Annotated in this window: 55 protein-coding genes and 2 riboswitches (2 of these 57 running past the window's edge); of the genes, 35 read left to right on the top strand and 20 right to left on the bottom strand. The window is 75.9% G+C overall.

Features of this window, described 5'->3' with window-relative positions:
* Positions 1–301, bottom strand: the 5' portion of a protein-coding gene (locus GCU60_RS03680) for a DUF1707 SHOCT-like domain-containing protein (protein WP_163202329.1). It extends 158 nt beyond the left edge of the window; only the first 301 of its 459 coding nucleotides appear in the window; its start codon is at positions 299–301; its stop codon lies beyond the left edge, outside the window.
* A 107-nt stretch (positions 302–408) separates the two neighbouring features.
* Positions 409–1572 (bottom strand): acyl-CoA dehydrogenase family protein, encoded by a 1164-nt coding sequence (locus tag GCU60_RS03675; RefSeq protein WP_163202327.1) that lies wholly within the window; start codon positions 1570–1572, stop codon positions 409–411.
* A gap of 75 nt (positions 1573–1647) precedes the next feature.
* On the opposite strand from GCU60_RS03675, the gene GCU60_RS20065 reads away from it, so the two are divergent.
* From GCU60_RS20065 to GCU60_RS03625, 10 genes are all read left to right on the top strand, one after another.
* Positions 1648–2112: a GNAT family N-acetyltransferase gene (locus tag GCU60_RS20065; RefSeq protein WP_163202325.1), complete on the top strand. Its 465-nt coding sequence runs from the start codon at positions 1648–1650 to the stop codon at positions 2110–2112.
* A 104-nt stretch (positions 2113–2216) separates the two neighbouring features.
* Positions 2217–2573, top strand: a complete 357-nt coding sequence (locus GCU60_RS03665) for a hypothetical protein (protein WP_163202323.1) — start codon at positions 2217–2219, stop codon at positions 2571–2573.
* 178 nt (positions 2574–2751) lie between these two features.
* On the top strand, positions 2752–3348 hold the full coding sequence (locus GCU60_RS03660) for an RNA polymerase sigma factor (protein ID WP_163202322.1): 597 nt from the start codon (positions 2752–2754) through the stop codon (positions 3346–3348).
* The gene (locus tag GCU60_RS03655) at positions 3345–4415 is read left to right on the top strand and encodes a hypothetical protein (RefSeq protein ID WP_163202320.1); all 1071 of its coding nucleotides are present in this window, start codon (positions 3345–3347) and stop codon (positions 4413–4415) included. Before GCU60_RS03660 ends, GCU60_RS03655 begins: the two co-directional genes overlap by 4 nt.
* Positions 4416–4564: 149 nt before the next feature.
* Positions 4565–6163 (top strand): methyl-accepting chemotaxis protein, encoded by a 1599-nt coding sequence (locus tag GCU60_RS03650; RefSeq protein WP_163202319.1) that lies wholly within the window; start codon positions 4565–4567, stop codon positions 6161–6163.
* A gap of 96 nt (positions 6164–6259) precedes the next feature.
* On the top strand, positions 6260–7177 hold the full coding sequence (locus GCU60_RS03645) for an aldose 1-epimerase family protein (protein ID WP_163202317.1): 918 nt from the start codon (positions 6260–6262) through the stop codon (positions 7175–7177).
* Between the two features lies 1 nt (position 7178).
* Complete coding sequence (locus tag GCU60_RS03640; RefSeq protein ID WP_163202315.1) at positions 7179–7904, top strand: MOSC N-terminal beta barrel domain-containing protein; 726 nt, start codon at positions 7179–7181, stop codon at positions 7902–7904.
* A 5-nt stretch (positions 7905–7909) separates the two neighbouring features.
* A complete protein-coding gene (locus GCU60_RS03635; RefSeq protein ID WP_163202313.1) occupies positions 7910–8125 on the top strand; it encodes an RNA-binding S4 domain-containing protein in 216 nt (71 codons plus the stop codon).
* Positions 8126–8179: 54 nt separating this feature from the next.
* Positions 8180–9376 (top strand): pyridoxal phosphate-dependent aminotransferase, encoded by a 1197-nt coding sequence (locus GCU60_RS03630; RefSeq protein WP_163202312.1) that lies wholly within the window; start codon positions 8180–8182, stop codon positions 9374–9376.
* The gene (locus tag GCU60_RS03625) at positions 9373–10158 is read left to right on the top strand and encodes a nitrilase-related carbon-nitrogen hydrolase (RefSeq protein ID WP_163202311.1); all 786 of its coding nucleotides are present in this window, start codon (positions 9373–9375) and stop codon (positions 10156–10158) included. The genes GCU60_RS03630 and GCU60_RS03625 overlap by 4 nt, the downstream gene beginning before the upstream one ends.
* A 6-nt stretch (positions 10159–10164) precedes the next feature.
* Here the strand turns inward: GCU60_RS03625 and GCU60_RS03620 are convergent, their stop codons facing one another.
* Together GCU60_RS03620 and GCU60_RS03615 are read right to left on the bottom strand one after the other, a co-directional pair.
* A complete protein-coding gene (locus tag GCU60_RS03620) occupies positions 10165–11022 on the bottom strand; it encodes a DUF2382 domain-containing protein (protein WP_163202309.1) in 858 nt (285 codons plus the stop codon).
* A gap of 93 nt (positions 11023–11115) precedes the next feature.
* Positions 11116–12084 (bottom strand): endonuclease/exonuclease/phosphatase family protein, encoded by a 969-nt coding sequence (locus tag GCU60_RS03615; protein WP_163202308.1) that lies wholly within the window; start codon positions 12082–12084, stop codon positions 11116–11118.
* A 64-nt stretch (positions 12085–12148) separates the two neighbouring features.
* Between GCU60_RS03615 and GCU60_RS03610 the strand changes: the two genes are divergently transcribed.
* Both GCU60_RS03610 and GCU60_RS03605 read left to right on the top strand, forming a co-directional pair.
* Entirely contained in the window at positions 12149–12778 is a 630-nt protein-coding gene (locus GCU60_RS03610; protein WP_163202306.1) for a CYTH domain-containing protein, read from the top strand.
* Positions 12779–12885: 107 nt separating this feature from the next.
* Positions 12886–14193, top strand: a complete 1308-nt coding sequence (locus GCU60_RS03605; RefSeq protein ID WP_345770383.1) for a metallophosphoesterase — start codon at positions 12886–12888, stop codon at positions 14191–14193.
* Here GCU60_RS03605 and GCU60_RS03600 read toward each other — a convergent pair.
* Positions 14159–14782: a TetR family transcriptional regulator gene (locus tag GCU60_RS03600; RefSeq protein WP_163202304.1), complete on the bottom strand. Its 624-nt coding sequence runs from the start codon at positions 14780–14782 to the stop codon at positions 14159–14161. The genes GCU60_RS03605 and GCU60_RS03600 overlap by 35 nt on opposite strands.
* A 192-nt stretch (positions 14783–14974) precedes the next feature.
* Positions 14975–16003, bottom strand: a complete 1029-nt coding sequence (locus tag GCU60_RS03595) for an ATP-dependent 6-phosphofructokinase (protein ID WP_163202302.1) — start codon at positions 16001–16003, stop codon at positions 14975–14977.
* 116 nt (positions 16004–16119) lie between these two features.
* On the opposite strand from GCU60_RS03595, the gene GCU60_RS03590 reads away from it, so the two are divergent.
* The 3 genes from GCU60_RS03590 to GCU60_RS03580 all read left to right on the top strand — a co-directional run bounded on the left by GCU60_RS03590 (position 16120) and on the right by GCU60_RS03580 (position 17780).
* Positions 16120–16899, top strand: a complete 780-nt coding sequence (locus tag GCU60_RS03590; RefSeq protein ID WP_163202300.1) for a GntR family transcriptional regulator — start codon at positions 16120–16122, stop codon at positions 16897–16899.
* On the top strand, positions 16899–17378 hold the full coding sequence (locus GCU60_RS03585; protein WP_163202298.1) for an SRPBCC family protein: 480 nt from the start codon (positions 16899–16901) through the stop codon (positions 17376–17378). The genes GCU60_RS03590 and GCU60_RS03585 overlap by 1 nt, the downstream gene beginning before the upstream one ends.
* Positions 17379–17501: 123 nt before the next feature.
* A complete protein-coding gene (locus tag GCU60_RS03580; protein WP_345770370.1) occupies positions 17502–17780 on the top strand; it encodes a GlsB/YeaQ/YmgE family stress response membrane protein in 279 nt (92 codons plus the stop codon).
* Between the two features lie 21 nt (positions 17781–17801).
* Here GCU60_RS03580 and GCU60_RS03575 read toward each other — a convergent pair whose 3' ends face one another.
* Positions 17802–18440, bottom strand: coding sequence for an MBL fold metallo-hydrolase (locus GCU60_RS03575; protein WP_163202296.1), 639 nt, complete (start codon positions 18438–18440; stop codon positions 17802–17804).
* A gap of 102 nt (positions 18441–18542) precedes the next feature.
* Here GCU60_RS03575 and GCU60_RS03570 point away from each other — a divergent pair, with 102 nt between their 5' ends.
* Positions 18543–18785: a hypothetical protein gene (locus tag GCU60_RS03570; RefSeq protein WP_345770369.1), complete on the top strand. Its 243-nt coding sequence runs from the start codon at positions 18543–18545 to the stop codon at positions 18783–18785.
* Between the two features lie 81 nt (positions 18786–18866).
* Here GCU60_RS03570 and GCU60_RS03565 read toward each other — a convergent pair whose 3' ends face one another.
* Positions 18867–19643 (bottom strand): enoyl-CoA hydratase-related protein, encoded by a 777-nt coding sequence (locus GCU60_RS03565; protein ID WP_163202294.1) that lies wholly within the window; start codon positions 19641–19643, stop codon positions 18867–18869.
* Positions 19644–19973: 330 nt separating this feature from the next.
* Here GCU60_RS03565 and GCU60_RS03560 point away from each other — a divergent pair, with 330 nt between their 5' ends.
* Together GCU60_RS03560 and GCU60_RS03555 are read left to right on the top strand one after the other, a co-directional pair.
* Entirely contained in the window at positions 19974–21563 is a 1590-nt protein-coding gene (locus GCU60_RS03560) for a serine/threonine-protein kinase (RefSeq protein WP_345770368.1), read from the top strand.
* A complete protein-coding gene (locus GCU60_RS03555; RefSeq protein ID WP_163202290.1) occupies positions 21563–23032 on the top strand; it encodes a protein kinase domain-containing protein in 1470 nt (489 codons plus the stop codon). Before GCU60_RS03560 ends, GCU60_RS03555 begins: the two co-directional genes overlap by 1 nt.
* A 28-nt stretch (positions 23033–23060) precedes the next feature.
* Here the strand turns inward: GCU60_RS03555 and GCU60_RS03550 are convergent, their stop codons facing one another.
* Complete coding sequence (locus tag GCU60_RS03550) at positions 23061–23771, bottom strand: hypothetical protein (protein ID WP_163202288.1); 711 nt, start codon at positions 23769–23771, stop codon at positions 23061–23063.
* Positions 23772–23934: 163 nt separating this feature from the next.
* Between GCU60_RS03550 and GCU60_RS03545 the strand changes: the two genes are divergently transcribed.
* A complete protein-coding gene (locus GCU60_RS03545; RefSeq protein ID WP_204261409.1) occupies positions 23935–25215 on the top strand; it encodes a competence/damage-inducible protein A in 1281 nt (426 codons plus the stop codon).
* Complete coding sequence (locus GCU60_RS03540) at positions 25212–25595, top strand: SRPBCC family protein (RefSeq protein ID WP_163202284.1); 384 nt, start codon at positions 25212–25214, stop codon at positions 25593–25595. The genes GCU60_RS03545 and GCU60_RS03540 overlap by 4 nt, the downstream gene beginning before the upstream one ends.
* A gap of 9 nt (positions 25596–25604) precedes the next feature.
* Here the strand turns inward: GCU60_RS03540 and GCU60_RS03535 are convergent, their stop codons facing one another.
* On the bottom strand, positions 25605–26450 hold the full coding sequence (locus GCU60_RS03535) for a class E sortase (RefSeq protein WP_163202282.1): 846 nt from the start codon (positions 26448–26450) through the stop codon (positions 25605–25607).
* Positions 26451–26576: 126 nt separating this feature from the next.
* Complete coding sequence (locus GCU60_RS03530) at positions 26577–28046, bottom strand: hypothetical protein (protein WP_163202280.1); 1470 nt, start codon at positions 28044–28046, stop codon at positions 26577–26579.
* Between the two features lie 169 nt (positions 28047–28215).
* On the opposite strand from GCU60_RS03530, the gene GCU60_RS03525 reads away from it, so the two are divergent.
* The 8 genes from GCU60_RS03525 (at position 28216) to GCU60_RS03490 (ending at position 39829) form a co-directional block, all read left to right on the top strand.
* Positions 28216–29400, top strand: a complete 1185-nt coding sequence (locus tag GCU60_RS03525; RefSeq protein WP_163202278.1) for a hypothetical protein — start codon at positions 28216–28218, stop codon at positions 29398–29400.
* Between the two features lie 182 nt (positions 29401–29582).
* A complete protein-coding gene (locus GCU60_RS03520) occupies positions 29583–31229 on the top strand; it encodes an acyl-CoA dehydrogenase family protein (RefSeq protein ID WP_163202276.1) in 1647 nt (548 codons plus the stop codon).
* A 173-nt stretch (positions 31230–31402) separates the two neighbouring features.
* The gene (locus GCU60_RS03515) at positions 31403–33463 is read left to right on the top strand and encodes an EAL domain-containing protein (RefSeq protein WP_163202274.1); all 2061 of its coding nucleotides are present in this window, start codon (positions 31403–31405) and stop codon (positions 33461–33463) included.
* Positions 33464–33615: 152 nt separating this feature from the next.
* Positions 33616–34317, top strand: a complete 702-nt coding sequence (locus GCU60_RS03510; RefSeq protein ID WP_204261440.1) for an NYN domain-containing protein — start codon at positions 33616–33618, stop codon at positions 34315–34317.
* A gap of 122 nt (positions 34318–34439) precedes the next feature.
* Positions 34440–35714: a GGDEF domain-containing protein gene (locus GCU60_RS03505; protein ID WP_163202272.1), complete on the top strand. Its 1275-nt coding sequence runs from the start codon at positions 34440–34442 to the stop codon at positions 35712–35714.
* Between the two features lie 160 nt (positions 35715–35874).
* The gene (locus tag GCU60_RS03500) at positions 35875–36513 is read left to right on the top strand and encodes a flagellar brake protein (protein WP_163202270.1); all 639 of its coding nucleotides are present in this window, start codon (positions 35875–35877) and stop codon (positions 36511–36513) included.
* A 38-nt stretch (positions 36514–36551) separates the two neighbouring features.
* A complete protein-coding gene (locus GCU60_RS03495) occupies positions 36552–38255 on the top strand; it encodes an ABC transporter (RefSeq protein ID WP_163202268.1) in 1704 nt (567 codons plus the stop codon).
* Positions 38252–39829 carry a GTPase gene (locus GCU60_RS03490; protein WP_163202266.1) on the top strand — a complete coding sequence of 526 codons (1578 nt, stop codon included), beginning with the start codon at positions 38252–38254 and terminating at the stop codon, positions 39827–39829. The genes GCU60_RS03495 and GCU60_RS03490 overlap by 4 nt, the downstream gene beginning before the upstream one ends.
* Before the next feature lie 14 nt (positions 39830–39843).
* Here GCU60_RS03490 and GCU60_RS03485 read toward each other — a convergent pair whose 3' ends face one another.
* The gene (locus GCU60_RS03485) at positions 39844–40344 is read right to left on the bottom strand and encodes an ATP-binding protein (RefSeq protein ID WP_163202264.1); all 501 of its coding nucleotides are present in this window, start codon (positions 40342–40344) and stop codon (positions 39844–39846) included.
* Positions 40345–40500: 156 nt separating this feature from the next.
* Between GCU60_RS03485 and GCU60_RS03480 the strand changes: the two genes are divergently transcribed.
* Entirely contained in the window at positions 40501–41190 is a 690-nt protein-coding gene (locus GCU60_RS03480) for an ANTAR domain-containing protein (protein WP_163202262.1), read from the top strand.
* Positions 41191–41199: 9 nt separating this feature from the next.
* On the opposite strand, the gene GCU60_RS03475 is transcribed toward GCU60_RS03480, so the two are convergent.
* On the bottom strand, positions 41200–42153 hold the full coding sequence (locus GCU60_RS03475) for a nucleoside hydrolase (protein ID WP_163202260.1): 954 nt from the start codon (positions 42151–42153) through the stop codon (positions 41200–41202).
* Positions 42154–42174: 21 nt separating this feature from the next.
* Entirely contained in the window at positions 42175–43548 is a 1374-nt protein-coding gene (locus GCU60_RS03470; RefSeq protein ID WP_163202259.1) for an amino acid permease, read from the bottom strand.
* Between the two features lie 2104 nt (positions 43549–45652).
* On the opposite strand from GCU60_RS03470, the gene GCU60_RS03465 reads away from it, so the two are divergent.
* Positions 45653–48199 carry a SpoIIE family protein phosphatase gene (locus GCU60_RS03465; RefSeq protein ID WP_345770367.1) on the top strand — a complete coding sequence of 849 codons (2547 nt, stop codon included), beginning with the start codon at positions 45653–45655 and terminating at the stop codon, positions 48197–48199.
* 19 nt (positions 48200–48218) lie between these two features.
* On the opposite strand, the gene GCU60_RS03460 is transcribed toward GCU60_RS03465, so the two are convergent.
* From GCU60_RS03460 to GCU60_RS03435, 6 genes are all read right to left on the bottom strand, one after another.
* Positions 48219–48653 (bottom strand): ATP-binding protein, encoded by a 435-nt coding sequence (locus GCU60_RS03460; RefSeq protein WP_163202257.1) that lies wholly within the window; start codon positions 48651–48653, stop codon positions 48219–48221.
* A gap of 117 nt (positions 48654–48770) precedes the next feature.
* On the bottom strand, positions 48771–49370 hold the full coding sequence (locus GCU60_RS03455) for a thiamine phosphate synthase (protein WP_163202255.1): 600 nt from the start codon (positions 49368–49370) through the stop codon (positions 48771–48773).
* Positions 49367–50191, bottom strand: coding sequence for a thiazole synthase (locus GCU60_RS03450; protein WP_275585406.1), 825 nt, complete (start codon positions 50189–50191; stop codon positions 49367–49369). The genes GCU60_RS03455 and GCU60_RS03450 overlap by 4 nt, the downstream gene beginning before the upstream one ends.
* Before the next feature lie 2 nt (positions 50192–50193).
* On the bottom strand, positions 50194–50394 hold the full coding sequence (thiS, locus tag GCU60_RS03445) for a sulfur carrier protein ThiS (RefSeq protein ID WP_163202254.1): 201 nt from the start codon (positions 50392–50394) through the stop codon (positions 50194–50196).
* A 33-nt stretch (positions 50395–50427) separates the two neighbouring features.
* Entirely contained in the window at positions 50428–51543 is a 1116-nt protein-coding gene (gene thiO, locus GCU60_RS03440; protein WP_163202253.1) for a glycine oxidase ThiO, read from the bottom strand.
* Positions 51540–52889, bottom strand: a complete 1350-nt coding sequence (locus GCU60_RS03435) for a purine-cytosine permease family protein (protein WP_163202251.1) — start codon at positions 52887–52889, stop codon at positions 51540–51542. The genes thiO and GCU60_RS03435 overlap by 4 nt, the downstream gene beginning before the upstream one ends.
* Positions 52880–52992: riboswitch (TPP riboswitch) on the bottom strand. It overlaps the preceding gene by 10 nt.
* 32 nt (positions 52993–53024) lie before the next feature.
* Here GCU60_RS03435 and GCU60_RS03430 point away from each other — a divergent pair.
* The 5 genes from GCU60_RS03430 to thiD all read left to right on the top strand — a co-directional run.
* On the top strand, positions 53025–53633 hold the full coding sequence (locus tag GCU60_RS03430) for a TenA family transcriptional regulator (protein ID WP_163202250.1): 609 nt from the start codon (positions 53025–53027) through the stop codon (positions 53631–53633).
* Positions 53630–54271, top strand: a complete 642-nt coding sequence (locus tag GCU60_RS03425; protein WP_163202249.1) for a TenA family protein — start codon at positions 53630–53632, stop codon at positions 54269–54271. The genes GCU60_RS03430 and GCU60_RS03425 overlap by 4 nt, the downstream gene beginning before the upstream one ends.
* 15 nt (positions 54272–54286) lie before the next feature.
* A riboswitch (TPP riboswitch) is annotated at positions 54287–54380 on the top strand.
* Positions 54370–55167, top strand: a complete 798-nt coding sequence (gene thiM / locus GCU60_RS19780; RefSeq protein WP_345770366.1) for a hydroxyethylthiazole kinase — start codon at positions 54370–54372, stop codon at positions 55165–55167. Its footprint overlaps the riboswitch before it by 11 nt.
* Positions 55164–55820 carry a thiamine phosphate synthase gene (gene thiE / locus GCU60_RS19775; protein WP_345770365.1) on the top strand — a complete coding sequence of 219 codons (657 nt, stop codon included), beginning with the start codon at positions 55164–55166 and terminating at the stop codon, positions 55818–55820. Before thiM ends, thiE begins: the two co-directional genes overlap by 4 nt.
* Positions 55817–55913, top strand: the beginning of a protein-coding gene (gene thiD, locus GCU60_RS03415; protein ID WP_163202247.1) for a bifunctional hydroxymethylpyrimidine kinase/phosphomethylpyrimidine kinase. 713 nt of this gene lie beyond the right edge of the window; 97 of the gene's 810 nt are visible here — the first part of the coding sequence; its start codon is at positions 55817–55819; its stop codon lies off the right edge, out of view. The genes thiE and thiD overlap by 4 nt, the downstream gene beginning before the upstream one ends.

The following is a 55913-nucleotide window of genomic DNA, read 5'->3' as shown; positions in this document are numbered from 1 at the left end:
TCAGCGCGGTGCTCGCCCAGGAGCCCCACACCGCCCAGAGGGCCCGCGCTGAGCCTTCGCACGCCGCGGCGGGGGCCGTCTCCGCCAGGGCACCCGTCGGGCGGGCGGCGGACGCACCGGCGGTGCGGGGCAGATCGGCGGTGAGCGGCGTCAGCTCGCCGAACGTGCGGGCGGCGTAGACCTGGGCGAGCCGCTCGTCGTACTCGGCGACCGTGAGCCGCCCCTCCGACATCGCCTGGCCGAGGACGGCGGCGACGGCGGTGCGGTCGGCATCGGCCGCCCGGAGGTGGGGCTCGGGCATGGTCTCTCTCCTCGTTCCGGGACGGCTCAGTCTGTTCCGGCCGGCGGGCCGGAGTCCACTGACAGCTGTCACCGGTTCCACGTGGAACCCCTCAGGTGCCCACCGGCTCAGCCCGCGGGAGGTGCCGCCTCCCCGACGAGGTGCCGCCCGATGACCATCCGCTGGATCTGGTTGGTGCCCTCGAAGATCTGCATGACCTTCGCCTCGCGCATGTAGCGCTCGGCCGGGTGGTCCCGGGTGTAGCCGGCGCCGCCGAGCACCTGGACGGCGTCGGTGGTCACCTTCATGGCGGCGTCGGTGGCGACCAGCTTGGCGATGCTGGCCTGCCGGGAGAACGGCTTTCCGGCGTCCTTGCGGCGGGCGGCGACCAGGTAGGTGGCGCGGGCGGACTCCACGGCCGCGGCCATGTCGGCCAGCAGGAACTGCACGCCCTGGTGCTCGGCGATCGGCCGGCCGAAGGCCTCCCGCTCCACCGCGTACCCGACGGCGACGTCGAGCGCGGACTGGGCCAGCCCCACCGCGACCGCGCTGATGCCCAGGCGGCCGGAGTCCAGGGCGCCGAGCGCGATGGCCATGCCGCGGCCGGGCTCGCCGACGAGCCGGTCGGCCGGGATCGGCACGTCGTCGAGCCGGATCGCCGCGGTGGTCGAGCCGGTCAGGCCCATCTTCTCCTCGGGCCGCGCGGCGCTGAAGCCGGGCAGGTCCGGGGTCAGGTGGAAGCAGGAGATGCCGCGCTGCCCGTCGGCCGGCGTGCGCAGGAACGTCGAGTAGAAGTCGGCGTGACCGCCGTGGGTGACCCACGCCTTCTCGCCCCGCGCGGTCCAGCCGTCGTCGGTGGCGGTGGCGCTGGCCCGCATGGCGGCGACGTCGGAACCGGCGTGCGCCTCCGACAGCGAGTACGCGCCGATCAGGCTGCCGCCGACCATCTCGGGGAGGAGGTCGCGGCGCTGGGCCTCGGTGCCGAAGTTCGCGATGGGGGAGCAGGCCAGCGTGTGCACGCTGATGCCCAGGGCGACGCTCGCCCAGCGGGCCGCCAGCTCCTCGAGCACCTGGAGGTAGACGGCGTAGGGCTGGCCGCCCCCGCCCATCTCTTCGGGGAAGGGCAGCCCCATCAACCCGGCGTCGCCCAGCAGGCGGAACACCTCGCGCGGGAAGCGCTCCTCGCGTTCGTACTGCGCCGCCCTGGGGGCGAGCTCGGCGTCGGCGAGCTCGCGGGTGAGGGCCAGCAGATCGGCGGCCTCGGGGGTGGGCAGTTCGCGGTCGACCGGCACGGTGCTCCTTCGGGAAGGCGTCCAGCGGACGGTACCTCCGCCGGACGGGAGGAGGCCGTTGGCAGGATCGGTTCCGTGATCATCGAGGCGGCCGCCTGGGACGACGCCGACGTCCAGCGGCTCACCACCGACCAGCAGGCCGAGGTCCGCGCGCGCTACGGCGGCAAGGACGAGCCGGGGAGGCACCCGTCGGCCGCCGACGTCGCCGTCGTCCTGCTGGCCCGGGACGACGACGGGACGCCGCTGGGCTGCGGGGCGCTGCGGGCGCTGGGGGACGGGGCGGCCGAGGTGAAGCGCATGTACGTCGTGCCGCCGGCGCGGGGGAGGGGCGTGTCCAAGGCGGTCCTCGCCGCCCTCGAGGACGCCGCCCGCGCCCGGGGGTGGGGCGTCCTCCGTCTGGAGACCGGCCCGCTCCAGCCGGAGGCGGTCGGCCTGTACCGCGGTGCCGGGTACGGGCCGATCGCCGCGTTCGGCGCCTACGTCGGTGACCCGGACGGCGCCGGCTCGCTCTACTTCGAGAAGCGGCTGACCGACACCTGAGGCGGATCCGGTACCGCCGGGACCGGATCCGTCGGCGGGATGTGTGAGGGTGTGCCGACGTCATCGGAGGCGGCCGCAGCGCCGCCCCGTCCGAAGGGACCCCCATGCGCATCCGCAAGCTCGTCCTGGTCGCCGCCGCGGCGACCCTCCCGCTCGGCCTCACCTCGTGCGGTGGCGCCAGCGTGGAGGACTTCTGCGAGCAGTACGAGGCCATCGACCAGCTCGAGGAGTCCGACGCCGACCAGGCGAAGGGCCTGTTCGAGGACCTGAGCGAGAACGTGCCCGACGAGGCCGGCGACGACGTCAAGGAGGCCGCGGACTACCTGGCCGAGAACTTCCCCTCGGACGGCGACATCGAGGCCGCGGTCGAGAGCGGCGACATGGGCACCGACGACGCGCAGGAGTTCGCGTCCGCCGCCGACACCGTCAGCAGCTACGGAGACGAGAACTGCGGGAGCTGATCCCCGCGGCGGCGCGTCCCGCAACGGGGCGCGCCGCCGCACCGCCGCCCGTGAACCGGATCCACCGCTCCGGACATCAAGAGGTGTGACGACTTCACCGATCGCGGCCGGATCATTCCGTTCCGTGACCCCGACGGCGCTGCACCGGTCCGCCGGTCCACCGCCCGAGCCACCCCGCATGCGGGCGCTTCCGAACGCCGCCCCTTCCGACGCCGAGCTGATCGCCCGGTCGCTGGACGATCCCGAGGCCTTCGCGCCGCTGTTCGACCGCCACGCGGCGACGGTGCACCGCTACCTCGGCCGGCGCGTGGGTGAGCTCGCCGACGACCTGCTCAGCGAGACCTTCCTCATCGCCTTCCGCCGCCGTGCGGCCTACCGGGCCGACCACGTGGAGGTCCGCCCCTGGCTGCTGGGCATCGCCACCAACCTGGTGCACGTCCACGGGCGCACCGAGCAGCGCCGCTACCGGGCCCTGGCCCGCGAGGCCGGCCGGCACCCCGGCACCGCGGCCGGTCCGGACGACTCCGCCGACCGGCTGGACGCCGAGGCGCTGCGCGGTCCGCTCGCCGCCGCCCTGGCGAAGCTCAAGGCCCCCGACCGCGACGCCCTCCTGCTGCTGGCCTGGGGCCAGCTCGGCTACGAGGAGATCGCCGCCGTGCTCGACGTGCCCGTCGGCACCGTCCGCTCCCGCCTCCACCGCGCCCGCCGGCAGACCCGCGCCGCGCTCGGCGACGTCTCCCCCTTCGCACCGACCTCCGAGGAGGAGGACCGATGAACGACCTCACGCTGCTCCGCGAGGCGGGCCCCGAGGCCCCGCCGCTGTCCCCCGCCGCCCGCTCGGCCGCCCGGGCCGCCCTGCTGGCCGAGATCGAGGGCGGGCAGCCCCGGTCCGTGCGCCTGCCCAGCCGCAAGGTCCGCTGGCGGATCGGTGTCGGAGCCGTCGCCGTCGCCGCCTCGTGGGCTGCCGCGGTCGTCATCGCCGCCCCCGACGCGGTCGGGCCCCCGCCGGACAGCGTCCGGCTGGTGAACTTCGACATGCCCACCTTCCCGCTGTCGCTCGACCCCGCCCCCGCGGGGCTGCGGCCGGCCTTCGACGGCGACGGGGACGGCGCCGGCATCGCCTCGTACGACGACGCGGCCATGGAGAACGGGTTCACCGTCCACGTCGGTGTGGACGAGCCCGAGGGCACCGGACCGGACGACGGCGCGCCGGGCTACGAGCTGCTCGCCGTCGACGAGGTCCCGCTGGGCGACGACGAGGTCGAGGCCGTGACGTACGCACGTGAGTGGTGCGTCGAGGACACCGCCACCGGCTGCGTGACCGAACGCCGCCGGTTCACCTGGCTCAGCTGGGAGCGGCGGGACGACCAGTGGGTCTCCCTGCTCGGTCACGGCGACTACGCCGACGCCGAGCAGCTGCAGGAGGTGGCCGGTTCGCTGGTGGACCGCCCGCAGCCGGCCACGCTCGACGTGGGACTCGCACCGGAGGGGTGGTCGATCCGGGCCTACAAGATGGGTCGCGTCCTCACCCTGGTCAACGACGCCTACGAGGCGCAGGACCTCACCGTCCACATCCCGCCGGCCGAGGACGTCATCCCCGCCGACCAGGTCCGGGAGTCGATCATGGGGCCGATCGGCCCGCAGCTGGACGTGACCGTCAACGGTCGTCCCGCACAGCTGGTCCGCGTCGACATCGGCTACGTGATCGACGGTCACCGCTACGAGGGGTGGTACCTGCAGGCGCAGTTCCCGGACGGCACCACGTTCGTCCTCCAGGCGCCCGAGGCGTTCACCCAGGAGCAGGTCCTGGAGATGGCCGAACAGGTGACGTACACCCCCTGATGCCGACGCCGGAACGGGTCCGTGGGCGCCGCAGTGGCGACGGTCACGGACCCGTTCGGGGGGCAACGGGCCCTTGCCCCGCTGGGTGGCTGCTGCTCGCCAGCCGATTGCTTGTAGCAATCAACTAGTCACGTCCAGTGAGGTGCACGATGCAGCACGCCCCCCGGTCGCTCCCCGCCCGGTTCCGCGACCTCCGCGTCGCCTGGAAGATCACGCTCACCGTCCTCTGCGGCCTGCTGGTCGCCGCCGTCGTCGGCACCCTCGGCCTCGTGCGGATGGCCGCCCTGGACGACGCCACCGCCGAGCAGCGGGACACCGCGGTGGCGCTGGAGGACCTGGAGACCGCCCGCGCGGCCTTCCTGGGTGTCCGGCTCGACGCCTACGGGATCCTGTTCGCCGCGCCGGATGGCCGGGCGGCGGAGGAGAAGATCGCCGCCGACGACGCCACCCTGGACGCGGCGCTGGAGCGGTACCTCGCGGCACCGGCGGCCGCGGACAGCGCCGCCGACCTCCCGCGGATGATCGAGGAGTACCGGGTGCTGCGCGCCCAGGGCCTGCTGCAGGCTGCCTCGGCCGGCGACGTCGCCGCGTTCCAGGCGGCGCTGCCTGCCGTCCGTGGCATCGGGGTGGAGACCCTGGAGGCGTTCGCCGCCGCCGCGGCGACGCAGCAGGCCGACGCGGACGCGGCGCTCACCGCCACCCATGACGCCTACACCTTCTCCCGATCCCTGCTGCTCGGTGTGCTCGCCGTCGGGCTGGTCGTGGCGTTCGGCGCCGGGATCCTGGCCAGTCGGGCGATCACCCGCCCCCTGGCCCGGGTGCGCGACAGCCTCCGGGCCCTCGCGGACGGCGACCTCACCCACGACCCGGTCGTGGACAGCGCCGACGAGCCCGGCCAGATGGCGGCCGCGCTGAGGGAGGCACAGGCCAGCCTGAGCGCCACGTTGGGCACCGTCACCAGCACGGCCGCGGAGCTGACCGGCTCGGCGGCGCAGCTCACCACGGGTGGCGCCCGCCTCGACGAGTCGGCCAAGGCGATCGCCGGCCAGGCCGGGGACAACGCCGAGCGGGCCGGCCAGGTCAGCGCGAGCGTGCAGACCGCAGCCGCGGGCGTGGAGCAGATGCGGGCGGCGATCGGCGAGATCGCGGTCAGCGCCAGCCAGGCGGCCGCGGTCACCGGCGACGCCGTCCAGCAGGCCGTGGAGGCCGCGGCGCAGGTCGACCGGCTGGGGGAGTCCACCGCCGGCATCGGGCAGATCGTCGCCACCATCTCGCAGGTCGCGGCGCAGACCCACCTGCTGGCGCTGAACGCCACCATCGAGGCGGCGCGCGCCGGAGCCGCCGGTGCGGGGTTCGGCGTCGTCGCCGACGAGGTCAAGCAGCTGGCCCAGGAGACCGCTCGCGCCAGCCAGGAGATCGCCGAGCGGGTGATCGCCATCCAGACCGAGTCCGCGGGCACCGCCGCCGCCCTGCGCCAGATCATCGACGTCGTCGGCACCATGGACCGCCTGCAGACCACCATCGCCGCCGCCGTGGAGGAGCAGACCGCGACCACCGGGACGATGGCGCACAGCATCGGGGAAGCGGCAGACAGCACGGAGGAGATCGCGGATACGGCGACCGCGACGGCCGGGACGGCCGCCACCGTCACCACCGACGCCGCCGGGGTGGCCGACGCCAGCCGCCTGCTCCAGGCGCTCGCCGGCCGGCTCGAGGAGCAGGTGCGCCTCTTCCGCACCCGCGCCTGACCCGCGGAATCCGCCCACCCGCGCCCGTCGCCGACGACGAGGCGCGGGTGCCGATCCTGCCGGGACCACGGCGCGCAGGTGTGGTGAGCTGACCGCATGCCCCACACCTGGCCCGAGACCGCGCCCACCGAGGTGGAGCTGACCGCCGGGGACGCCGTCCTCGTCGTCGACCTGCGCGGCGGCGCCCTGCGCCGGCTGGCCGTCGGGGACTGGGAGGTGCTCGACGGCTACCCGGCCGGCACCGTTCTCCCCGGCTGGCGCGGCGCGGTGCTGCTGCCCTGGCCCAACCGCATCCGCGACGGCCGGTGGAGCTGGGACGGGGAGGACCTGCAGCTGGAGGTCCAGTCCCCGGCCGAGCCGCACGCCATCCACGGTCTGCTCTCCTGGCAACCGTGGAGCGTGCTCGACCGGGCGGACCGGTCCGTCACGGTCGCGACCACGGTGGAGCCGCATCCCGGCTACCCGTTCCGGCTCGCCGCAGCGGTGGACCACGCCCTGACGGCCGACCGGCTGACCTGCACGGTGCGCGTCCGCAACACCGGCGACCGCCCGGCCCCGTTCGGCGCGGGGATGCACCCCTACCTCTCGGTCGGGGCGACGGTCGACGGCGGCATCGGCGACGCCGAGCTGACGCTGCCGGGCCGTACCGAGCTGGTGCTCGACGGCGGGATGCCGACCGGGGAGCGGCGGCCGTTCGCCGGCGCGGTGGGCCGGATCGGCGAGCGGGCGCTGGACACCCCGCTGACCGACCTGGACCGGGACGCCGACGGCTGGGCCCGCGTGCGGCTGGCCGGTGCGGCCGGCGAGCTGGAGCTGGCCCTGGACGACGCCTGGCCCTGGCTCCAGGTCTACAGCGGCGACACGCTGCCGGCCGGCCAGTGGCGGCGCAGCCTGGCCGTCGAGCCGATGACCTGCCCGCCCAACGCGTTCGCCGACGGCGTCGACCTCGTCGTGCTGGAGCCGGGCGAGCAGTGGACCGGCACCTGGTCGCTGGCCTGGGCCCCGGGGGCCTGACGTGCGCGTCCTGGAGCTGTGGCGCTACCCGGTGAAGTCGCTGCAGGGGGAGCGGCTGGCCGAGGCGGAGGTCGGCGCGCTGGGCATCGCCGGTGACCGGCGCTGGGCGCTGTTCGACCGCGACACCGGCCTGGGCCTCACCGCGCGGCGGGTCCCCGAGCTGCTCTGGGGCGCCGCCCGGGTCCGGCCGGACGGCGGCGTCGAGGTCGTCCTGCCCGACGGCACCGTGACCGGCGACGAGGCCGACCTCTCCGACTGGCTGGGCCGCCGGGTGGAGCTGCGGGCCGCCGACGAGGAGGGCGACGTGCCGCCGGTCTACGAGACCCCGGCGGACGAGGAGGTGCCCGACCCCACCGAGTGGCTGCAGTGGGAGGGCGCCCCCGGCCCGTTCCACGACAGCCCGCGAATCCGGCTGTCGCTGGTCTCCACCGGCACCCTCGGCAGCTGGGACCGCCGCAGGTTCCGGGCCAACGTCGTCCTGGACGGCGAGGGGGAGGACGCGCTGAAGGGGCAGGAGGCGGCGCTCGGCGAGGTCGGTCTCCGGTTCGGCGTGCCGATCGCCCGGTGCGTCATGACGACCCGGCCGCAGCCCGGTGGGATCGCCCGCGACACCTCGGTGCTCACGACGATCCACCGCGAGCGCCAGGGTCTGCTCGCCGTGCGGGCCGCCGTCCTGGCGCCCGGGACGGTCCGGGTCGGCGACCAGCTGCTGCCGGCGGCAGACTGAGCGGCGTGCGCACCATCGACCTGCGTCCCGGCGAGGACACCATCCGGCTCGGTCAACTGCTCAAGCTGGTCGACGCCGTGCCCACCGGCGCCCAGGTGAAGGACGTGCTGCTCTCCGGTGCGGTCACCGTGAACGACGAGCCGGAGGAGCGCCGCGGGCGGCAGCTGCGGGCCGGCGACGTCGTGCGGATCGAGGGCCACGAGGACGTCCGCATCAGCTGACGCACCCGTCTGGACAGGCCGGTTCCACGTGGAACCGATCGAGGAGGGAGCCGCATGACCGCACCGCTGGCGACCCGCCTGCGCGGGTTCGGCACGACGGTCTTCGCCGAGATGAGCGCACTCGCCGTCGCCACCGGGTCGGTCAACCTGGGCCAGGGGTTCCCCGACTACCCCGGTCCGCCCGAGGTGCTCGACCCCGCCCGGGACGCGATCGGCACCGCCGCCGACCAGTACCCGCCCGGCCCGGGCGTCCTCGAGCTGCGGACGGCGATCGCCGAGCACCAGCTCCGGTTCTGCGGCCTGCACCTGGACCCGGACACCGAGGTGCTGGTCACCGCCGGGGCCACCGAGGCGCTCGCCGCCACCATGCTCGCGCTGCTCGAGCCCGGCGACGAGGTGGTGCTCTTCGAGCCGGTCTACGACAGCTACAGCGCCTCGGTCGCCATGGCCGGGGGCGTGGTGCGCGCCGTGCCGCTGCACCCGCCCGCCGAGTCCTCCCCCGCCCACCCCGACGGCCCCTGGACGTTCGACGAGACCGAGCTGCGGGCCGCGATCACGCCGCGCACGCGCCTGCTGCTGGTCAACAGCCCGCACAACCCCACCGGCAAGGTCTTCACGGCCGACGAGCTGGCGCTGCTGGCCGACCTGGCGCTCCGGCACGACTTCGTCGTGCTCACCGACGAGGTCTACGAGCACCTGGTCTTCGACGGCGCCCGGCACCGGTCCCTCGCGACGTGGGAGGGGATGCGCGACCGGACCCTCGTCGTCTCCAGCGCCGGCAAGACCTTCAACGTCACCGGCTGGAAGATCGGCTGGATCTGCGGCCCGGCGCCGCTGGTCGCCGCCGTCCGCACCGCCAAGCAGTTCCTCACCTACGTCAACGGCGGGCCGTTCCAGCCGGCCGTGGCCGCGGGGCTGCGGCTGCCCGACGCCTACTTCGCGGGGGTGGCCCGCGATCTGCAGTGCCGCCGCGACGTGCTGGTCGGCGGGCTGCGCGACGCGGGACTCCCGGTGACCAGCCCGGAGGCCACCTACTTCGCCACCGTCGACGTCCGCGCGGTGCGGGCCGACGGCGACGGAGTGGCCTTCTGCCGGTCCCTGCCGGAGCTCGCCGGCGTCGTCGCCATCCCCACCGTGGTCTTCTACACACCGGAGCACGCGGCCCTCGGGCGGCACCTGGTCCGGTTCGCGTTCTGCAAGAGCGACGCCGTCCTCGCCGCGGCCGTCGACCGGTTGAGGAGGCTGGCGTGAGGATCGCAGCGGTGCAGCACGACATCGTCTGGGAGGACCGCGAGGCCACCTTCGCCGCCCTGGCCCCTCAGGTGGGCCGGGCGGCGGCGGCAGGTGCCGAGCTGGTGCTGCTCACCGAGACCTTCTCCACGGGGTTCTCGATGACGCCCGGGATCGGGGAGCCGCAGGACGGGCCGTCCGCCGCGTTCCTGGCCGGCCAGGCGGCCGAGCACGGGGTCTGGGTCGGGGGCAGCTGCCCGGAGATCGCGCCCACCGGCGGGGAGGGCGGGGGAGACGTCGAGGAGCTGCCGCACAACACCTTCGTGCTCGCCGGCCCCGACGGGACCACCCACCGGTACCGGAAGCTGCACCCGTTCAGCCACGGCGGCGAGCACGAGCGGTTCCGCGCCGGCGAGGGCCCGGTGACCGTGACCGTCGGGGGACTGCGGATCACCCCGTTCATCTGCTACGACCTGCGGTTCGCCGACGTGTTCTGGGCGGCCGCCCCGGACACCGACCTCTACGTCGTCGTCGCGAACTGGCCGGCCGCCCGGCGGCTGCACTGGCAGACCCTCCTGCAGGCGCGCGCCATCGAGAACCAGGCGTACGTGGTCGGGTGCAACCGGGTGGGCACCGCCGGCGACGGCACCGAGCACGTCGGCGACAGCCGGATCATCAGCCCCATGGGGGAGCTGCTGGCGACGGCTGCCGGGGTGGAGACGATCCTGCTCGCCGACGTCGACGCGGCCGAGGTGGCCGCGACCCGCGACCGGTTCCGCTTCCTGGCCGACCGCCGGGGCTGACCCGGGTCAGCGGGTGTCGCGGGAGGCCACCCGGTCCTCGTCGACGACGACCTGCTCGCGCCGCACCTGGCCGCTCACCGTCTCCTGCCCCTGCACGAGCTCGGTGCGCAGCCGCACGCGCTCGACCGGCACCACCTCGACGGTGATCACCGGGCGCTCGGTGTGCAGCACGATCTCCTCGGGCAGCACGCCGGCCGTCGAGGCGTCCCCGCGCAGCGACTCCCCGTGGACGCCGCCCTCGGCGTCGAGCGGGATCTCCTCGATCCGGATCTCCTCGCGGCGGATGGGCACGGTCACCTGGACCTCCTCGGTGACCACGTACTTGACCACCCGCACCCGGCGGTCCGCGACGCGCTCGGTGCCCACCTGGAGGCGTTCCTCGCTGCGCGTCATCGCGCCGTCGCCGTCGTCGGGGGCCGCGTGCCGGGCTGTGCCGGCGTCCGCGGCCGGTACCGGCGGCGTGACCGGGACGGCGACGGTGTCGCTGCCGGTCGCCGGCTCGGTGGTGCTGGGGGAGTCGGCGATGCCCGCGCGGTCGCCGGTCGCCGTCGTGGTGCCCGTCAGGCCGTAGTGCCGGCGCAGCTCCGCCTCCTCACCGGGGTCCAGGTGGTCGCCGCTCATGGCGGGGGCGTTCTTCACCGCGTCGGCCGAGACCGGCAGCCGCAGCTGCCCGTCGGCCCAGCTGGCGTCCCCGGCGGGCACGATCGAGTGGCGGGTCCCGAACAGCCCGGTGGCGACGGCGACCCAGGTGGGTTCACCGGTGCGGTCGTCGACGAAGAAGTGCTCGACGGTGCCCAGCTTGTCGCCGTCGGCTCCGTAGGCGGTGGTGCCGATCGCGGCGGTCACCTCGCGCTGGCTCAACATGGCCGCTCCTCTCGCAGACGGCGCGCTCCGGTGAGCGCCCCGGCACGAGGCCTTCCCCAGCGGGGCTCCCGGTGAACATGCGGCCGGCGTCGGTCAGCCGGGCGGGAGCACCAGTTCGGCGACGACGGAGCGGTGGTCGCTGCCGCGCACCGGGACGAACCGGCAGGCCGCGACGGCGATCCGCGGGTCCACGAGGACGTGGTCGAGCGCCATCCGGGGCAGCGGCAGCCGGAGCGGTCGCCAGGTCCAGACCGAGCCGCGCCCCACGGCGCGGGCGGCGTCCACGTAGCCGCGGCGCAGCACGGCCCGCCACGCGGCGTGGTCGGGCGTGGCGTTGAAGTCGCCGGCCAGCACGCGGAGCACCCCGGGAGCCGGCGCCGGCAGCGCGGCGAGGTCGGCGAGCCAGGCACGCACCGAGGCCGGCCCCGTGGCCGGCGGCGCGGAGTGCACCGACACCAGCTCCACCGCCGGTCCGCTGCCGGCCGTCACGCGCACGCACGGCTGCTCGAACTCGCCCGGCACGGCCGCGCGGGTGTCCAGCGCCCGGCGGCTCCAGACGGCGCCGGACGCCGACGGCACCGCCCCGGGCCGGGCCGGGATCACCGACGAGTGCGGCAGCACCCGGTCCAGGCCGGCGTCGCGCAGGGCGCGCTCGGCCTCCGGGGTCAGCTCCTGGACCGCGAGCAGGTCGACGTCGTACCGCCGCACGAGCTCCACGACCGGCTCGGCGGGGACCAGGCCCTTGCGCAGGCTCACCGTGGCCACGCGCAGCCGCTCGCCGCCCGCCACGGGCACCGGCGCGGACGTGCCGCGGTTGCCCAGCACGGCCCCGGCAAGGACCGCGCCGGCCGCCGCGGCCAGCACGGCGCCCGCCCGGGAGCGGGCGGTGGCGGCGACGGCCAGCGGCAGGACCGACGTCGCTGCTGCGTAGGGCGTGAAGGCGAGCGCCGGGACCAGCGGGAAGCCCCGCTCGCCGCCGGTCGCGCGCAGCGCCGCCCACACCGCCCAGGGGGCGGCAGCGGCGACGGCCCACCGGCTGCGGGCGGCGGGCTGCGGGGACATGCGGCGAACGTAGCCAGGCCCGGGCGCGGGCGCTCCCCCGGGCACCCTGCCCTACCGTCGGCCCGTGGCCACCGAGCAGCTGGAGATCGAGCGGAAGTTCGACGTCGGAGCGGGGTTCGAGGTGCCCGACCTGGCCGGCGTGCCGGGCATCGCGGCCGCCGGCCCCCCGGCCGCGCACGACCTGGTGGCGGTCTACCACGACACCGCCGACCTCCGGCTGGTCCGCTCCCGCGTGACGCTGCGCCGGCGCACCGGCGGCCCCGACGAGGGGTGGCACCTCAAGCTCCCCGCCGGGGCGGCGCGCCGCGAGCTGCACCTGCCGCTGGGGGAGGCCGCCGGAGGGCCGCCCCGGGAGCTGCGCGACGCCGTCGCCGAGCTCGTGGCGGGCGAAGCGCTCGTGCCGGTGGTGACGCTGCGCACCCGGCGGGTGGCGACCGCGCTCCGGGACGCCGAGGGCCGGGTCCTCGCCGAGGTCGCCGACGACACGGTGGCGGCGACCGTCCTGCCGACCGCCCCGGCCGGGGAGCCGGAGCAGCGGAGCTGGCGGGAGGTGGAGGTGGAGCTGGTCGAGGGGGAGGAGCCGCTGCTGGCCGCCGTCGGTGCCGTCCTCGTCGCGGCGGGCGCGCAGCCGTCGGCGCGCGTCTCGAAGCTGGCGTCCGCCCTCGCCGGACGGCTGGGCACCGGGCTCGGCTGAGGGCGGCGGGGAACCACTCGCCGGGCCGCGTCGTCCTCCTGGGGCACGGGCGGGCACCATGTCGGGGTCCGTCGCACGTCGAGGCCCGGAGGCCGTCGTTGTCCATCGTGGGCCTGCTCGGCTTCGGCACCGTCGTCCTGCTGGCGGTGGGCCTGCTGCACGGCTACCTGTGGTTCCGCCTCGTGCGGTCGACCACCGGGCGCGGCCGCCTGCGGCGCCGGCTGACCTGGCTCACCGTCGTGCTGGCAGTGCTGCCGGTGCTGGCGGTCACCCTCCGGGGACAGCTGCCCATGGACGCCTCGGCCCCGCTCAGCTGGGTGGGCTTCACCTGGCTGGGCATCGCCTTCTACGCGTTCCTGTCCCTGCTCGCCCTGGAGCCGGTCCGCGCGGTGGGCAATGCGCTGATCCGCCGGAAGGAGCGGGAACCGGCGCTCGCCGGAGCCGAGGACGGCGGTGTCGTCGCGAGTGGGGGCCGGAGGCCTCCGCGCAGCGACGACGGAACGGCTCAGCCCGACGGGGGAACGGCACCTGGCGGCCGTGCCGTCCCGGAGGACGGCGATGTCACGGCACCTTCCCGTCGCTTGTTCCTGGCCCGCTCGCTCGCGGTGACGGCGGGCGCGGTGGCCCTCGGCACGGCCGGGACGGGCGCGTACTTCGCCAACAGCGCGCCGGTCGTCCGGCGGGTGCCCGTGACGCTGTCCCGGCTGGACCCGGCGCTGGACGGGCTGCGGATCGTCACGTTCTCCGACGGCCACCTCTCCTCGACCTACGGTGGCCGCCGCTTCGAGCGGCTGGTGGAGATCGTCAACGAGCAGCGCCCCGACGTCGTGGCGATCGTCGGTGACCTGGTGGACGACGGCGTCGACGAGCTGCGCGAGGACGTGGCGCCGCTGGCCGACCTGGTGAGCGAGCAGGGCGTCTACTTCGTCACCGGCAACCACGAGTACTTCACCGACACGACCGACTGGCTGCGGCACCTGCCCACCCTCGGCGTCCAGGTGCTGCGCAACGAGCGGGTGCCGATCAGCCGGGCGGGCTCCTCGTTCGACCTCGCGGGCATCGACGACCGGACGGCGGCGGCCTCCGGCCTGCCCGGGCACGGCGCGGACCTCGACGCCGCCCTGGACGGCCGGGACGACGCGACGCCGGTGGTGCTGCTCGCCCACCAGCCGGTCATGGTCGACCAGGCGGCGCGGGCCGGCGTGGACCTGCAGCTGTCCGGGCACACCCACGGCGGGCAGCTGTGGCCGTTCGACTACGCCATCCGGCTGGACCAGCCGGCCGTCGAGGGGCTGTCCCGGCACGGGGACACGCAGCTCTACGTGGGCGCGGGCGCCGGGTTCTGGGGGCCGCCGATGCGGGTCGGCGCCCGGCCGGAGGTCACCGTCGTGGAGCTCCGCTCCCCGGGTCGCTGACCTGCGTCAGCCGGGTGGACTCCAGCACGTCGAACGCCTCCTCGACGCACTCCACGAGCTTGCGCTCGCAGCCGCTGTCGGCCCAGACGAGCAGGCCGACGGTGTACGCGGACAGGTAGGCCCCGGCGACGACCGCGTCGGAGGGGCCGGCCGTCCGCCGGCCCGCCGCGCCCAGGCTCTCCAGCACCATGGCCGCGGTCGTGCGCTCGAACTCGGCGGCCCGGTTGCGGAGCGCCGGGGTGGCGGCGATGACCTGCCACCGGGCGGCGAGCTCGGCGTGGTCGTCCTCGACGAGCTGGGTGACCATCTGCACCGCGCTCCGGCGGATCTGCTGCCCGAGGGGCAGGTCGGCCGGCTGGGCGGCGAGCAGCGCGGCGGTCTCCTCCGCCGTCGGGAGCTGCATGATCACGTGTTCCTTGCTGGGGTAGTGCGCGTAGAAGGTGGGCACCGACACCCCCGCCGCGGCCGCGATCCGGGCGACGTTCACCTCGTCGAAGCCGTGCTCCTGGAACAGCGCCAGGGCAGCCACGACGATCCGCCGGTGGGTGGTCTCCCACCTGCGCGTCCGCCCGTCCGGCCCTTCGGTCACGCCAGGCAGTCTGCCCCGTCACCTGCGCGTTCCCCCACCCGAGGCGGCCGTTTCCCCCGCACGGGTCGGCGGTCGGCGGTCGGCGTCCGCACGACGGGGCGCTCGTCGTCCGTGTCGCGCAGCGGGCCGTGGACGTCCGGGCTCCCGAGGCGGCGGAGGTCCAGGCCGTCGTGGCACGGCCGGCCGGGCTGCTCAGCCGGTGAAGGCGCGCCGTTCGGCCAGCCGCGAGGGCGTCACCGTCTTGAGCCGGGCGACCGCGCGGGCCAGGGGGACCAGCTCGATCTCCGTCCCGCGCAGCGCCACCATCTCGCCGTGCCGGCCCTCGTGGGCGGCGATCGTGGCGTGCAGGCCGAACCGGGTGGCCAGCACCCGGTCGAAGGAGGTCGGCGTGCCGCCGCGCTGCACGTGGCCGAGCACCGTCGTCCGCACCTCCTTGCCGGTGCGCCGCTCGAGCTCGAAGCCCAGCTGCTGGGCGACCCCGGTGAAGCGGCGGTGCCCGTACTCGTCGACCCCGCCGTCGCGCAGCGACATGGTGCCCGGCTTCGGGGTGGCGCCCTCGGCGACGACCCCGATGACGTGGGAGTCGCCGCGCTCGAAGCGCGCCGTCACCAGGCGGCAGACCTCCTCGACGTCGAAGGGCTCCTCCGGGACCAGCGTCACGTGCGCGCCCGCGGCGAGGCCCGCGTGCAGCGCGATCCAGCCGGCGTGCCGGCCCATCACCTCGACCAGGAGGACCCGCTGGTGGGACTCGGCGGTGGTGTGCAGCCGGTCGATCATCTCGGTGGCGATGCTCACCGCCGTGTCGAAGCCGAACGTCAGGTCGGTGCAGTCGATGTCGTTGTCGATCGTCTTCGGCACCCCGACCACCGGCACGCCGGCCTCGGAGAGCATGTGCGCGGCGGTGAGGGTCCCCTCCCCGCCGATCGGGACGAGCACGTCGACGCCGTGGGCGGCCAGCACGTCGCGCATGCGGTCCAGCCCGTCCCGCAGCAGCTCGGGGGCGACCCGGGCCGAGCCCAGCGTGGTCCCGCCGCGGGTCAGCAGGCCGTCCACGGCACCGATGTCGAGGGGGGTGGTCCGGTCCTCCAGCAGGCCCCGCCAGCCGTCGCGGAAGCCGATCACCTCGCTGCCGTAGTGGTTCCCGGCCGTGCGGACGACGGAACGGATGACGGCGTTGAGACCGGGGCAGTCTCCGCCGCCGGTGAGGACTCCGATGCGCACCGGGTCTCCCTCCGGTTCGGAAGCTGCCACCATACGTCATGACGTCCTGATGTTCAGGTGTTCGCGGGCGGGCGCGTCATCGATCGGGGGGCCACGGATGTGACGTCCCATACGACATGACGACCAGACGTCTCGTCGCGCAGTACCTTTGCTGCGTGGTGAGCCCCGTCCCCGGACCGAAGTACCTGTCGGTCCGCGAGCACCTGCGCCGGCGGGTCGCCGCCCTCCCCGAGATGACCCTGCTGCCGCCGGAGCCCGTGCTCTGCGCCGAGTACGGGGTCAGCCGGATCACCCTGCGCCGGGCGGTCGACGGTCTCGTCGCCGACGGGCACCTCGTGCGGGAGCAGGGGCGCGGCACCTACGTCACCCGGCCGGCCATCCGGCACGAGTACCGCGAGAGCTTCGTGCACCGCATCGCCGGCTGGAGCTCGGTCATGACCGAGCAGGGCGCCCAGGTGGGGACGACGGTCCTCACCCAGCGGGTGGTCCCGGTCCCCGCGTCGGTGGTCACCGAGCTGCGGCTGGACCCCTCGGCCGACGTCGTCGAGCTGGTGCGGCTGCGCAGCGTGGACGGCGCACCCAACCACGTGGCGCACAGCTTCCTGCCCGAGGAGCGCTACCCGAGCGCCGCGGTGGCCGACTTCGGGGAGGGGTCGCTCTACGACTTCCTCCGGCGCGAGTACGCCGCGGACCTGGCGCACGCGCGCATCGTCGTCGACGTCGGCACCGCCGCCCCCGAGGAAGCCGACCTGCTGCAGGTGGTGGCCGGCTCGCCGCTGCTGGTGGTGCGGACCACGGTGCGCGACCGCGAGGGCGAGCCGCTGCTGCACAGCTTCTCCCGGTTGCGTCCCGACGTCAGCCAGGTGGAGTTCGAGGTCTCCGTGGGCGGACGTTGATGGCCGCGACCGGGACCACCGCCACCGGGACCCGCGAGGTGCCTGAGACGCCGGCCGAGGTGTGGCGCGCGCTGGCCGTCCTCGAGCCGTACTGCTCGGTCTGCGACGTCTCCTACGTCGTCGACGCCGTGGAGGCGGGGCCGGGCCTGGGGACGACGTTCGTCTGCGCGCCCGGCCGGCCCGTGGGACCGCCGGCGGCCGGCGCCCCCCAGGGCGAGATCGTGGCGTGGGAACCGCCGCGGCTGGTGACCGCCCGGCTGCGGCTGACGCCGGAGACCTGGACGACGCGGATCGAGCTGGCCCCGGCGCCCGGCGGCGGCACCCGCGTCACGATGACCATCACGCACGAGCCCGCGACCGGTGGGCGCGTGATCCGCCGGCTCCAGCGCGGTGCGCTGCGCCGGCTGGTGCAGCGGACCGTCGACGCGGAGCTGGAGAAGGTCCCCGCGCACGTGGCGCGGGCCGCTGGATCGACCTGACCCCATCGGGGGAACCGTGCATCAGCCGGCGATCTTGTGGGTACCGGAGCTCGTCGTGCACCGGTGTGCGCAACCGGCACCTGCCGGATGGGGGCCACGCCGGTTCGAACGAAGGAGAACGCTGTGTTCCTCGACATCCTCGGCCTCATCGTCATCGGCCTCGTCATCGGAGCGCTCGCCCGGCTGATCCTTCCGGGCAAGCAGAACATCAGCATCGTCGCCACCCTGGTGCTGGGCGTCCTCGGCGCCCTCATCGGTGGCTTCATCGCCAGCCTGCTGGGCACCGGTGACATCTTCGAGCTCAACATCCTGGGCTTCGTGCTCGCCGTCGTCGCCGCGCTCGTGCTGGTCGGTGGCTACGCGGGCACGGCCGGACGGTCGAACCGCTCCGTCCGCCACTGACCCGACCGGCAGCCGGGGGGCTCACAGCTCGACGGTGTCCCCCGGCGCCAGCCGGCTGAGGGGGGTCGGGGTCCCCGGACCCCGCTCCCCCAGCAGGCCGCCGACGACGCCCAGCCCGGCGTCGTTGAGCAGCCCGTCGTGCACCGAGTACGCCTGATCGGCGTGCACCGCCCGCACGTAGTCGATGACGTCCGCGGTCCGGGACCACGGCGCGTGCAGCGGGACCAGCAGCGTCTCCACCGGGGTCTCCGGCACCGTGAACGCATCCCCCGGGTGGAACACCCGACCGTCGACGAGGAAGCCGATGTTGGCGACCCGCGGCAGATCGGGGTGGATCTCGGCGTGCAGCTCGCCGTGCACGGCGACCTCGAACCCCGCGACGTCGACGACGTCCCCATGACCCACCACGTGGACCCGTGAGCCCGCGCCCTCCAGCTGGGCGGCCACCGACCGGTTGGTCCACACCTCCAGGCCCGGTGCGGCCTCCAGTGCGGCGCGCAGCCGCTCGGCGACGAAGTGGTCGGGGTGCTCGTGGGTGACCAGCACCGCCGTGGCGCCCTCGAGCGCCGACGGGTCGGTGAAGGCACCGGGGTCGATGACCAGGCGCCGCGGGCCGTCGCCGAGTACGACGCAGGCGTGCCCGTGCTTGGTGAGCTCCATGAGCGCATCCTGCCCCGGGTGCGCGGCCAGCGCGCCGGGTACCGCCCGCCGACCACCCACCCCGTTGGGGTGAGACGGGTCCGCCGGCCCGTAACCGCGGCCGTGGCTGCTGCCGACCTCTTCCGCATGATGCTGCAGACGATCGTCCACGCCGCCGCCCGCAGCCGGGCCCACGGGCCGACGGCGGCGCTGTGGCACGCCGTGGAGCTGCACCGGCCGCTGGCGGAGGTCGACGGCGCCTGCGAGCTCACGCTCTGCGGCTCGCTGGCCCGGGTCATGCCCGACGAGCAGTGGCCGGTGGCGGCCAGCGACGTGTGCCCCGTCTGCGCCGCTCTGGCGCGCTGACGACCCCATGACGCCCTGCTGCCGGGTGGATGCGCCCACCCGGCTGCAGGTGCACCTGTCCCGGCCGTGGGCCGGGTCGGCTCAGCGCCCGGTGAACACCGGCGGGCGCTTGGCCAGGAACGCCTCGACGGCCTCGCGGTGGTCCGCGCTCTGCCCCACCTCCGCCTGGAGCCGGCCTTCCAGGGCCAGCGTGTCCGCGAGCGAGTCGGTCGCGGCGGTGGCCAGCACCGTCTTCACGGCGCGGTAGGCGGCCGTGGGGCCGGCGGCGAGCCGCTCGGCCAGGCCCCGGGCCTCGGCCGGCACCTGCTCGGCGGCGACGACGCGGTGCACCAGCCCCCACTCCGCGGCCTGCTCGGCCAGGAACGGCTCGGGGAACAGCAGCAGCTCGGCGGCCCGGGAGCCACCCACGCTGTGCACCAGGCGCGCGGCCAGCGCGGAATCGCTGGACAGCCCGATCCCGGTGAACGCGGTGGTGAACTTCGCGCCTGCGGCGGCCACCCGGATGTCCCCGGCCAGGGCGATGCCGAGCCCCGCGCCCGCGCACGCGCCGTTGATCGCCACGACCACCGGCACCCGCAGGGCGGCCAGGGCCAGCACGAGCGGGTTGTACTCGTGCTCCACCACCGACAGCGGGGCCGGCGCCCCGCCCTGCATCTCGGCCAGGTGCTCGCCCAGGTCCTGCCCGACGCAGAACGCCCGGCCGGTGCCGGTGAGCAGCACCGCCCGCACCGACGCGTCGGACGCCACCGCCTGCACCGCGGCGAGCAGGTCGCGGCGGGAGTCGTGGGTCAGCCCCGGCCGCAGCAGGGTCAGCGTCGCGACGCCGCCGGCGTCCTCCCTGGTCACGGTGTCGGACATCGTCGTCGCGCCTCCCGGCTCGTCCCGGGGCCGCGACTCCCGCGGTCCCTCTGGGTCACCTTGTCACGCTCCGTACGGTCCACGGGCACCCCGCATCCCACGCGCGCCGCACGGAACGGCGATGCCGGTGGCTCCCCGATCACGCACCGCAACCGGCACGCCGGGGCGATCCGCCGCGGACGGCCGGATGTCCGGAGCGCCCACCTCGATCGTGGACCATGAGCCGAAGCCACGTGTAGCCGGGCAGCGCAGTGGACAGCACACGAGGGGCGCCGCACCGGTGCCCGGACGGCGACGTGCCCCGAGGGGCGAGGACGAGGAGTGGCCTCCGTGGTGGAACCAGGGCGCAGGTGCCTGGGTGACCGCTACGAGCTGCACTCGCTGATCGCCTCCGGCGGCATGGGGCAGGTCTGGCGCGGGCTGGACGTCGCCCTCCACCGCCCCGTCGCGGTCAAGGTGCTCCGCAGCGAGTACACCGGCGACGCCACCTTCGTGGCGCGCTTCCGCGCCGAGGCCCAGCACGCCGCCGCGCTCAGCCACCCGCACATCGCCGCGGTCTTCGACTACGGCGAGGAGACGGCGCGCGACGGCTCGGGGGAGACCCTCGCCTACCTGGTGATGGAGCTGGTGGAGGGCGAGCCGCTGTCGGCGCTGCTGCACCGGGAGGGCGCGCTGCCGCCGGCGACGACGCTGTCGGTGCTGCGGCAGACGGCCTCGGCGCTGGCCGAGGCGCACCGGGCCGGGATGGTCCACCGGGACGTGAAGCCGGGGAACATCCTCGTCCGCCCCGACGGTGGCGTGAAGATCACCGACTTCGGCATCGCCTGGTCGGCCCGCAGCGTGGCGCTGACCCGCACCGGCCAGGTCATCGGCACCCCCCAGTACCTGTCCCCGGAGCAGGCGGAGGGCCGGCACGCCAGCCCGGCCAGCGACGTCTACGCGCTCGGCCTGATCGGCTACGAGTGCCTGACCGGGCATCCCGCGTTCGAGGGCGACAACGCGGTCACCATCGCGCTCAAGCAGGTGCAGCAGGATCCGGAGCCGTTGCCGGGGGAGCTCCCGCCGGGGGTGCGGACGCTCATCACCCGCGCGCTGGTGAAGGACCCGGCCGCGCGCTTCGCCGACGGAGCCGCCTTCGCCGCCGCCATCGCCGAGGTGGAGGCCGGTCGCGAGCCGGCCCCGATCGCCGGCACGGTGGAGGCGCCGCAGGTCGCCGGCGCCACGTCGGCCCGGCGGTCGCGTCGTCGTGCTGCCTCCGCCCGGCCCGAGGGACCGAGCACGCGGCCCGGCACCGCCGGCCCACCGGTGGCTCCCCGGCGCAACCGGGTGGGGGTCGTCCTGCTGCCGTTGCTGGGCCTGCTCGCCGGGGCCGGCATCACCGCCGCGCTGCTGCAGTCGCTCACCCAGGGGCCGCCGACGTCCACGGCCGCCGCGGCCGAGCAGCCGGTGAGCGGCAGCTTCGTGCTGTCCGAGGAGGACTACATCGGACGCCCGGTCGGTGAGGTGACCGATCGGCTGACCACGCTCGGGCTGAACGTCACCGTGCGCGCCGAGGTGCGCGACGACGTCATCCCCGACCGCGTCACCGGGATCGAGCCGGCGGGCCGGCAGCTCCAGGCGGGCGACCGGGTGGTCGTCCACTACGCGGCCGCGCCGCAGCAGCGCAGTCCCGAACGGGGCTCGGCGATCACCGGTGCCGCCGTCGACCCCGCCGCGGTGCCGCCGCCCGCAGAACCGGCCGAGCCGACCCCGGTGGCGCCGCAGACCACCACGGCACCGGCCCCCTCCACGACGATGGCGGCCTCGCCCACCACGAGCACCGCCGAGCCGACCCCGACCGCCGAACCGACGTCGTCCCCCACCGAGGCCGCACCGACGACCACCGCGGCCCCGACGAGCAGCACGCCGCCGACTCCGTGATGCCGGGGCCCGGTCCGGCCGGCCCCTCCCTGCTGGGCGACCGGTACGAACTGCTGACCCTGTTGGCGACCGGCGGCATGGGGCAGGTCTGGCGGGCCCGCGACACCCTGCTGCGGCGGCCGGTCGCGGTGAAGGTGCTGCGCAGCGAGTACACCGGGGACGCCACCTTCCTCGCCCGGTTCCGGGCGGAGGCGCAGCACACGGCGGCCCTGACCCACCGGAACATCGCCGCGCTGTACGACTACGGGGAGACGCCGGCGGGGACGGGCGAGCACCTCGCCTACCTGGTGATGGAGCTGGTGGAGGGGGAGTCCCTCGCGCAGGTGCTGGCCCGCGAGGGCCGGCTGGACCCGCAGCGCACCCTGGACGTCCTCGATCAGGCGGCGGCCGGGCTGGCGGCCGCGCACGCCGCCGGGCTGGTGCACCGCGACGTGAAGCCGGGCAACCTGCTGGTCGCCCGGGACGGCACGGTGAAGATCGCCGACTTCGGCATCGCCTGGTCGGCCGGCAGCGCCGCGCTCACCCAGACCGGCCAGGTGGTCGGCACCGCGCACTACCTCTCCCCGGAGCAGGCGGCGGGCCAGAAGGCGGGGCCGGCCAGTGACGTCTACGCGCTGGGGATGATCGGCTACGAGTGCCTGGCGGGGCACCGGGCGTTCGACGGCGACAACTCGGTGCAGATCGCGCTGCGGCAGCTGCGCGAGATGCCCCCACCGCTGCCCGGCGACCTCCCCGAGCCGGTGCGCACGCTCGTCGACCGGGCTCTGCTCAAGGATCCCGCGGAGCGCTTCGCGGACGGCGCCGCCTTCCGGGCCGCCGTCGAGGACGTGCGGGCCGGACGGGCGCTGACCCCGGTGCCGGCGGCCGGGGACACCCGCCCCTTCGTCACCTCGGGGGAGCCGCCACGGCCCCTCCGGCGCCGTCTCCTGGCCCCGGTCGCCGCCCTGGTGGTGGGCGTCGGGCTGGGCGTCGCCGCCCTGCAGGTCTGGGGCGACGCGCCCGCCGGACCGGTGGCGGAGGCCGCGACCGAGACCCCCGAACCCGTCGTGCTGCGGGCCGAGGACCTGGTGGGCCGCCCGGTGGACGAGGTGGAGGCCGAGCTGACCGACCTGGGCCTCGGCGTCGAGCGGACGGCGCAGGAGACCACGGCCGTGGCGGCCGGCTCGGTCGTGTCGGTCAGCCCCGTGGGCGCTCTGCCGCGGGGCACCGTGGTCACCCTCACCCATGCCCTGGCGCCGCCGCCGGCCCCGCCGGTGCCGGATCCCGTGCCCGTGCCCGTCCCCGTCCCGGTGCCGACCATGGCGGTCACCCCGCTGGACGGTGCGGACGGCGGGAACGCCGGGGAGGACGCCGCCCCGGCCGGGCCCGGGAACGGCGGCGGGAACGGGAACGGCGGCGGGAACGGGAACGGCGGCGGCAACGGCAACGGCAACGGCAACGGCAACGGCCGTGGGGCGGGCAGGGGCTGATCCCCCACGCGCTCCCGGTCGCGGTGTGTCAGGCGCTGCGGCGGCCCGCCCGGAGCCACAGGGCGGCGCCGAGGGCGCCCACGGCGGCGGTGAGCAGGAAACCGCGGTCGCTGTCGGCGCCGGGCAGCACGACCAGCACCCAGAAGACGGCCAGCCCGACCAGGCCGCCGGCGGCGATCGACCAGCCGGACCCGCCCAGCCGGCGACCCCCCGGGATGAGCTCCGCGACCGCCGCGAGGCCCAGGAGGACGCACACGGTGGCGAAGGCCGACCACAGCGGGATGGCCGACCACGCCGACACGGTGCCGAACTCCAGCGACAGCCCCAGCTGCAGCAGGACGAGGGACAGCAGCACCAGACCGCCGGCCATCAGCGCCGCCTTGTCCCGCGGTGGCCGCTCGGCAGCCGGGGTCTCCGTCGGCTCCTCGAGGGTCTGCGGCCAGGACGCCCCCGGCGGCGGGGGCGGCGGCGTGCCGGCCCCGGGCAGACCCGGCACGAACCCGACCGGGCCGGTCTCGTGGTGCGAGGGGACCTCAGGGGCCGGGGCGGGTGGCGTGGGTGGGGATGCGGGCATCGCGGCCGGGGCCGGGGACGGGGCCGGGGACGACGGCGGCGGCAGCTGCTGGACCGACGTCGCGCCGGTGGCGGCCGGCGTCACCACGGGGATCTCCTGCGTCGACGACGGGGCAGCGGCGCCCGCGGGGGTGTCGGGGGACTGCGGGTCGGACGGCGTGCTCACGGTGCCTCCTCGCGGGTCCGGCGGGTCGCCGGTCGGTGCTGTGCGGTCCTGACGCTATCGGCGGCCGGGGCCACGGGCAGCGGGGCGCCCCGGTCGGACGACGACGATCCTGGCGCCCGGTACTGCCGGGCGCCGTCGGCCGACCTAGGGTCGGGCCGTGGTCATGCGCGCCGGCATCGTCGTCACCGGTACCGAGGTGCTCACCGGGCGGGTACCCGACCGCAACGGCCCATGGCTGGCCGAGCAGCTGCGGCGCCTCGGCGTCGACGTCGGGCACGTCGTGCTGGTGGGCGACCGGCCGGGCGACCTCCGGGCCGCCCTGGCCTTCCTGGCCGGGCTCGGCACCGACCTGCTGATCACCACCGGAGGGCTCGGACCCACCGCCGACGACCTCACCGCCCAGGTGGTGGCCGAGTTCCAGGACCGGCCGTCGGCCGTCGACCCGGCGCTCGAGCAGCGGGTGGCCGCCGTGGTGGAGCGGCTGATGGCCCGGCGGGGCTGGGCGGCCGACCCGGCGGCGACGGCGGCCGGGGTGCGCAAGCAGGCCATCGTCCCGGCGGGTGCCACGGTGCTGGAGCCGATCGGCACCGCCCCCGGTCTCGTCGTCCCCCCGGCGGACGGGCGCGGCGGGCCCCCGGTGGTCGTGCTGCCCGGGCCGCCGGGGGAGCTGCGCGGGATGTGGCCGGCGGCCGTGGCGGCTCCGGCCGTTCGGGACCTGCTCGCCGGGGCCGGGGAGCTCCGGCAGGAGACCCTGCGCCTCTGGGGCACGCTCGAGGCCCAGCTGGCCGCCACCCTCCGCGGGATGGAACCGGAGCAGGCCGGGCTGGAGGTCACCACCTGCCTGCGCGAGGGCGAGCTGGAGATCGTGACCCGCTTCGCCGCGCAGGCCCAGCCGGCCTACGACCGGTTCGCCGGCCTGCTCCGGCAGGAGTACGCCACGACGCTGTTCTCCACCGGGCCGACGCTCGACGAGCTGGTCACCACGGCCCTGGCCGACGGCGGCCTGACGATCGCCACCGGTGAGTCCTGCACGGGCGGTCTCCTGGCGGCCCGGCTCACCGAGCGCCCCGGGTCCTCCGCGTACGTGCTGGGTGGAGTCACCGCCTACGCGAACACGGCCAAGCAGCAGCTGCTCGGCGTGGATCCGGGCGTCCTCGCCGAGCACGGCGCCGTGAGCCCCGAGGTCGCGAGGGCGCTGGCGGACGGTGCGCGCGCCCGCTTCGGCGCCGATCTGGGTGTGGGCATCACCGGCGTCGCCGGACCGGGCGGCGGCACCGAGGCCAAGCCCGTGGGCACGGTGCACCTGTGCGTCGTGGGGCCCGAGGGCGCGGTCGCGGAGCGGGCACTCGCCCTTCCGGGGAGCCGGTCGGCGGTGCGGGAACGAACCGTCACGATGGCCCTGCACCTGCTGCGCGAGCTGCTGCTCGGCGGACCGCCGGCATGACCACGACGACGCTGCACGCGACCGGGCCGCGGCCGCCGGCGGAGGTGTGGGAGCGCTACCGCCTGCTCGACCGCTGGTCGGAGTGGGCGCCGCAGATCACCGGCGTCGAGTGCTCGCGGCGCGAGCTGACCGCCGGTGCCCGCGGCCGGGTGCGCGGCCTGGGCGTGCCGCTGCCGTTCACCATCGAGGCGGTCGACCCCGCTGCCCGCTCGTGGTCGTGGACCGTCGGCGTCGGCCCGCTCCGGATGCGGCTGCACCACTGGGTCGCCGACGGCCCGGACGGCGGCACGACGACCGGCCTGCGCACCACCGGCCCGGCGCCGCTCGTGCTCCCCTACGCGCCGCTGGCGCGGTGGGCGCTGCACCGGCTGGTGCGCTAGCGGGGGGCCTCAGCCGAGCAGGGCCGGGGGCCCGTCGGGCGCGGTCGCCCTGCTCACCGGCTCCCCGTCCAGTCGGGCGTGGATGACGAGTCGCTGCTCGGCGGAGTACTTCGGGTGGCAGGTGGTCAACGTCAGGAACGCGCCGGTGGCCGGCCCACCCGCCGGGCCGCCCGGCGTGGGCGACAGCACGGTGACGTCGGTGGGGCGCACGATCCGGCGGCCGGGGATGCCGCTGGGGTCGCCGGCGAAGTCCTGGTCGCCGGGTGCGCCGAGGACCCGGTAGACGAACCAGGTCCCGGCGGTCTCCACGACGATCGGGTCCCCGGGGCGCAGCCGGTCGAGGTCGAGGAACGGCGAGCCCCGGCCGACGCGGTGGCCGGCGAGGGCGAGGTTGCCCTGCTCCCCGGGCATCGCCGTCCTCAGGTAGTGGCCGGGGCCCTGGGCCAGCTGGGTCTGGGCCGTCCCCTCGACCACGACCCGCTCGTAGTCCGCGCCCAGGCGCGGGATGTGCAGGACGGCGAAGGGTTCGCCGACGGCCACGTCGAGGACCTCCGGTGGTGCCGGCGCCGGGGCGTCGCCGGGGGGAGGCGCCGCGGCCACCGGGCCGGGGCCGCCGACCGTGGGGTCCTCGGCCCAGTCGTCCCGGATCTGCTCGGTCAGCCGGTCCTGCTCCCGGGCGGCGAGGAGGTCGGTCACCCACAGCTCGTAGCCGACGAACAGCAGCGCAACCAGGCCGACGGTGAGCAGGGTCTGGCCGGTGCCGCGGACCAGCGTGCGGCCCACGTCGCGGCCGCGCGGGGGGCGGCCGACGGCGCGGGTCCGCCCCGGCCGGACGTCCTGGTCGAGTGCGCTCATCGCCGCCGAACCCGTCTCGTCGTGCCGGAGGGTGGCGACGCCGCCTGCCGGGGGTCGCCCGGCAGACGGCGTCGGAGGTGGAGCCCGGCCCGCCGCCCGGGGTGCTCGGGGCGGCGGGCCGGTGGATCAGACCGTCGCGGTGGAGCGACGGCGACCGGCCAGCGTCAGCGCGGCACCCAGACCGAGGGCCAGCAGGCCCAGGGCGAGCGGAGCGGAGACGTCGGAGCCGGTGTAGGCGAGCTGCCCGGTGGGCTGCGACATCGCGGCCTGCTGCACCGGCGCCCTGTAGGCGGCCGGAGCCGCCTTCACGGCGTGCACCGGAGCGGGAGCCGCGTAGTGCACGGGCTTCGCGACCGGCTTGTCCACCGGCTGCTGGGCGGGCTGCTGGGCGGGCTGCTCGGCAGGCTTGTCGCTGGGCTTCGGGTAGCAGGCCCAGCCCTGGCCACCGGCCGAGGCGTTGTTCGAGCAGACCACGTCGGCACCACCGGCGATCGAGATGATGTTGACGATGTTGGTGATGTGCTGCTCGCAGTCGACGGGGCCCGATTCGGAGGTGCAGGTGAGCGTGTTGTTGTTGCCCACGACCACCTTGATGATCGAATCGCCGCCGATGGCATCGACCGTGCCCGTCTCGGCGTCGTTGTCGGCCTCGTTCCGCGCCCTGCTGTCCTGGTCGATGTCGGTGTCGGCGTCACCCCCGTCGCCACGCTGCCCGCCCGAGCCGCCGCGGGTCTCGGAGTCGTTGTCGTTGTAGGACTCGGCGTCGTAGTGCGCGCCGTTGCCGGACGAGGCGTTGTTGCTGCCGCTGACGCCGGCGGAGCCGCCGCGGGAGGCCACCTCGACCTCGTTGTGGACGGTCTGCGTTGCCTCGACGTGGCCCTTGTCGTCGCTCTCGGCGTCGAGCTCGTTGCCGTTCCCGGCGAGGACGCCGACGAGCGAGTCGCCACCCTCGGCGCGGACGTTGCCCGAACGGGAGTAGTTGTCCACGCTGTTACGAGCCCTGCTGTCCTGGTCGACGTCGGTGTCGGCGTCGCCGCCGTCGCCGTGTCCGCCGCCCGATCCACCGGTGGTGGTGGACTCGTTGCTGTTCCCCGACTCGGCGTTGTAGTGCGCGCCGTTGCCGGACGAGGCGTTGTTGCTGCCGCTCACGGCGGCGGAACCGCCGTGGGAGGCGACCCCGACCTCGTTGTGGACGGTCTGCGTGGCCCCGACGTGGCCCTTGTCGTCGCTCTCGGCATCGACGGTGTTGCCGTTGCCGGCGATCACGACGACGTAGGACGTGCCGCCGGTGGCGGTCGTGTTGCCGGAGCGGGACTCGTTCTGCACGTCGTTGACGGCAGCGCTGTCCTGCTCGACCTCGGTGTCGGCGTTGCCACCGTCAGCGTGACCGCTGCCGCCGGCTCCACCCGTGGTCGTGGACTCGTTGGTGTTCGCGGAGGTGGCGTTGTGCTCGGCGCTGACGCCGCTCGAGGCGTTGCTGCTGCCGCTGACGCCGGCGTCACCTCCTTCGGAGGCGCTGGCCACCGCCTGGCCGAGGAAGAGGATTCCTCCGGCCATACCTGCAACGGCCAGGCCGTTGCGTACGGATCGTCTCATCGTGTGCGTGTCCTTCATGGGTGTGCGCGCCGCGAACGGGTAGGACAGGGCGCGCGGGTGAATGGAATGGGTGGAACGAGCGGGGCGGCTGCACTTGGTCGGTGATGTGCCCCCCGTGGCACACCTGGGGACAGCGCGGGCCGCGTAGGCGGCGCGTCAGTCCGGCCGGGTGGCGGGGTCGGTCGCCGAGGTGGCGGTCGATCCCGCCACCGGCGCCGTGCGCTCGTTGCTGCTGTCGTCGCCGGGCACGTCCCACCCCGAGCGCAGCACGGCGGCCACGGACGAGGTGCCGGTGCGCGGCTGGCCCGGTCCGGCGGTCTGGCCGCTGCAGGCCGTCAGGCCGCTGACCGCGGTCGCCGACGGGAGGGGGACGGGGAGCGGCGCGGGCGGGACGAGGGGCGTCTCCGCCGGCCTCGCTGCCACGACCGGCTCGAGGGGCGCGGTCGACGCCGTCACGGTCGAGGCCGCGCGGAGCGACGTCGGGCGGGCGGGCGGTGCGACGCCGGTGTCCCGGTCGCCGGGTGCGGAGACGGCGAACGCGGGGACCGGGGCGCAGTCGAGGGCCGACGCGGTGGGGCCGACGGCCGTGGCCGTGCCGGCCGGCAGCGACCCGCAGGTGGGCGCCGGTTCCGGCGCGCCGACGTCGGTGGTGCAGGTGGGGGTCGACGGCTCCTTGTCGGCCGTGGTCGCGTCCGTCGCGTCGCCCGGCGTGGTCGTCGCCGTGCCGCCGTGGGTGGTGGTGGCCGTCGACGTGCTGGTCGTCGTCATCGTGGTGGTGGAGCTGGTGGTGGTGGAGCTCGTGGTGGTGGAGCTGGTGGTGGTGGAGCTGGTGGTGGTCGTCGTGCTCGTGGTCGTCGTCGTGGCCGGCGCTCCGGCCGGATCGGGCGTTCCGTTCATGGGGGCGGTGCCCTCGCCGCCCGCCGCGGTGGCATCCGGCGGCTGCGTCGTGGCCGTCGAGGTGGACGTGGTCGACACCGTCGCGGAGCCCGATGCCGAGGAGGTGGTCGACGTCGTCGACGACCGCTCGCTCGACGAGGTGGACGACGTGCCCGCGGACGACGCGCTGCCGGAGTGCGAGGACGTCGTCCCCGCGGTGCCGGTGGACCCGTCGGGCCCTGGGTCGCTGTCCGGCGCGGCCGCCGGGGTGGTCGTGGCCGACGGGGCCTCCTCGGCGCGGACCGCGTCGTCGGTGCCGACGGCCATCCCGGCGTACACGCCGGCGCCCAGGAGGCACGCCGCAGCCACTCGCCGGAGCCACGGCCCGCGAGCCGCGAGCGGCCGCCGGCCGTCGTCGAGCTCCGCGGTCCCTGGCATGAGGCGGACGTTAGGAACCGGTTCGTCCGCTGACCAGTAGCCAGCCGACGAGCAATTTTTATGCGGCGTGTCACAGATGGATACCGGATCGGGGGATAGCGCAGGGTTACGAAATCGGCTGGTACCGCAGCGTACCGAAGAGGTCCCGACCAGGCGGGCGCCCGAACGGCCCCCTCCGGCGCCGTCCGTTCCGGGACGCCCACCGGCACGTACGGTGCGCTCATGCCTGCCACCCACCAGGTCACCAACCAGGTCCCGCCGCTGGTCGGGCACGATCCCATCGGCGGTGACGCGGCACTGGCCGAGGCCTGCCTGCGGCACGCCGACGCCGCGACGCTCGAGTCGCTCGGCGAGCTGGGCCGGATCGCCGGCAGCGAGGAGGCCCGGGAGTGGGGGCGGCTGGCCAACGAGAACCCACCGCGGCTGCGCACCCACGACCGCTACGGGCACCGCATCGACGAGGTGGAGTTCCACCCGCACTGGCACGACCTGATGCGCACCGCCGTGGAGAACGGCCTGGCCGGGGCGCCGTGGGCCGACGCTCAGCAGGCCACCCACCCCACCGCCCCGGGCCGTCACGCCCACGTGCGCCGGGCCGTCGGCTATCTCGGCTGGACCCAGGTCGAGATGGGTCACGGCTGCCCGGTGACGATGACCTACGCCGTCGTCCCCGCCCTGCGCCGGGCTCCCGAGCTGGCGGCGCGGTACGAGGCCGGGCTCACCGCACGCGCCTACCAGTTCGGCCTCGCCGAGCCCACCGGCAAGGCCGGGCTGGTCGCCGGCATGGGCATGACCGAGAAGCAGGGCGGCTCCGACGTTCGGGCAAACGCCACCCGCGCCGTCGCGCGGGCCGACGGCAGCTATGCGCTCACCGGCCACAAGTGGTTCACGAGCGCGCCGATGAGCGACCTGTTCCTGGTCCTCGCGCAGCTGGACGAGGGGGTCTCCTGCTTCGCCGTCCCCCGGGTCCTGCCCGACGGCGACCGCAACGTGTTCCACGTGCAACGTCTCAAGGACAAGCTCGGTGACCGGTCCAACGCCTCCAGCGAGGTCGAGTTCGAGGGCACCACCGGCTGGCTGGTCGGCGAACCGGGCAGGGGGGTGCCGGCCATCATCGAGATGGTCAACATGACCCGCATCGACTGCGTGCTGGGCTCGGCGGCGACGATCCGCGCCGCGCTGACCCAGGCGATCCACCACGCCCGGCACCGGAGCGCCTTCGGGGCCCGGCTGGTCGACCAGCCGCTGATGCAGAACGTGCTGGCCGATCTCGCCCTGGAGAGCGAGGCCGCCACGGCACTGGCGATCCGGCTGGCCGCGGCGGTCGACGCGGGGGAGGCGGCGTTCCTGCGGCTGGCGGGCGCCGCGGCCAAGTACTGGGTGTGCAAGCGCTCGCCGGGCGTCGTCGCCGAGGCCATGGAGGTGCTGGGCGGCAACGGGTACGTGGAGGACTCGGGGCTGCCCCGCCTCTACCGGCAGGCGCCGCTGAACTCGATCTGGGAGGGCTCGGGCAACGTCATCGCCCTCGACGTCCTCCGCGCCCTGGAGCGGTCCGGGGAGTCCCTGGCGGCCGTCACCGCCGAGCTGGAGCTCGCCCGCGGTGCCGACCGGCGGTTCGACGACGCCGTGGAGCGGCTGTCCGCCGAGCTCGGGAACCGGGAGGGCCTGCCGTTCCGGGCCCGCCGCGTCGCCGGGCAGCTGGCGACGTGCCTGCAGGGATCGCTGCTGCTGCGGCACGCCCCGGCGGAGGTCGCCGAGGCGTTCTGCGCCTCTCGCCTGGGCGGCGACGGCGGCGCGGTCCTCGGCACGCTCCCGGCCGGCGCGGGCGTGGCCCGGATCGTCGAGCGGGCCGGAGTCGCGACGCGCTGAGAACCCCTGCGGACTATTACCCTCAGGAGTGGTTCGCGTGCTGCCCGGTGTCACACCGCGAGCGGCCGGTGCCCGGAGTCCGCGTGCGCGGGCCGGACAAGTGGACGAGAGCGGGCAGCGTGCAACCAGGTGACGTCCGGCCCCCCGGGAGCCGGCCCGACCCGCTGGGCGGCGTGCCGGACGCGGTCTACCGCCTCGACCCCGACGGCCGCTTCGCCTACCTCAACCCCGCGGCCGAGCGGATGCTCGGGCGCCGCGCCGAGGAGCTGCTGGGGCGCAGCGCCCGGGACGCCTTCCCGGCGCTGCGCGGTTCGCTGGCCGAGGAGCAGTACCAGCAGGTGCTCGGTGACGGGCGGCCCCGCGAGTTCCACTTCTTCTACGAGCCGCTGGCCCGCTGGTTCGAGGTGCGGATCTTCCCGGACCCCGCAGGCGCGGCGGTCCTCTTCCGCGACATCGACGGCCGCCGGCGCAGCGACGAGGAGCGCGACGCACAGCTGCGCGGGCTGAGCGCCGTCCTCGAGGCGTTGCCCTCGCCGACGGTCCTGGTCGGCCCGGACGGCCGGATCCTCTCGGCCAACGGGGCCTGGACGCGCAGCGGCGAGGACCTCCTGCCGGCGGTGTCCTGGCCGGGGCGCCCGGGGGAGGACTACCTGACCGCGATGACCCGCGGCCTCGGGCCCCGGGCGCACGCCGAGCTCACGGCCGGCGTCCGCTCGCTGCTCGGTGGGGCGACGAGCTCCGACGGCCGCACGTTCTCCCTGGACTACTCCGCCGACGGTCCGACCGGCCCCGTCTTCTTCCACCTGCAGGCCACCCGCGTCGACCGCGAGGGCCGGGTCGTGATCACCCACACCGACGTGACCGAGCAGGTACGGGCACGGGACGACCTGGTCTGGAAGGTCCGGCACGACGACCTCACCGGCCTCCCCAACCGCGCGCGGCTGCTGGAGCTCACGGGGGAGGCGCTGGCCGCGCCGGGTCGCACCGCCGGCGCCCTGCTCATGATCGACCTCGACGGCTTCAAGACCATCAACGACTCCCTGGGGCACCAGATCGGCGACGAGCTCCTGCGGCAGGTGGCCGGCCGGTTGTCCGAGGAGATCAGGCCGGGCGACACGGTGGCCCGGCTGGGCGGCGACCAGTTCGTCGTCCTGGCGCACGGCTGCGACGCCTCCGAGGCGGCGGCCCTGGCGTTCCGGCTGCAGACGGTCTTCGTCCAGCCCTTCACGTCCGGTGAGATCTCCGTCCCGCTGAGCGCCAGCATCGGGGTCGCGGTGGCCCGCCCCGACGTGGTGGACGCCCACCACCTGCTCAGCGACGCCGACGCCGCGATGTTCGCGGCCAAGAGCTCCGGGCGGGACCGCGTGCACCTGTTCTCGCCGTCCCTGCGCGAGGCGGCCCGCTGGCGGCTGGAGGTGGCCACCAGGCTGCGCGGCGACGCCATCGACCAGCTGGTGGTGCACTACCAGCCCGTGGTCCGCCTGGACGACGGGCGGATCGAGGGCGTCGAGGCCCTGGTGCGCTGGCAGCACCCCGAGCGCGGGCTGCTCGCCCCGGACACCTTCCTGTCCGTCGCCGAGGAGACCGGCCAGATCATCCCCATCACCCGGTGGCTGCTGCGCGAGACGACCCGCCGGGCGGCCGAGTGGGCGGCCGACGGCATGCCGCTGCGGATGTCGGTGAACGTCAGCGCCCGGCACTTCTCGGCGGAGACCCTGGTGCGCGACGTGCGCGTGGCCCTCCAGCAGTCGGGTCTGCCGGCCGACCAGCTGGTCCTCGAGCTGACCGAGACCAGCGTCGCGGAGGACCCGACGCGGGCGGAGGACCAGCTCTCGGTGCTGCGCCGCTTCGGCGTGCGGGTGGCCATCGACGACTTCGGCACCGGCTGGTCGTCGCTGGCGCAGCTGTTCTCCCTCCCCATCGGGACGCTCAAGATCGACCGGTCGCTGCTCGCCGCCGCCGAGCGCGTGTCGGTGGGCGACACCGGGGCGGTGCTCGCGGCCATCGTGGGGCTGACCCGGACGCTGGGCATCCGGTCGGTCGCCGAGGGCATCGAGACCCCCGAGCACCTGCGCATGGTGCGCGCGGCCGGGTGCGACCTGGCGCAGGGCTGGCTGCTCGGCCACCCGATGCCGGCCGACCGGCTGCGCGAGTGGGTGCGCGAGGTGCAGCGGCAGGGCGGCGACCTGTGCACGCTGGCCGTGTCCGGCGGCGCGGTCCCCGCGAGCAGGTGAGCGTCCGTCGCCGGGTGCGTCGGGCCACCTCCCCCGTCGGACCGCCGCCACCGGCACCCGACGTCACCTCACGGGCCGACGCCGGGCCCCCGGACGGTGACGCGCCGCCGCCCGTGGACACCTCGCCGGACACCGACCGGCAGACTGGTCCCGTGCTGGACACCCCGGAGCCCCAGGCCGACGTCAACGGCGGGTCGCCGGTCACGGTCGACGACGGGCGGTCGCGTCCCCCGCTGGACCTGCTGATCTGGGACGCCCCGAACATCGACATGACCCTGTCGACGGTCATCGGTGCGCGGCCCACGGCGGCCTCCCGCCCCCGGTTCGACGCCATCGCGGCCTGGTTCGTGGAGGGGGCGGGGGATCCGTCCGCACCGGGCGCCGCCGAGGTCGAGGCCTGCGTCTTCGCCAACATCCCGCCGCAGCCGGGGTCGCTCCAGCGCTGGGTCGAGGCGCTCCGCGGATTCGGCTACTCGGTGTTCGCCCGGCCGAAGACGCAGCCGGACGACGACATCGACCAGGACATGCTCGACCACATCGCCGTGCGGGCGCACAGCCACCGGCTGCGGCGGCTGGTCGTGTTCTCCGGGGACGGTCGCAACTTCGCCGAGCCGCTCGAGGACCTCGTCCGCGACGGCATCCAGGTCGTCGTCGTCGCCTTCAGCGAGGTGGCCGGCTACGCCATCAGCTCGGACCTGCTCGAGTTCATCGACATCGAGGACGTGCCGGGCGCCTTCGTCGAGCCGCTGGACCGGGTCCGGCTGGACGCGCTGCCCGCGGACGGCGCCTGGCTGCGGCCCACCCGGAGCCTGCGCGACTTCGTCGCGGCCTTCACCGCCCGCCGGGGCGGCTGACCTCCCGGTACGCGACGGGGGCGGCCCGGACGGGGCATCGCTCACCCGCCCGGGTGGCCCGGCCGGCAGGCGCTCAGGTATGCCGGTGGGCTGCCGATCACCCATCCGTGCGGTGGATCTCGATGGAGCGCCTCGAGGCGGTGCTGCGCCGGGGCGACGTGCTGCCGGCCGCGGCGTCGTCGCCGGTGGGGCACGACGTCCGCACGGGCAAGGGCGTACGCAACTCCGCTCCCCCGGTGACCCAGCTCGCCGCCGCCCATCCCGGCCTGGCCGGGGAGGTCGTGGCGACCGGCCGCACGGCGGGGCTGCTGATCTGCTGGATGTCCGTCGTGCTGGTGCCCACGTGGACGGCGGTGGACCACCTGGTGGTCCCGGAACTGGCCGGCGAGTTCCTCGTGGTCCGACTGCTGGGCGAGATCCCCATGCTCCTGGCGCTCGCGGCGATGTGGCGATGGCCCGTCGGCCGGCGGCGGCCGGAAGGCCTCGCGCTGTTCGTGCTCGCCGTCGTCCAGCTGGAGATCGCCTGGATGCTCGCGGTGGTCCCCGACCGGGAGTACTACCTGCCCGGCTTCACCCTGGCCATCTTCGGCAGCGGGTGCTTCATGGCGGCCCGGCCGCGCTGGACCGGCGCCCTCGTCGGCCTGTCCTGGGCCTTCCTGGGCCTGTCCATGCTCGGTTGGCAGGATCTCGGCGCCGCTGACCTCGTCGCGGTCACGATGGTCATCGGCACCGCCTCCGTCATCGCGATGCTGACCCACCTCCGCCGCCACGCCCTCCAGGTCCGCGAGATCCTCACCCGGCTCCGGCTGGAGCGCGAGCAGCAGCGCACCGGTGTGCTGCTCGCCCAGCTCGAGCGGCTCAGCCACGAGGATCCGCTCACCGGGCTGGCCAACCGCCGTCGCTGGGACGCCGAGCTCGCGGCCGCGTGCACGCGGGCCCGGGCCCGCGGTGAGGTGCTGAGCGTGGTGCTGGTCGACCTGGACCACTTCAAGGACGTCAACGACCGGCACGGCCACGCCGGCGGTGACGACGCCCTGCGCGCCGTCGCCGGTCTGCTGTCGGCCCGCGTGCGCGGCGGTGACCTGGTCGCGCGGCTGGGCGGGGACGAGCTGGCCGTCCTGCTGCCCGATGCGGACGCGGGGCGGGCGGCGGAGATCGCCGAGCAGCTGCGCCGGGAGGCCCGCACCCTGCGGCCGGACGGGTTCGGCGCCGAGGAGATCAGCCTGTCCCTCGGCGTCGCGGCCGCCCGGGGCGGGGACGCCTACCCGCTGGAGCTGATGTCCCGCGCCGACGAACAGCTCTACCGCGCCAAGCAGACCCGCAACGCCGTCGGTGCGGCCGGCCGGCGCGCGGCGCCGCAACCGGCCGCCCGCCCGGAGCCCCAGCCGGCCGGCTGAGCGCCGGCGACCAGCAAGGACCGGCCGGCACCCCCGGCGTGCCACCCCCGGCGAGTCGGCGGGGCGGGGCATCGCGGGCACCGGGACGCCGGTTACCGTTCCCCACCGGGCAGGTGCCGCGGCGGGAGAGCCGGTGCGCGCACCGGATCGGAGAGGACCCATGAGCAGCGTTCCCGGCGTCGACCACCCGGCCGAGCAGTCCGAGGTCGACATCCGGCTGACCTCCGCCAACGTGTCGGTCACGGCGCGGGTGGAGGTCGTCCACGACGGCGTCATCTCCGTCCGGCCGTCCACCAGCGAGTACGTCGGCCAGTCGGTGGCCGGGGTCGGCGACCTGGTCGAGGTCTACTGGATGACCGGCGACGGCCACCGCGCGGTGCCCGCCGAGGTCACCGACGTCGAGCAGGGCGCGGTGATCCGCTGGCGGCTGACGATCAGCGGCGAGGCCGAGCACAGCCAGCGCCGCGAGGCGGTGCGCGGCCGGCTCGCCCTCCCCGTGGAGGCGGAGTTCGGCGGCGTGCCGCTCACCGGCGAGACGGTGGACATCAGCGAGAACGGGACGCGGGCCCACTTCGAGGGCTTCGGCCTGCCCCCGGAGCCCGGGACGACGTTCGCGATGGTGATCGCCTTCGAGGACGGCGGGCTGCGGGCCCGCGGCGAGGTGATCCGCATCCAGATCCGGGGCTCGCGCTGGTCCATGAGCATCCGGTTCGCCGAGATCGAGGAGAAGGCCCAGGACCGCATCCGCCGCCGGGTCTTCCAGGCGCTGCGCGAGGAACGGGCCCGCCTGGCGGAGTGAGCGGGTAGCGCGGGCCCTCCCGGGGCAGTGCACCGGGTGTGACCGCACCCCCGCTCGACCTGCCCGAGGCCCTCACGGCCCTCCGGGACCGCCTGGCCGCCGCGCCCCTGGGGCTGGCCACGCCCGGCCGGGAGGCCGCCGTACGGGCGGCCCGCGGGGTCACCGACCAGATCGACGACTACCTGCTGCCTCGGCTGCGCGACCTCGGCGCCCCGCTGCTCACGGTCATCGGCGGGTCCACCGGGGCCGGCAAGTCCACCCTGGTCAACAGCCTGGTCGGGGCGCCGGTCACCACGGCCGGCGTGCTCCGGCCCACGACCCGCGCCCCCGTGCTGGTCTGCTCGCCGGTGGACGCGCCGAGCTTCTCCGGGGACCGGGTGCTCCCCGGCCTCGCCCGGGCGACCGGCGGGGACGGCGGGCCGGGCACGGTGCAGCTCGTCGTGCGGGACGACGTCCCCGCCGGGCTGGCGCTGCTGGATGCCCCGGACGTCGACTCGGTGGTGGAGTCCAACCGCGACCTGGCCGCCCAGCTGCTGGCCGCCGCGGACCTGTGGGTGTTCGTGACGACGGCGGCCCGCTACGCCGACGCCGTGCCGTGGGACGTGCTGCGGACGGCGCAGGAGCGGGGCACGGCGCTGGCCGTCGTCCTGGACCGGGTGCCGCCCGAGGCCACCGCGGAGATCGCCGCGGACCTCGCCGGGATGCTCGACCGGGCGGGGCTGCCCGGCGCGCGGCTGTTCGTCATCGAGGAGGGCGGGCTGGTCGACGGCCGGCTCCCGGAGGCCCAGGTGGCCCCGCTGCGCGGCTGGCTGCACGGCCTCGCCGCCGACCAGGAGCAGCGGGCGGCCGTGGTCCGCCAGACCCTGACCGGAGCCCTGGAGAGCCTCGAGCAGCGCACCGGCGCGGTGGTGCTGGCGGTGGAGGAGCAGACGGCGGCCGCGGCGTCGCTGCTGACCGCGGCGGACAGCGCCTACGACGCGGCCCGGGACGGCGTCGACCAGGGCGTGCGCAGCGGCACCCTGCTCCGCGGCGAGGTGCTGGCCCGCTGGCAGGAGTTCGTCGGCACCGGTGAGTGGATGCGCAGCCTGCAGGACCGCGTCGGCCGGCTGCGCGACCGGGTCACCGCCGCCCTCACCGGCCGGCCGGCGCCGGCCGAGAGCCTGACCGGGGCGCTGGAGACAAGCGTCGAGGCGTTGCTGCGCGCCGAGGCCGACCGCGCGGCCGAGCGGACGGTGACCGCGTGGCGGGCGTTCCCGGCCGGTCCGCCGCTCCTGGCGCCCGACGAGCGCGAGCTGGCGCGGGTGTCCCCCGACTTCCCCGAGGCGGCCGCCGCGCAGGTGCGCGACTGGCAGGGCGCCGTCCTGGACCTGGTCCGCGACCAGGGTGCGGACAAGCGGTCCCGCGCCCGGCTGCTGTCCTGGGGCATCAACGGGGCCGGCGCGGTCGTCATGGTGGCCGTCTTCGCGCAGACCGGTGGCCTCGTCGGCGGCGAGGTCGCGGTGGCCGGTGGCACGACGGTCGTGGGGCAGCGGGTGCTCGAGGCCGTCTTCGGTGACGCCGCGGTGCGGGCGCTGGCCGAGCGGGCCCGCGCCGACCTCCGGGACCGCGCCGACCACCTGCTCCGCTACGAGCAGGACCGCTTCGACGACCGGGTGCACGAGGCGGCTCCGCCCGGACCGGCGGCCGAGGAGCTGCGGGCCTCGGTCGCGGCGCTGGCCGACGCGCGACGGGCCGCGGCGTGAGGCGGAAGGCGGAGCAGTCCCTGACCGAGCGGCTGACGTCCCTGCGCGAGGCGGTCGAGGTCGCCGAGGGGCGGCTGGAGGTCCCCGAGGTGGCGGCGGCGCGGGCGGTGCTGGCCAAGGCCGGGGCCCGCGAGGCGCTGGGCGACGCCACCGTGGTGGCCCTCGCCGGGGCCACGGGCAGCGGCAAGTCCACCCTGTTCAACGCGCTGTCGGGCAGCGAGGTGAGCACGCCCGGGGTCCGGCGTCCCACCACGGGGGTCGCGCACGCCACGGTGTGGGGCGCCGGTGGCGACACCGACCGGCTCCTCGACTGGCTGGAGGTGCCGCGGCGGCACCGGCGGGAGCCCGAGCCCGCGCTGGACGGCCTGGTCCTGCTGGACCTGCCCGACCACGACAGCGTGCGGCTGGAGCACCGCCTCGAGGTCGACCGGCTCGTCGGCCTGGTCGACGTGCTGGTCTGGGTGCTCGACCCGCAGAAGTACGCCGACGCCGCGGTGCACGAGCGCTACCTCGCCCCGCTGGCCGGCCACGCCGGCGTGCTCCTGGTGGTCCTCAACCAGGTGGACCGGCTGGACGAGCAGGCCGCCCGGGCCTGCCTGGCCGACCTGCGCGGGCTGCTCGACCGGGAAGGCCTCGCCGCCACCCCGCTGCTCGCCGTCTCCGGGCGCACGGGCACCGGGCTGGGGGAGCTGCGCGGGGAGCTGGCCCGGCGCGTCTCGGCCCGCCGGGCGGCCACCGAGCGCCTGGTGGCCGACGTGCGGGCCAGCGGGACGGCGCTGTCGGCGCACTGCCCGCACGAGCCGGTGCCCGCCCGCCGGCCGGTGGTCGACGAGCTCGTCGACGCCCTGTCCGGCGCGGCCGGGGTGCCGACGGTGACCGCCGCCGTCGAACGGTCCACCCGCCGGGAGGGCACCGGGCGCACCGGCTGGCCGCTGCTGCGCTGGACGCGGAAGCTCGGGGCCGATCCGCTGGCCCGGCTGCACCTCGGCGACGAGCGGGCCCGCAGCTCCCTGCCGGCCGCCGGGGCGGTGGAGACGGCGCGGGTGAGCACGGCGGTGCGCGAGGTCCGCGAGGACGTCGCCGAGGGCCTGGCGCCGGCCTGGCGGGACGAGCTGCGCCGCACGGCCGAGGACGTCGAGGACCGGCTGGCCGACTCGCTGGACCGGGCCGTGGCCGGCACCGACCTCGGGCCGGACCGGGTGCCGTTGTGGCAGCGGGCGGTCGGCGGCCTGCAGTGGCTGCTCCTCCTCGCCGCCCTCGTGGGAGCGGTCTGGCTGCTCGCCCTCGTGCTGCTGGGCTTCCTCCAGCTGGACGACGTCCTGCCGCTGCCCCGGGTGGAGGGCATCCCGCTGCCGACGCTGCTCGTCGTCGGGGGCCTGCTGGCCGGGCTGCTGCTGGCGCTGGTGTGCCGCCCGCTGGTGGCGCTGCGGGCGCGACGGCGCGCGCGGACGGCCGAGCGCCGGCTGAAGTCCGCGGTCCGCGCGGTGGCCGAGGAGGAGGTCCTCGCACCGCTGGCCGAGGTGGAGCGCGACGCGGAGCGGTTCTGCGCCGCGGTCGGAGCCGCCGCGCGCTGACCGCCCGCGGCGGGTCAGAGCCCGGAGGAGCGCTGCTCCGGGAGCCGTCCGCGCAGGGGCTGGGCGGCCTCCCGGCCCGTGGGCAGCAGCGCCCACACGTGCTTGCGACCCGGGCGCTTCTCCCAGCCGAACCCGGTCGAGAGCTGGGCGACCAGGTGCAGGCCCATGCCGCCCAGTGCGGGATCCCGGTCGACCGCCGGCACCGGTGGGCTGTCCGGGGCCTCGTCGCTGAGGTCCAGCAGCCAGCCGGCCGGACCGGCGACGACGAGGGCCCGCACGTCACCGCCGCCGTGCCGCAGCGCGTTCGAGGCGAGCTCCTCGAACACCAGCAGCAGTCCGTCGCGGGCGTCCTCGGTGGAGGCCGAGGAGACCGACGGGTGGGCGATGCGGGCGCGCAGGTCCGAGCGCACCCGGGAGACCACGTGCATGGCCTCCAGCTGCCAGTGCCAGACGTCACCGGGCACGGAGGGGACGGGCGCGGTCGGCCACGCGTCGTGGCCCAGCTCGTCGGCCATCGCTTCCTCTCGCGTGTGGTCGGCGTTCCCGGCACCGCCCGGGGGCGGGCCGGCCGGGCGGTCCCGCCCCGGTAACGGCGGGTCCATCCTGACCGATCGCGCTCGCGCGCGCGAAGGGGGGCGATGGCCGGCCGGTCGGACGGGCACAATGGACAGGTGGACGACGTCTTGCGTGCGCTCAGCCGGGTCACCCTCGGGGACCGGGAGCTGACCGACGTGCTCGGTGAGATCACCATGATCGCGGCCGGCGCGATCCCCGGCGCCGAGGCGGTGTCGAGCACGCTCGTCCGCGACGACAAGGCCTTCACCGCCGGCTACCACGGCGACCTGGCGCTGCACGCCGACGAGCTGCAGTACGCCGAGGACAGCGGCCCCTGCATCGACGCGGGCCGCGGTGGCGTCGTGCTGCGGATCGACGACACCCTCACCGAGGAGCGCTGGCCGGCCTACATGGCGCGGGTCCGCGAGACGGGGGTGCGCAGCTCGTTGTCGGTGCCGCTGCCCTACCAGGGCTCCTCGATCGGTGCGCTGAACGTCTACTCCACGAAGCCGGCGGCCTTCGCCGGACCCGGGTCGCTGACCGCAGGGCTCGGGGTCGCCGAGACGATCGCGGTGGCGATCGCCAACGCCGACGCCCACGCCCAGCTGGCCGACCAGGCGCGCAACATGCGGATCGCCATGGAGTCGCGGGCGGTCATCGAGCAGGCCAAGGGCGTGCTCATGGCCCAGCGCCACTGCACTCCCGAGCAGGCCTTCGAGACCCTCCGGCAGGCATCGCAGCGCTACAACCGCAAGCTCCGGGACATCGCCACCGGCATCGTGGAGGGCGTGCAGGAGGGGATCTGACCCGAGGGGTCAGGCCCGGGCGCCGTCCAGCAGGCACAGCCGCTGCACGAGGAACTCCACCGCCGAGGCGGGATCGACGGTCTCGGCCACCTCCACCGCGGTCGCCGACGCGGAGACCGACCGGCGGTCGACCAGCGTCTGCCCGCGACCGGCGCCCAGCGTGGTGTCGACGACGACGTCGCGGCGCACCGTGCCGAGGGTGCCGGGGGCGATCGCCTCGGTGAGGGCGAGGGCGTCGTGCACGACGACGCCCGGCGTCCCGTAGACGTCCTTCGCGTGGTCGACGTACTGCTGCAGGATCGCCGCGGCGGTCCGCCCCACCGGTCCGGCGGCCGCGAACCGGTCGATGCCGTCGGTGGTGAGCACGGTCGGCAGGGTGACGTCCAGGCCGACCATCACGGTGGGGAGCCCGGCGCCGAACACGGCCTGGGCCGCCTCGGGGTCGGACCAGATGTTGAACTCGGCGGCGGCGGTCACGTTGCCGCCGCGCCCCGCGGACCCGCCCATGACCACGAGCCGCCCGATCCGGGCCGCGGCCTCCGGGTGGACGGCCAGCAGCAGCGCGATGTTGGTCAGCGGGCCGATCGCCGCGACCGTCACCGGCGTGGGGGAGGCCGTCAGCAGCTCCGCGAGCGCGGTGACCGCCGGACGCGGGTCCACGCCGGCGGGTGACGGCGGCAGCTCGACCCCGCCCAGGCCCGCGGCGCCGTGCACGTGCCCCGCCCGCTCCGGCTGCGGGTGGATGAGCGAGGCCCGCGCGCCCACGGCCACGGGGACATCGGACCGGCCGGCGAGGTGCAGCACGCGCAGCGCGTTCTCGGTGACCTGCTCGAGCTCCACGTTGCCGTGCACGGTGGTGACCAGTCGCAGGTCGACCTCGGGGCTGGCCAGGGCCAGCAGGACGGCCAGGGCGTCGTCGATGCCGGGGTCGGTGTCGATCACCAGGGGGATGCGCTCGGTCACCGGCGCATCCTGCCAGCCGCGTCAGCCTGCGGTGCCGGCCCTCTCCGGGTCCGGCTCCTCCTGCGTGGACCACCAGGGCGCCCGGGCCAGCAGGTACAGGACGACCCCGACGGCCAGCAGGATGCCGGCCCGGAGCCAGGTGCCTGCCTCCTGCTGCCAGAGCAGCAGGAGGCAGGACCCGATGGCGAGCACCGGGATGACGGCCCCCACCCTGAAGTGGTCGGCCTCGACCCGGTCCGAGCGCAGCACCAGGACGGCGATGTTCGTGCTGAGGAAGACGATGAGCAGCAGCAGGACGACGGTGTTGGCCAGCTCGCCGAGGTCACCGGTGAGCGTCAGCGCGATCGCCACCACGGTGGTGACGACGATCGCGACCCACGGCGTCCGGCGGCCGGGCAGCACCCGGCCGAGCGGGCGGGGGAGCAGGCCCTGCTCTGCCATCCCGAACACCAGCCGGCTGGCCATGATCATCGTGAGCAGGGCCCCGTTCGCGACGGCGATCAGCGCGACCGCGCTGAACAGCTCGTCGGGCACGCCCACGTCGGCAGCCCGGACGACCTCGAGCAGGGGCCCCGACGAGCCGGCCAGATCCCCGGCCGGCAGGACGATCGAGGCGGCCAGGCCCACCAACAGGTAGACCACGCCGGCGACGAGCAGGGCGCCGAACAGCGCCCGGGGGTAGACGCGGCGGACGTCGCGCACCTCCTCGGCGACGTTCGCGGAGACCTCGAACCCGACGAAGGAGTAGTAGGCCAGCAGAGCGGCGGCGAGGACGCCGGAGGTCACCGAGACGCCTTCCGGGAACTCCGTCACTCGCCCCGGATCGCCGTCCCCCCGGCCCAGGACCAGTGCGCCCAGGATGACGACGAGCACCAGACCGGACACCTCGACGACGGTCATGACCACGTTCGCCCGCACTGATTCCTTGATGCCGCGCGCGTTCAGCAGTGCCACCAGCACCAGGAAGACGATCGCCGCAGGGACGGCAGGCACGTCCAGGAAGACGCCGAGGTAGTCGCCGCCGAAGGCCAGTGACAGCCCGGCGGCGCTGGTGACGCCGGCGGCGAGCATGCAGTAGCCGACGAGGAAGGAGATCAGCGGGCTCCGGAAGGCGCGCTGGGCGAAGACGGCGGAGCCCCCGGCCTTGGGGTACTTGGTCACGAGCTCGGCGAAGGACGCCGCGGTGAGCATCGCCAGCACGAGGGCGACCACCATCGGCAGCCACACCGCGCCACCGACCTCGCCGGCGATCTCCCCGACCAGTGCGTAGACACCGGCGCCGAGGACGTCGCCCAGGATGAAGAGGAACAGAAGTTTCCCGCTGATCGCGCGGCGGAGGCGGGTCTCGTCGTTCCCGGGCAGGTCGTGGTCGGTGGCCGTTCCGGGATCGCTCACCGGCCGAGTCTGCGAGGGCGCCGGGCGGGCAGCAATTCGGCGTCCACCGATCGGGTGCGACGCCCGACACGCCGGGCGCGCCGGGCCGCCCCGGACGTGACCGTCGCACCGCGAGCGGGGTTCCACGCTCAGGACCCGGGTGCTTGTCGACAAGGGCACGGCCCGGGGAGGGGGTGACCGACCGGTCCGGAACGGCCCCGCAACGGTTCGGTCACGCGGTTCCGGAGGCGGGTCCGAGGAACGGGTCCGCGGCGTCCGCGTTCCCTAGTTTTCTCCTTGTCCGCGGCACCTTCCCCGGCCGCGGACATGACGTCAGGAGGCGACATGAGCAGCACCACGCGGGCCCCCCGGCCGGCCTCGGCTCACGTGTCCTCCGAGCCGGGCGGCCGCGCCGTGGCGGCCGGCACGCTGGCGGGGCTGATCGACGTCCTGGACCGCGCCGACGGCGACCGGCCCCGGCACCGCCCGGCGCTGCACCGCTCCGCCGGCCGGCCCGGCCCGCTGCGGTCGGTCCAGCCCGCGCCGATGGCCCGGGCGCTGCGTGCGCCGGCCGCGCCGGTCCCCCGCGTCGTGGTGGTCCCCGACCGCGTGCGCCGGCCGCTCGGCGGCCTCAGCGGTCTCGCCCGCCGGGCCGCGCTCTGGGGCGCCGGTGAGCAGGGCGAGCACCTGGCCTGGCGCGGGGGCGCGCACACCACCGCGCCGTCGGCCCCGGGGGCTCCTCCCGCCCGGCCCTCGCGCCGGAGCGCGCTGCGGGACCTGCACCGCCGGGTCGCCCTGTGGGGCGCCGGGAACCGGGGCGAGTACCTCGCCTGGGGTCCGACGGCCGCTGCAGCGGTGAACCCGCCGGTCCGCCGCCACCTCGACCCGCCCGTGGTGCTGCGCGAGCTGCCCAGCACCCCCTCGATCCAGCCCGTGGCGACTTCCCCCGCCTCGGCGCTCCTTCCCGCGGAACCGGCGTCGTCGCCGGGGACGCGGACCGGTACGGCCGCATCTGACGCGACCGACCGCCCCACCCACCCGAGTTCCACGGAACCCACGGCAGGGTCGCAGCCACGCGTCGGCTGGCGTCCACCGCGGGACTGGCCGTCCTCGGGTCGGTTCGGGGCGCGGTCCACGCCGCCGTCCCTCCCGGTCCGCTCCTCCGGTCCGATGACCCGGGGTCCCGCGGTGCCCGCACCGCGAGCCCCCCGGGGCTCCGGTGGCACCCGGGCGCGGGGCGACCCGCCCCCGGTCACCGCCAGGGGTTCTCCTCCACCCCCGCGACGAACCGGGCCCGCGAACGGCTCCCCAGCCGGACCGTTCTCCGCGCGGGCACCTTCGTCGCACCCCCACCCGGCGCCGCCAGCGCCAGGGTGACGCACCGAGCGCGACCACGGCAGCCGGCCGTGGACGCCGTCCACCGCACTCCGTCGAGCACGCCGCGACCGGTCGCCCTCTTCCCCGGGTGACCGTGGATCGTCGTCTCGGTCCCGACCCCGTCCTCCCTCCCGGCCGACCCCCGTCGGCCACGCCCAGCCCACCCCGACGGTGCTCTTCCGCAGTACCCGCAGACCTCTCCGCTCGTCGTATCCGGCCTCGTCCTCCCGCACGGCTGTCGCACTCCAAGACAGCGCGCGGACCCTCCAGGGAGGCACGGATCGCCGGCGGCGTGGACTGCCGGTACCGGAACCGTCGCGGTGGACGACAGGTCCTGCCGGTGCCCGGCGGGCGCGAAACCCTCGCGACCCGGGTCTCTGACCGTCAGTGCCTGGCCGGCGCGAGGTGGACGACGACGGACCGGCGAGCGACATCCCCGCCCGGCGCTCCGGTCGGCGGTCGCGACGGCGTCGCCGGCTCCCGAGGACCCGCGCCGGCGGACGGTCCCCCGTCCGCCACCGCCGCCGAGCGGCGGGCGCCCGCCGACGACGGCCGGGACCGGCACCGGTCCCGGCCGCCGAGGGCGCCCGCCCCGGCTCCGGGGCCTCGTCGCCCCGCACCGGTCTCCTGCCCCACCCGTTCCCGCGGCCCGAGCGATCGGCCGACCGGTGTGACACCCTGTGTACCGACCGTGGCCGGACCGGAACAGCCGTGTCCGCCACTGCGGATCTCTGGGGAAGGAACCGTCGTGACCGCCGCCGAGGGATCCCCGGGGCAGTCCGCCGGAGTCGTGGACGCCGGGACGCGGCCGGACCCTGCCCGCACGGAGCTCGTGCGCCGGCTGGTTCCCGAGGCCCTCGGCTCCCGGAGCCTCCAGCGGCTCACCGACCTGACCACCCGACTGCTCGGCTGCGACATCGCGCAGGTGTCCCTCGTCGGCGAGGCCCAGACGGCTGTGGCGGGCACCGGTCTGCCACCGGGTGGCATCGGCGCCCGGCTCCCGCTGGCCGACTCGCTGTGCGCGGTGGCCGTGGCCGGTGGCGGTCCGCTCGTGGTCCGGGACGCGGCCCGCGATCCCCGCGTGTCCGAGCGCGCCCCCGTCCGCTCCGGGGAGATCGGCTCCTACCTGGGGGTCCCGCTGATGGCGTCCGAGGGCGAGGTGCTCGGCGCGCTGTGCGTCTACGGGGCCGAGGCGCGGGACTGGACCGAACGGGACATCGCCCTGCTCCGCCAGCTCGCCGACTCGGTCGGCACCGAGCTCCAGCTCATGGCGGTCACCGCCGAGTACGAGGCGCACCGGCTGCGCTTCGAGCTCGCCATCGACGCCGCCGGCATCGGCAGCTTCGACTGGAACCTGGTCACCGGCCGGCTGCTGTGGGACGACCGGCTGCTCGCCCTCTTCGGCTACGACCGCGCCGGGTTCGACGAGACCATCGACGCGTTCGCCGCCCGGGTGCACCCCGACGACCGCGACCGCACCCTGGAGGCGCTGCAGGCGGCTATCGACACCGTCGGCGCCTACGACGCGGAGTTCCGCGTCGTCCTGCCCTCCGGGGACACCCGCTGGGTCCGGGGCAGCGGGCGCGCCGTCGCCGACGACCGGGGCACCCCGGTGCGCCTGCTCGGCGCCGGCTACGACACCACCCCGCAGCGGCAGGAGGACGTCCGCATCGCCCGGCTGCTGGAGGCGATGAAGGCCTCCTTCTTCTCCCTCGACCGGGACTGGCGCTTCACCTACGTCAACACCGAGGCCGAACGGGTGCTGGGCGCCTCCCGGGAGGATCTGCTCGGCGGCGTCGTCTGGGACCTCTTCCCGGCGGCCGTGGGCAGCGACTTCGAACGGCACTACCGGGGAGCGGCGACGACCGGCCGCGAGCAGATGTTCGAGGCGTACTACCCGGCGCCCCTGGACGCCTGGTTCGAGGTCCGGGCCTGGCCCACCCCCGACGGCCTCTCGGTGTCGTTCCTGGACGTGACCGAACGGCGGGCGGCGGAGGAGCAGGCCCGGCGTGGTGCGTCCCGGCTCGCCCTCGTCGCCCACACCACCACCGCCATGTCCGCCCAGCTGGCCACCCGGGAGGACGAGGAGGCCGCGCTCCGCCGGGTGGCCCGGCTACTGGTCCCCGGGCTCGGCGACTGGGCGATCCTCACCTTGGTCGACGAGGAGGGCCGGATGCGCGACGTGGCGACCTCGCACCGGGACCCGCAGCAGGAGGAGCTCGTCGCCCGCTACGCGGCCTCCCGGCTGGCCGCGCTGCAGCCGGACGCGCCGATCATGCGGGCGCTGGCGTCCGGGCAGGCGCTCGTGGTGCCCGACATCGCCGCCACGGTCGGGCAGACGCTCCCGGCCGGCGAGGTGCGCGATGCCTTCTGGGCTCTGGCGCCGCAGTCGGCGGTGACCACGGCGATGTCGGCCCGTGGCCGGACGCTCGGCGCCCTCAGCGTGTACCGGTCGGCCGACCGCCCCGTGCCCGACGGCGACGACACGGCGACCGTGCAGGACGTGGCCGGCCGGATGGCGCTGGCGCTGGACAACGCGCGGCTGTACCAGCAGCAGCGCCGGTTGGCCGAGGGCCTGCAGCGCGGCATGCTCACCGCACCGCCGCAGCCGGCCTCCTCCGAGATCGTGGTCCGCTACCACCCGGCGATGGCGGTCGCCGAGGTCGGCGGGGACTGGTACGACGCCTGGGTGCAGCCCTCGGGTGCCACCATGCTCGTCATCGGCGACGTCGTGGGGCACGACACCGAGGCCGCCGCGGCCATGGGTCAGCTGCGCGGCATGCTGCGCGGCATCGGCTTCCGGGACGGCATCGGCCCGGCCGCGGTGCTGACCGACCTCGACGCCGCGATGCAGGGCCTCCAGGTGGGGACCCTGGCCACGGCCGCCCTCGTGCGCGTCGAGCAGACCGCCGAGGAGCGGGCCGCCGGCCTCACCCGGCTGCGCTGGTCCAACGCCGGTCACCCGCCGCCGCTGGTGCTCCACCCCGACGGCCGGATCGAGGCGCTGGCCGGCGACCGCGCGCAGCTGATGCTCGGTGTGGACGCGGCGGCCCGGCGCACCGAGACCGAGACGACGGTGGCCCGCGGCAGCACCGTGCTGCTCTACACCGACGGACTGGTGGAGGGCCGCGACCTCTCGCTCGACGAGGGCACCGCGCGGCTCATCGCGGCGTTCGCGGAACTGGGCGGCATGCCGTTGCCGGAGCTGTGCGACGCGCTGCTGGAGCGGCTGCGCCCCGAGGGTCTGCAGGACGACGTCGCCATCGTCGCGATGCGCCTGCACCCCCAGGACTGAGGCGCACCCGGCCGTCCGCTCAGCGGGGGAGCAGCGCCCACACGTGCTTGGCGCCGTCGGCGGCGTACCAGCCGTGGTCATCGGCCAGCTCCGCGATGAGGTAGAGGCCCAGCCCTCCGAAGCTGGGGTCGCGGCCCACCGCCGGCGTCGGCGGCGTCCGTGCTGCCTGGTCCGACACCTCGACCAGGTAGGCGGTCGTGGTGCGGCCGACCGCCGCGCGGACGGCACCGCCGCCGTGGCGCAGCGCGTTGGAGGCCATCTCGTCCAGCGCGAGCACCAGGCGGTCGATGAGGTCGGGCGTGCCCGAGGCGAGCGCTCCGGCGGTCAGCTCGCGGCGCACGTCGGCGCGGACGCCGGGCAGCTCGGCGACGACCGTCAGCTCCCAGGCGAGCAGCGGCTCGGCGGGTGGTGGGGACGCCGACGGCCAGATGGTTCCGGCCGCCTGCCCTGTCACGCGCGTGCTCTCCTCGGTTCCCGGCCGGCGGGACGCCTGTGCCGGCCGAACAATCACGTATGGGTCGCTGCGCGGCTCGTCAAACGTGTTGTTGCCCAGATCACTCCGGGCATCCGATCAGGGCCGCCGTGTGACCGGGGATCCGGCCGTCGCGGCGAGGTACTCCACGACGAGCGCCGGATCGCGCATGACCGGGCCCATGACCGCCACACCGTGCGCCCCGGCCGCCAGGCAGCCGGCAACGTCGCCGGGTCCGACGCCGCCCAGCGCGAGGACCGGAGGCGCGCCGACCGCCAGCGCTGCCACGCCGTCCAGGCCCAGCGCCGGCCCGTAGCCGGGCTTGGACGCCGTGGGGAAGACCGGGGAGAGCGTCACCCAGTCGCAGCCCTCGCGCGCCGCCGAGGCGAGCTCGGTCGCCGAGTGGCAGGAGCGCCCGACCAGCGGCGGGCGCACCGCCGGGAACGGTTCGGCCGCGGCCAGGTGGACCGGCGTCCCGGGGGGTGCCCCGGCCGCACCGCCGTGCACCAGCAGGCCACCGACGGGCTCGAGCACCGAGCGAAGGTCCGCGGCGAGAGCGGACCGTTCGGGGGCCGGCAGGTCCTTGTCGCGGAACAGCACGGCCCGGGCGCCGGAGGCGACGGCGGTCGCCACGACCTCCACGAGCGGCCGGGCGCACTGCGTCCGGTCGGTGACCACGACCAGGCGGGGGAGGATCACAGCTCCGGCAGGCCGGCGAACGACGTGGAGGCCTCCGCGTGCCACCGGCGCGGGATCCGGCCGGCGAGCTTGGCGAGCCGGCCGCCCTCCACGGCCTGGCGCATGGCCAGCGCCATCCGCTCCGGGTCGCGCGCACGGGTGACCGCCGAGGCCAGCAGCACCGCGTCGCAGCCCAGCTCCATCGCCTGGGCGGCGTCGGAGGCCGTGCCGATGCCCGCGTCGAGCACGACCGGCACGGACACCGCCTCGCGCAGCAGGGCGATGTTGTGCGGGTTGCGGATGCCCAGGCCGCTGCCGATCGGCGAGCCCAGCGGCATGACGGCGGCGCAGCCGGCGTCGGCCAGCCGGCGGCCCAGCACGGGGTCGTCGGTGGTGTAGGCGAGCACGACGAAGCCCTCGGCGACCAGCTGCTCGGCCGCGTCCAGCAGTTCGACGACGTCGGGCAGCAGGGTGTGCTCGTCCCCGATCACCTCGAGCTTGACCCAGTTCGTGCCGAACGCCTCCCGGGCCAGCCGTGCGGTGAGCACCGCCTCCCGGGCGGTGCGGCAGCCGGCGGTGTTGGGCAGCAGCCGGACACCGCAGCGGTCGAGGACGGCCATCATCGCGCTGCCGGCCGAGGCCTCGACCCGGCGCAGGGCCACGGTGACCAGCTGGGTGCCCGAGGCCCGGACCGACGCCTCGAGCGCCTCCAGGCTGGGCACGCCGCCGGTGCCCAGGAGCAGGCGGGACGTGAAGGTCTCACCGCCCACGGTGAACGGGTCACCCGCCTCCTCGCGGGCGAGCGCGGGGGCGAGGTCCGCGGTCAGGGCGTCCTCGGACATGGTCATCCTCCTGCGGTCGGTGCGAGCACCTCGAGGGCGTCGCCGTCGGCCAGCCGGGTCTGCTCCCAGCTGCTGCGCGGGACGACGTCGCCGTTGCGCGCGACGGCGACGCGGTCGTGCCCGCCGACGCGCGCGGCCACGAGATCGGCCACGGTGACGTCCTCGGCCAGCTGGGCCGGGACGCCGTTCACGGTCACCTGCACGGAACTGGTCCTCCTGTCGCTGCGGCGTGCACCTCAGGGTGCCCCGAAACGGTCGACGGTGAAGGGTGCGGCCACCTGGGGGAGCTCACCGGTGACCAGCAGGTCGGCGACGGCGTCGGCGGTGACCGGCGTGAGCAGGACGCCGTTGCGGTGGTGCCCGGTGGCCAGCACCAGGCCGGGCACGCCGGTCGGGCCCAGCAGCGGGGCGTTGTCGGGCGTGCCCGGGCGCCAGCGGGCCAGCGTCTCGACGAGCTCCAGCTCGCTGACGCCCGGGACGACGTCGAGGGCGTCGTGCAGCAGGTCGTGCACACCGCCGGCGGTGACGGTGCCGTCGAAGCCGCGCTCCTCCACGGTGGCGCCCACGACGAGGCCGTCGTCGCCCTGCGGCACCAGGTACACCGAGCGGCCGCGGACCAGCGCGCGCACGGTGCCCTCCAGCAGCCCGGCCGCTCCGCGCATCCGCAGGATCTGCCCCTTCACCGGACGGACCGGTACGGCGGGCGCTCCGGGGAGGGCGCCGCTGTGCGGGCCCAGTGCCAGCACGACGGTGGCCGCGCGGACCTCCGCGCCACCCTCGAGCGCGAGCCCGCGGGCGGTGCCGTCGTCGGTCAGCAGCCCGGTGACGCGGGAGCCGACGATCCGGACGCCGGCGCCCTCGGCCGCCGTGCGCAGGGCGGGGTGCAGCTCGCGGGGGTCCACCGAGAGGTCGCCGGCGACGTGCAGGCCCCCGCGCACCCGGGGGCTCAGCGACGGCTCCCGGCGGCGCAGCTCCCGGCCCAGCAGCCGGTGCACCTCGAGGCCGAGTTCCACGTGGAACGTCTGCAGGTCCGCCAGCACCCGCATGTCGTCGTCGTCGAAGCCGACCACCAGCGTGCCGGCGCTGCGCAGCGGCACCCGGACGCCGGTGTCCGCGGCGAGCTCGTCGAGGAAGGCCGGGTAGCGGTCCAGCGAGGCCAGGCAGAGCCGCAGCAGCGCCTCCTCGCCGTAACCGGCCTCCGAGACCGGTGCCAGCATCCCGGCGGCGGCCCGCGAGGCGCCGCTGCCCGGGGCGTCGTCCACCACGGTCACCGACAGCCCCCGCCGGGCGGCCCGCCAGGCGAGGGACAGCCCGATCAGGCCGCCACCGGCGACGACGACGTCGGGAGTCACCGGGGCGCCCGCCTGCGGCGCAGCACGCCCGGCAGGACCAGCAGCGCGGTCAGCGTCGCGGCGACGGCGAGGCTGATCAGCGAGGCCGACCAGCCGTTGGCCGGATCGATCCCGAGGTCGGCCTGCCGCGCCGCCCACCAGGCCGTCCACCCCGAGCCCGGGCCGCCGAAGAAGGTCGGCAGGGTCAGCTGGTAGGCGATGAAGCCGGCGGCCCACGGCAGCAGCAGCGCCGGGCGGGTGCGGGCGGTGTCGGAGGTGTCCCAGGCGCCCCGCGGGGTGAGCGCGTAGGCCACGGCGAAGACGCCGACCAGCGGCACGAACACCGCGCCGATCAGGAACAGGAAGGGCTCGTAGGCGACGATGTCGAAGCTCAGCGCCAGGAGCGTGGCCAGGGCGCCGACGACGAGGACCGCCACCCGGCGGTCCAGCCGGCCGACCACGTTCTGCGCCGACACCGCCGTCGAGTAGAGGTTCGCGAAGGCCTCGTCCAGCTCGACGGAGACGAGGATCAGCACCGCGAGCGCACCCAGCGGCACGGCCAGCAGGGCGTCGATGACGTCGAACCCGCCGCTGCCGTACGCGGCCAGCGCGAGCACCCCGAGGGTGAACATCACCATCGTCGCCAGGCCGTAGCCGATGCTCGCGCCGGCGAAGGCGGCGCGGCCGCTGCGCACGTGCCGGGTGTAGTCCGCGGCCAGCGGGAACCAGGAGATCGGCAGGGCGATGACGATGTCGGTCGCCGTCCAGAACGACGTCGCCACGCCGGCGTCCATCGTGTCCGGCAGCGGCTGGGAGAGGACGTCGACGAGCAGGTAGACGACCGCCGCGGCCGCCGCCCAGATGGCGTAGCGGGCCAGGATCCGGACGACGCCCAGCGGGCGCAGGGCCATGAGCGTCGCCAGGACGCCGGCGGCCAGCACGAACGGCCAGCGCGGGGCGTCCAGCACGCGGGACGCCGCCTCGGCGATGATCACGATCTCGAACGTCGCCCAGCCGATGCACTGCACGAGGTTGAACGCCGTCGGCAGCCAGGAGGTGCGCCGGCCGAGCAGCCCGCGCAGCAGCACCATCGCCGGCACGCCCTCGCGGGCGCCCGCCGCGGCGCCGATCCCGAGCAGCAGCGCGCCGATCACCGCGCCGACGACGACGGCCCCGAGCGTCTCGGCCAGCGGCCGGCCGGGCAGGACGACGAAGACCGCGGCCACCGGCAGCAGCAGGCTGACGCCGAGGTTGCCCCACAGGCCGAGGGTGTCGCCGAACCCCAGCGACCGCGGCGGGGGTTCGGTGAGGGTGAGCGGCGCGTCGCCGCGGGTGGTGGACGCGCGGACGGCATCGGACGTACTCATGGTCAGCTCCCTACGCCGGCATTACCCGGACAGGTTCCAGCGGTCGGCGGCGCAGTCAGCCGCCCTCTCAGCCCGGTTCACCCGAGCTCCCGCACATGTGCGTCGGAACTGTAGCCCCGCCCGTACTGTCGCGCCGTGCCGACGTCCGATCTGATCCGCGACCATGCCGGGGCCTGGGAACGGGCCACCCGTCATCCCTTCCTGCTCGCCGTCCGCGACGGCAGCATCCGCACCGGGGCCTTCGACACCTGGCTCGTGCAGGACGCCCGCTACGTGGCTGACCTGCTGCGCTTCCAGGCCCGGCTGCTGGCCCGCGCGCCGCGCCCGGCGCAGGCCGTGCTCGCGGCCGGAGCGGTCGCGCTGGTGGAGGAGCTGGCCTGGTTCGAGGAGCTGGCCGGGCGCCGCGGCCTCGACCTCGACGTCCCCCGCCTCCCGGCCACCGCGGCCTACGCCGAGCTGCTCGACCGCCTGGATGCCGCCGAGGTGCCCGCTGCCCTGACCGCCCTCTGGGCGATCGAGCGCGTCTACCTGGCCGCGTGGACCGCGGCCGCGCCCGGCGCGCCGGAGTACGCCGGCTACGTGGCGCACTGGACGACGTCGGGGTTCGCGGGCTACGTCGACGGGCTGGCGGCCGCGGCCGACGCCCTCGGCGGCCGGCACGACGCCGTGGTGCTCGAGGTGCTCGACGCCGAGACCGCGTTCTGGGACATGGCGATGGGCGACGGCTCCCTGGGCGCCGCATGAGCCTGGCCCGCCGCCTCTGGGCGGACTCCGCCGACCTCGCGGACGCCACGCTGGCCCACCCGTTCGTGCGGGGGCTGGCCGACGGGACGCTGCCCCGGGACCGCTTCGCCGGCTACGTGGCCCAGGACGCGTTCTTCCTGCAGGCGTTCGCCCGCGGCTACGCGATGGCGGTCGTCCGCAGCCCCGACCGGGCCGGTCTGGAGGCGTTCGCCGACCTGCTGGCCGGGGTCCGCGACGAGCTCCGGCTGCACCACGGGTACGCCGCGCGGGAGGGCATCGACCTGACCGGCGTCGAGCCGATGCCGGCGACCTCGGCCTACACCGACTTCCTGCTGGCCACGGCCGCGACCGGCGGTCCGGGGGAGACCTGCGCGGCGATGACGCCGTGCATGCGGCTCTACGCCTTCCTCGGGCAGTCGCTGGCCGGGAGGTCCGCCGCGGCCCCCGACGGGCCCTTCGCCGAGTGGGTCGCCACCTACGCCGATCCGGGCTTCGAGCAGCTGGCGGCGACGCTGGAGGAGCTGCTCGACCGGTACGCGGTCGACACCCCCGCCGTCGCCGCGGCCTACCGGCGGGCGATGGAGCTGGAGCTGGGCTTCTTCGAGTCCGCGTGGTCCGGAGGCGGACGGCGCGGCTGAGCGCTTGCTACCTTCGGCCCCGACACGGGGTGCCCGCGCGCCGGGCTGAGATGACACCCGTCGAACCTGCCCAGGTCATGCTGGCGAAGGGATGTCACGTGGACGTCGACGCGCTCGCGGCCGCTCGCGCCGCGCTCCGCACGAGCAGCCCGCTCGTGCACTGCCTGACCAACACGGTCGTGCAGACCCTCACCGCCAACGTGCTGCTCGCCGTCGGCGCCGCGCCGGCGATGGTCGAGGCGCCCGAGGAGGCCGGCGACTTCGCCGCGATCGCCTCGGCGCTGCTGGTGAACGTCGGCACGGTGCACGGGCGCTCCGCCGAGGCCATGCGGGTCGCCGTCCGCTCCGCGGCGGCGGCCGGGACACCGTGGGTGCTCGACCCGGTGGCCGTGGGCGGCCTGCGGTTCCGCACCGACCTGGCGGTCGAGCTGGCGGGCAGTGGGCCGGCCGTGGTGCGGGGCAACGCCTCGGAGGTCATGGCCCTGGCCGGCGCCGGCGCGGGCGGTCGCGGGGTGGACTCCACCGCGACCGCCGACGACGCCCTGGACGCCGCCGTGGCGCTGACCGCGCGCACGGGCGGGGTGGTGGCGGTCAGCGGCCCGGTCGACGTCGTCACCGACGGCTCGCGGGTCGTGCGGGTCGGGGGCGGGCACCCGCTGCTCACCCGGACCACGGGGGCCGGCTGCGCGCTGGGAGCGCTCACCGCGGCGTACGTCGCCGTGGCCGGGGACCGCCTGACCGGAGCGGTCGCGGCGCACGCGCACGTGGCGCTGGCGGCCGAGGCCGCCGCCGCGGTGTGCTCGGGACCGGGGACCTTCGCGGCGGCCTGGGTGGACGCGCTCGACGCGGTGACCGCCGAGGACCTGCTGCGCGCCGACGTCCGGGCCGAGTCGTGAGGCCGGCCCTCGACCCGACCCTCTACCTGGTCACCGACACCGCGCTCTCCCGTCCGCGCACCGTCGGCGACGTCGTGCGGGCCGCGGTCGCCGGAGGTGTGACGGCGGTGCAGGTCCGGGACAAGGTCGCCTCGCGACGGGAGCTGTACGAGCTCACCCTCGCCGTCCGCGACGCGTTGGCCGGCGCCCCGGGGGTGGCGCTGTTCGTGAACGACGCGGTGGACGTCGCCCTGCTCGCCGGCGCCGACGGCGTGCACATCGGCCAGGACGACCTGCCGCCGGCCGAGGTCCGCGCGCTCCTGGGTCCGGACCGGCTGCTCGGGCTGTCGGCGGGGACGCCGGCGGAGATGGCGGCCACGCTGGCGCTGCCGCCGGGCACGGTCGACGTCGTCGGCATCGGTCCGGTCTGGGCCACGCCCACCAAGCCCGACGCCGGCACCGGCCTCGGACCGGAGGGCGTCGCCGCGCTCGCGGCGCAGGCGCGGGCCGCCGGCCTGCGGTCGGTCGCGATCGGCGGCATCGACGCTCCCCGCGCCGGCTCGGTGACCGGGGTGGACGGCGTCTGCGTGGTGTCGGCGATCTGCGCGGCGGAGGACCCGGCGGCGGCGGCGCGCGGGCTGCGGTCGGCGCTGGCGACGGCGGTGCGGCCGTGACCGCCGTCGCGCTGACCGTCGCCGGCAGCGACCCCAGCGGTGGCGCCGGCATCCAGGCCGACCTGAAGACCTTCAGCGCTCTCGGGGTCTACG

The organism is Blastococcus saxobsidens (genome assembly GCF_010682065.1).
Lineage (GTDB): Bacteria > Actinomycetota > Actinomycetes > Mycobacteriales > Geodermatophilaceae > Blastococcus > Blastococcus saxobsidens_B.
Note: the sequence above shows the minus strand (reverse complement) of the source record. Positions and strands in the feature narration are given on the sequence as shown.

Coding starts and splice junctions, on each gene's coding strand:
- GCU60_RS03660 (WP_163202322.1), top strand. CDS start 2,752: ATGCGGGCGCTTCCGAACGCCGCCCCTTCCGACGCCGAGCTGATCGCC.
- GCU60_RS03575 (WP_163202296.1), bottom strand. CDS start 18,440: ATGGAGCTCACCAAGCACGGGCACGCCTGCGTCGTACTCGGCGACGGC.
- GCU60_RS03585 (WP_163202298.1), top strand. CDS start 16,899: ATGGCCGCGACCGGGACCACCGCCACCGGGACCCGCGAGGTGCCTGAG.
- GCU60_RS03485 (WP_163202264.1), bottom strand. CDS start 40,344: ATGGCCGACGAGCTGGGCCACGACGCGTGGCCGACCGCGCCCGTCCCC.
- GCU60_RS03545 (WP_204261409.1), top strand. CDS start 23,935: ATGCGCGCCGGCATCGTCGTCACCGGTACCGAGGTGCTCACCGGGCGG.
- GCU60_RS03565 (WP_163202294.1), bottom strand. CDS start 19,643: ATGTCCGACACCGTGACCAGGGAGGACGCCGGCGGCGTCGCGACGCTG.
- GCU60_RS03425 (WP_163202249.1), top strand. CDS start 53,630: ATGAGCCTGGCCCGCCGCCTCTGGGCGGACTCCGCCGACCTCGCGGAC.
- GCU60_RS03645 (WP_163202317.1), top strand. CDS start 6,260: ATGCCCCACACCTGGCCCGAGACCGCGCCCACCGAGGTGGAGCTGACC.
- GCU60_RS03530 (WP_163202280.1), bottom strand. CDS start 28,046: ATGAGACGATCCGTACGCAACGGCCTGGCCGTTGCAGGTATGGCCGGA.
- GCU60_RS03615 (WP_163202308.1), bottom strand. CDS start 12,084: ATGTCCCCGCAGCCCGCCGCCCGCAGCCGGTGGGCCGTCGCCGCTGCC.
- GCU60_RS03555 (WP_163202290.1), top strand. CDS start 21,563: ATGCCGGGGCCCGGTCCGGCCGGCCCCTCCCTGCTGGGCGACCGGTAC.
- GCU60_RS03500 (WP_163202270.1), top strand. CDS start 35,875: ATGAGCAGCGTTCCCGGCGTCGACCACCCGGCCGAGCAGTCCGAGGTC.
- GCU60_RS03650 (WP_163202319.1), top strand. CDS start 4,565: ATGCAGCACGCCCCCCGGTCGCTCCCCGCCCGGTTCCGCGACCTCCGC.
- GCU60_RS03535 (WP_163202282.1), bottom strand. CDS start 26,450: ATGAGCGCACTCGACCAGGACGTCCGGCCGGGGCGGACCCGCGCCGTC.
- GCU60_RS03590 (WP_163202300.1), top strand. CDS start 16,120: ATGACGACCAGACGTCTCGTCGCGCAGTACCTTTGCTGCGTGGTGAGC.
- GCU60_RS03450 (WP_275585406.1), bottom strand. CDS start 50,191: ATGTCCGAGGACGCCCTGACCGCGGACCTCGCCCCCGCGCTCGCCCGC.
- GCU60_RS03435 (WP_163202251.1), bottom strand. CDS start 52,889: ATGAGTACGTCCGATGCCGTCCGCGCGTCCACCACCCGCGGCGACGCG.
- GCU60_RS03655 (WP_163202320.1), top strand. CDS start 3,345: ATGAACGACCTCACGCTGCTCCGCGAGGCGGGCCCCGAGGCCCCGCCG.
- GCU60_RS03520 (WP_163202276.1), top strand. CDS start 29,583: ATGCCTGCCACCCACCAGGTCACCAACCAGGTCCCGCCGCTGGTCGGG.
- GCU60_RS03505 (WP_163202272.1), top strand. CDS start 34,440: ATGGAGCGCCTCGAGGCGGTGCTGCGCCGGGGCGACGTGCTGCCGGCC.
- GCU60_RS03665 (WP_163202323.1), top strand. CDS start 2,217: ATGCGCATCCGCAAGCTCGTCCTGGTCGCCGCCGCGGCGACCCTCCCG.
- GCU60_RS03630 (WP_163202312.1), top strand. CDS start 8,180: ATGACCGCACCGCTGGCGACCCGCCTGCGCGGGTTCGGCACGACGGTC.
- GCU60_RS03540 (WP_163202284.1), top strand. CDS start 25,212: ATGACCACGACGACGCTGCACGCGACCGGGCCGCGGCCGCCGGCGGAG.
- GCU60_RS03620 (WP_163202309.1), bottom strand. CDS start 11,022: ATGTTGAGCCAGCGCGAGGTGACCGCCGCGATCGGCACCACCGCCTAC.